The organism is Mesorhizobium sp. B2-4-19, from assembly GCF_006441315.1.
Classification (GTDB): Bacteria; Pseudomonadota; Alphaproteobacteria; order Rhizobiales; family Rhizobiaceae; genus Mesorhizobium.
In genome coordinates this window covers 339,512-396,203 of the sequence record NZ_VFUV01000002.1, presented here as the reverse complement: position 1 = coordinate 396,203, position 56,692 = coordinate 339,512, and the positions used below count along the sequence as shown (strand labels likewise).

Sequence of the window (56,692 nt, the reverse complement as noted above, 5' to 3'; positions counted from 1 at the left end):
CCGCGATCATGGTCGCGCCGACCGCCGCCATCGACAGGAGATAAGGCATCCCGGCACGGACCATCACCCCGAGCATCGCCGCGCCGACGACGTCGTGGATCAGGTAGAGCGGATAGGTCATCAGGCCGATCCGGCGCCAGCCGCTCCAGCTGAGGTCGAGCCGCAGCGACCACGCCATCAGCCCGATGGCGACGAGGAAGATCAGGACCGGCGGCGCATAGGGCATCACGGCATTGACCTTGATGCTGTGGACGTCGACTGAACTGGCGATCTGCAGCACGCCCCCGCCGAGAAACAGCAGGCAGAAGCCAAGGCGAGGCACCGTCAGCGCCTTGAACCGGATCAGCCACAGCAGCACGCCGACGGCGAAGAAGCAGCCGTGATGTACCAAAGTGAGCTGGAGCAGCCGCGTCTCGGCGAAGTCGGCCCAGCCGAGCGGATAATAGAGGCACCAGAACAGCGTGCTGACCAGGCCGATGACGATGGCGACCGCCTCCATCAGATCGAAGCGGCCAAGCCGCAGCAGGATCCAGACGATGGCGTAGAAGGCGATCTCGATGCCGAGTGTCCAGTAGACGCTGTCCACCCAGGGACCATAGGGCACGAACAGCCCGGTGCGAACCAGCCTGACCACCGCGTCGGTCGGCCAGCTCAGGCCGATGGCAAGAAGCAGCACGGCGGTGACCGGCGCGCAGATCCAGACCGCCGGCGCCAGCCGCTTCACCCTGGCCTCGAAGAACCGCAGCGGCGTCGACTTCTCGGCGCTGAAGGCGATGACGAAACCGCTGATGACGAAGAAGATCTCGACGCCGACCCAGCCGGATCCGATCCAGGCGCCTATGTCAGGCTGCGCCGGCACGCCGCCCGTGGCCTGAGCCGAGATGCCATCGGGATAGGCCCACACCCAGAAGCCATAGTGGTAGACCATGACCAGAACGGCGGCGAGAAACCGCAGGATGTCGACGCCGCCAAAGGTAATTTTTTGCTGAGCCATACCGCACCGTCGGATGGCCCCCCAGGAGACACAGTAGGGTGGCTTGCTGCATTGCACAATAAAAGATTGGACGGGGAGAGGAAGGACGCGTGTCCGAACCGGATAGATAGGTAACAGAATGAACCGATAGCATGGGTGACAATCTTCTTGTCCGCCGGAGGACCGGCGATGGCCTATGCGATTGGCTGCCCCTAAACCCCGATCCCGCGCGCCTTCATCGCAGCGGTGATCTCGTCGAGGATGGCCGGATCATCGATGGTTGCCGGCATCGTCCATTCTTCCTTGTCGGCGATCTTCTGCATGGTGCCGCGCAGGATCTTTCCCGACCGCGTCTTGGGCAGGCGCTTGATCGTCACCACGGTCTTGAAGGCGGCGACCGGCCCGATCCGCTCGCGCACCAGCGCCACGACCTCCTTCTCGATGGCGCCGCCGTCGCGCACGACACCGGCGTTCAGCACCACGAAGCCGAGCGGAATTTGCCCCTTCATCGCGTCGGCAATGCCGACGACGGCGCATTCGGCGACATCGGGATGGGCGGCCAGCACCTCTTCCATGGCGCCGGTCGACAGCCGGTGGCCTGCAACATTGATGATGTCATCGGTGCGGGCCATCACGTAGAGATAGCCGTCCTCGTCGATCATGCCGGCATCCGCGGTCTTGTAGTAGCCGGGAAACTCCTCGAGATAGGCCTGGCGGAAGCGGGCGTCGGCGTTCCATAGCGTCGGCAGGCAGCCGGCCGGCAGCGGCAGCTTGACCACGACATTGCCGAGCGTTCCGCGCGGCACTTCGTGGCCGGCATCGTCGAGTACGCGGATGTCGTAGCCGGGCATCGGCACGCCGGGCGAGCCGTATTTCACCGGCAGCAGGCCGAGCCCCGCCGGGTTGATGGTCATCGGCGAGCCGGTCTCGGTCTGCCACCAATGGTCGACCACTGGCACGTTCAGCTTCTGCTCCGCCCATTTGATGGTTTCGGGGTCGGCGCGCTCGCCGGCGAGGAACAGCGTGCGGAATTTCGACAGATCGTATCTGGCAACGAACTCACCCCGCGGGTCCTGGCCCTTGATCGCCCGGAACGCCGTTGGCGCGGTGAACAGCGCGACCACGCCATGGTCCGAGATGACCCGCCAGTAAGTGCCGGCATCGGGCGTCCCGATCGGCTTGCCTTCGAACAGGACACTGGTGCTGCCATGCAGCAGCGGTCCGTAGACGATGTAGGAATGGCCGACGACCCAGCCGACATCGGACGCCGCCCAGAACACTTCGCCCGGCTTGACGCCGAACTCGTTTTCCATCGTCCATTTCAGCGCGACCATGTGGCCGCCATTGTCGCGCACGATTCCCTTGGGCTGGCCGGTCGTGCCTGACGTGTAGATGATGTAGAGCGGATCGGTGGCCAGCACCGGCACGCAGTCGACATTGGCGCCGGCCGCTCGTTCGCGCGCGACGGCGTCGGCATAGTCGATGTCGAAATGCTCCTTCAGGTCGCAGCGCAACTGGTCGCGCTGCAGGATCAGGCAGGCGTCCGGCTTGTGGCGGGACATCTCGATAGCCTTGTCGAGCAGCGGCTTGTAGGCGACGATCCGGCCCGGCTCCAGGCCGCAGGAGGCCGAAATGATCAGCTTCGGCTTGGCATCGTCGATGCGGGTGGCCAGTTCATGCGAGGCAAAGCCGCCGAACACGACCGAGTGCACGGCGCCAATGCGGGCGCAGGCAAGCATGGCGATGGCCGCCTCCGCCACCATCGGCATGTAGATGATGATGCGGTCGCCCCTGCCGATGCCCCGGTTCTTCAGCACCGAGGTCAGCGCCACCACTTCGCGCTTGAGTTCGGCGTAGGTGAATTTTTTCACCGTTCCGGTGATGGCGCTGTCATAGATCAGCGCGATCTGGTCGGCGCGTCCGCCGGCGACATGCCGGTCGACGGCGTTGTAGCAGGTGTTACAGGTCGCGCCGGTAAACCAGCGGCCATAGACGCCGGCGGTGGCGTCGAACACCTTATCCCAGGGCGAATACCAGTCGATGGCGCCGGCTGCGTCGGCCCAGAATTGTTCCGGGTCGCGTTTCCAGCCGTCATAGACCTCATGATAGCGTGAAGCCATCCGTAACCTCCCCAGGAACCATTTGACGTCTTTGCCAACAGCCTATGCTGTTTTTTCCGGCGCTGTCTTCCCTGATTTTCGTATGAACCGGTCCTGTCTTGACCCATTGCGCGTCGATCGTGACAAAACCGGTGTTTGCGCTGGCGATCGGCTCGGTGCTCGCGACCTCAACGGCAACCGCCCTGGCCGGAGATGCCGCGGCCAGGCGCGTCATCGGCTTTTCGCCCGATGGCCGCTATTTCGCCATCGAGCAGTACGGCCAGCACCTTCCAGCAAACCGGCGGCGATTGTCATGCTGGTGCAACGCTTCAGCCTGGGCTTTGAAGGGCGCGACCACGGCTTCGTCGCAGGGACTGGCTGCTTCGTTGAGAAGCCGGCCGATAGCCGTCTAACAAACGGTATTCATGGGACGAAATGTCGACCGCACTAGATCGGCAGGGCCGCAAGCATGAGGCCCACGCCGCCGAAGATCAAAATGGCTGCCGCCAGCGCTTTCCGATGACGTTCGAAAGTCGTCGGAGCCCGCTCCCAGTTGTAACGCATACGCTATCTCCCCAAAAACCCGGGAGTGCTTACCTTACTTAGGGGAAGAAAAGCAACCGCCGGTCGAGTCAACGCACTTACCGGAGGCTTCATGGTGACGACTATTTCTGGGGTGATTTCCGCTGAGAGCAGGTGATGGCGCATAGACCGCCATTCCCAACGGAAGCGCTATGGCTCTTTCCAGGGAAAATCGCCGCGCACTCGAATTTCTACATGCCCCAACGCAGCGCCGCCGTATGGACAGGCGCGTCCCACCAGCCGGTCATCTCGTCATCGAGCATGGTGAGCGTGATCGAGCAGCCGGCCATGTCGAGCGAGGTGACATAGCTGCCGACCAGCGAGCGGATGACCGTCACGCCGCGCGTCTCGAAAATTCTCCGCGCGCTGTTGTACATCAGATAGAGCTCCATCAGCGGCGTGCCGCCGAAGCCGTTGACGAACAGCAGCGCGGGGCCTTTCGCTTTGTCGCCGAGATCGCCCAGAATGGCGGTACAGATCTCCTCGGCGATCGCGTCGGCGGTCTTCAAAGTGTCGCGCCGGCGGCCGGGCTCGCCATGGATGCCGACGCCGAATTCCATCTCGCCGTCGCCGATGTCGAAGGTCGGCTTGCCCGCCGCTGGCACGGTGCCGCTGGTCAGCGCCACGCCCATCGAGCGGGTGGCCGCGTTGACGCGCTCGCCCAGCGTCTTCAGCACTGGCAGTGCCAGGCCATGCTCGGCCGCCGCGCCGACGATCTTCTCCACCACCAGCGTGCCCGCCACGCCGCGCCGGCCGGTCGTATAGGACGAATTCTCGACGGCTACATCGTCATTGGTCACCACCTGCTGGACGCCATCGGACATTTCGGCAGCCATGTCGAAATTCATCACATCGCCCTCGTAGTTCTTGACGATGAACAGGCAGCCGGCGCCGGTGTCGACGGCCTGCGCCGCCGCCAGCATCTGGTCCGGCGTCGGCGAGGTGAACACCTGGCCGGGGCAGGCCGCGTCCAGCATGCCATGGCCGACAAAGCCGCCATGCAGCGGCTCGTGGCCCGAGCCGCCGCCGGAGATCAGCGCCACCTTGCCCGGCCGCAACGTCCTGCGGCGGACGAATTTGTGCTCCTCGCCAAGCACGAGGATGTCGGCGTGGGCGGCCACGAAACCGTCGAGGCTCTCGGTCAAAATCGTGTCCACCGCGTTCACAAATTTCTTCATGGCGTCCTCCCAAACAGCCCGGCAAGAATGGTCAGCTGCCACCCTTGCCGGCGATGCTGGTGATCTTCTGGATGAATTCGTTGATCGCCCGATCGAGCGCCGCATTCTGCTTGTCGTCGCCGAAATCCGGCACGACGAGCGACACATGCCGCGTCTTGCGCATGCCCGCGGCGATCGACATTTTTCCCGGATGCGCCTGATGGTAGGCGGCGAGAAACTGATCCCGCTCGGCTGGACTGAAATGGCAGACGGAAAAAATAGCCGGCAAATGCTTCGACGGAATCGGCACCGTATAGGCAGGACTTGAAATCTGCGTCACGAAGCTGCGGTGCTTGCCGAGCGCGTCGGCCAGGCGCTGGCGCATGCCGGATGGCCGCTGGTCGATGACCTGCGACAGGATCGTCTTGTAGGCGCGGATCGCCTCGTCGGAGCCGGATTCGGGTTTGATGTCAACCATGCCGGCCGCGCCTAGACCGAGACATCGGATATGGCCGCCTTGGCCATGGCGAGTTGCGCCGGTGCGACCGACAGATCGCGCAAACCAGCCTCCAGAAGCGAAGGAATCGACGCGGGATCGCCGCCGGCATCGCCGCACAGGCTGACGGGAATGCCGTTTTCCCGTCCGAAGGCCGTGACCGAGCCGATCAACCGCAGCACAGCGGGATGACGGACCGAATTGAGATGCGCGACCGCGGCATTGTCGCGCGCCGCCGCCATCACATATTGCGTCAAATCGTTGGAGCCGATCGAGAAGAAGGCGACGCCGGCGAATGCCTCCGGCGCGATGGCCACCGACGGCACCTCGACCATGATGCCCAACGGCGGCATCCTGTGGGCGACGCCGCGCGCGGCAAGGGCTGCCTGCTCCTCGGCGAACAGGGTGGCTGCGCGCTCATACTCATCGGCCATGGCGATCATCGGAAACATCACCTTGAGAGTGCCGTGTGGCGCGGCGCGCAGCAATGCCCTGATCTGTACGCGAAAAATATCGAGCCGCGCCAGCGACAGCCTGATGCCGCGCAGGCCGAGGAACGGATTGCCCTCCTCGACGGTGAAGCCCGGCACCGGCTTGTCGCCGCCGGCGTCGACAGTACGGATCGTCACCGGTTTTTCCCCGGCCCATTCCAGCACCTTGCGATAGGCGCGATACTGCGTCTCCTCATCCGGCAAATTCTTGCCGAACAGGAACTCTGTGCGCATCAGCCCGACACCGTCGCAGGTCGCGATATCGATGCCGTCGACATCGGACGGATCGGCGATGTTGACCTGCACGCGCACCGCCGTGCCGGCCTTGGTCACCGCCGGCCGCGCCAGAAAACGCCGGGCCGCGCCCTGGCGGGCGACGAAGGAAGCGGATGACTGCCGGAACGCGCCGATCTCCGCCGGCGAGGGCGCCAGCACGATGCTGCCATGCTCGGCATCGAGCAGTGCCATGCCGGCAAGATCGGCAAACGGTTCGCGCAGCCCCACCACCATCGGCACGCCACGCGAGCGCGCCAGCATGGCGACATGGCTGGCGGTGCTGCCCGCCTTCAGCGCGATGCCGCCGCCATGGCTCCAGTCGGTTTCGAGAAAGCGCGTCGGCGCGATGTCCTCGCCGCAGAGGATGGCGCCGGACGGTGCCGTGCTGTCGCCGTCCTCGGTCAGGGCACGCAGCACCTGGTCCCTGATGTCGCGCAGGTCCATGGCACGCGCACGGAAATAGTCCTGGTCGGAGGACTCGTAACCGGCGATCTCGGCATCGAGCGCCACTCGCCATGCCACGTCGGCGGTCTGTCCGGAAGCGATCGACGCGAAGGCCGGCCCGCTCAAAGCGTTGTCTTCCAGCATGGCAATGTGGAATTCGAGTATGCCGGCGGCGTCGCTGTCGGCGGCCTCCGCCATGGCGGCAAGCCGGCTCACTGCCGTGCCGATCGCGGCTTGCAGCGACGTCTTCTCTTCCATAGCGGTGGCTTTGCCCGCGTAGACGGCCGGCGGCCGGTCGAGGTCGAACAGCGGCCCCTCGGCATAGCCGGCCGAGGCCGGAACGCCCTCAATCCGCATGGCCCGCATTCCCCGCGGGCCGGCGAAGAAGCGCGCCAGCCTCACGCCGAGCGGACATGACCGGCGTCCTCGTCGAAGTCGCGCTGCACCAGCTCGATCAGTGCGCGCACCGCATCATCGGCGCCGCTGCCGCTGGCCCTGATGTGCAGCACCGTGCCCTTCGGCGCCTTGGCCGCCATCACCTTGACGATGCTCTTGGCGTCGAACCACGGCCCGTTGGCGGCCAGCGCGATTTCCACGTCGGCGGCAAAGGTCTTGGCCAGCTTGGTGAACTTCACCGACGGGCGCGCGTGCAGCCCCACATCGTGGGTGATCAGGACGGTCGCTTCGGCGGCTGCGGACATTTTTCAGAAATCCCGTTCACTCACGACGGCGACAATTCGTGCGCCGTCGCCACCACTTCCTTCAGCGAGGCGCCGCCGGAGGATTCGGTCGCGGCCATCACCGCGCCCTCGACGATCGGCGCGTTGCACACGATGATCTTCTGCGCACGCGGCTCGCCGATCATCTCCACCGCCATTTCCGAGTTGGTCTCGGCGCCGCCGAGATCGACAAGGATGGCGACGCCGGCTTCCGACCAGGCCTTGTCGATGGCACCCATGATCGCCTCGACATTGGTGCCGAGCCCGCCATGACCGTTTCCGCCGCACCATGCAAGCGGCACTTCGTCGCCCACCATCTGGCGTACCATGTCGGCCGTGCCCTCCGCGACCAGCGGTGAATGCGACACGATCACGATCCCGACATTGCTCATGCACTTTCCCCGATCGCTTGCCCAACCGAGCGCACCAGCAGCGCGGTCGAGCGCGCGCCGGCATCCATATGGCCGATCGAGCGCTCGCCAAGGAACGAGGCGCGACCGCGCAGCGCCTTCATAGGCACGGTCGCTTCGGCGGCGGCGTCGGCGATATCGGCGATCTCAGCCGCCGTCTTGTCCCCGGCCAAGGCGTCATGCACCGGCTGCAGCACATCGAGCATGGTTTTTTGTCCGATCTGCGACTTGCCGCGCGCGGCCACGGCTTCGACCGCCTTGCCGAAGGCAGCGGCCAGGTTGTTGCGATCGGGGTCCGCCGCAATCTCCTTGCCCAGCGCCATGAACAGCGTGCCGAACAAGGGACCCGAAGCGCCGCCCACCGTCATCACCAGCTTGGTGCCGATCGCTTTCAGGGCGTCAGGCAGCGGCTTTGCGGCGAACGCATCGGCCTCGGCTCGCACGGCCTCGAAGCCGCGCTTCATGTTCAGCCCATGGTCGCCGTCGCCGATCGCCTGGTCGAGCGCCGTCAATTCCTCGGCGTGAGCGGCAATCGTATCGGCGGCCACCGCGATCAGCCTGGCAAGGTGCAACGCCGCCATATCGCCCAAAATCCCGGTTTCCACTTTGCCGGCAGTAGCGAAAGAACGGTCATTAGACAACTGGTGCATGCGTTAGGCCGTGACGAGCAGCGTGGCGGCGGCCGAAAACACCTCGGCCACCGCATGGGCACCGGGGTCCACCACACCTTGCAATTTGGTGCCGACATAGGCCGACCGTCCGGCCTTCGCCTTTTCCATGGCGGCCGTGGCCTCGGCACCGCGCCTCGCCGCCGTTGCTGCCTCCTCCGGGCCATCGGCATCAAGCGCCTTCAGCGCCGGCTCCAGCGCATCGACCATGGTGCGATCACCCGGTCTGGCGCCGCCGTAGAAGGTCATCCGCTCAAGTCCGGCAAGCAGCGCCTTGGACAAGCTGTCCCCGCCGCCGAGCGCCTGCGCCGCCGCCGTGAAGAAGATCGACAGCAGCACCCCGCTGGAACCACCCATCGACGCGCTCAATATGTCGCCTATCGCGCCAAGCGTCGCAGCGGGGTTGGCCAACGGCAGCGTGTCGAGCCGAGCGAGGACGCTGCGCGCGCCGGTCGCCACCGTCGAGCCGGTGTCGCCGTCGCCCGCCTTGGCGTCGAGCCCGTTCAATGTCGCTTCGAGCGAGATCAGTCTTTCGCAGACCGTGACGATCAGGCGCCTGGTGCCGGCATGCTGGCTGGCCTCGTGCGCAGCACTTTGTCCGGCTGCTTTCGCCATCGGCACGATGACAGGCGCCGCGACCGGCTTGGCCGGCATCCAGGCTTGCGGGCCGACCGGCGCCAGCAGGGCGGCTTCACGCGCCGCATCGAGCCGGATCAGCGACAGCGAGAAGCCGTTCATGTTGAGCGCCGTCATCAGCGGCCCGGGGCCGATCGTCAGCTTGACCGTCTTGGCCAGCGGCGAGGCCAGCACCGCATTGGCAACCAGCGACATTTCGAGCGGTGGCACCGAGCCGAGATTGTTGATCAGCAAGGCATGGCTTGCCTTCGTGTCGAGCCTTGCCGAGAGGCGCTCCGCCATGATCGCGACCAGCCTGTCGACGCTTTGCAAGGCAATCCGCTCGACGCCCGGCTCGCCATGAATGCCCAGGCCAAGTTCGCCGTCGTCCGCGCCAAACCTGTCTTCATGCGGCTGCCCGGGGATCGAGCAGGACGACAGCGACATGCCGAGCGAAACGATATCCTTTGCCGCCGCCCGCGCCTTTGCCGCGATGTCGGCCAGATCATGGCCGGCCTCCGACAAATGGCCTGAAATCTTGTGCACGAACAGCGTGCCGGCGACACCACGCGGCTGGTTGATGTCAGGCAAAGCTATGTCGTCGGCAACGATCACCATCTCGACGCGAAAGCCCTCGGCGCGCGCCTTCTCCGCCGCCAGGCCGAAATTGAGCCGGTCGCCGGTGTAATTCTTGACGATCAGCAGGCAGCCGGCCGGGCCGGTGACCGCGCGGATGGCCGCCAGCACCGCTTCGACGCTCGGCGAGGCGAAGATCTCGCCGGAGACCGCCGCCGTCAGCATGCCCTTGCCGACAAAGCCGGCATGCGAAGGCTCATGCCCGGCGCCGCCGCCGGAGACGACGCTGACTTTCGACTTGTCCCAGTCGGCGCGCAGCACGACCTTGATCTCGGGATAGCCGTCGAGGCGTGCGAGGTCGCCCGAGCCGATGGTGCGCAACAGGCCGTCCAGCGCCTCAGAGACGATCGTTTCCCTGCGGTTGAAAAAGTGCTTCATCGAATTCGTCCCGTATTCGCGATCGTCAATCGGAGGCGGCCTTGCCCTTTGGCGGGCAAGCACCGAAACCGTTCACATCAATCTTTGTCCATCGGCGCCGAAATAGAGCGGCGAGCGGTAGCGGATCACCACCTTGTCGCCTTGCGACAGATCGGTGTCGGGGTCGGTCAGCGTCACCAGCTTCTTCGGCCCGACCGTCACATGCAGATGATTCTGGTCGCCGAGATGCTCGACCCAGTCGACGACGCCGTCGGCATGGCCATTCATTGCTTTCTCGATCGTCAGATGTTCGGTGCGCGCGCCGATCGTCCTGGTGCCGGCCGGCGCGCCGCCATCGGGCAGCAGGCCGGTCGGCAGAAGATTGATCGCCGGCTGGCCGAGCCTTGCCGCGACATGCAGGTTTGCCGGCTCCGAATAGATGGTTCGCGGCGAGCCGATCTGTACCAGCACCCCGTCGGCAAGGATGCCGATGCGGTCGGCCATGGTCATCGCCTCGATCTGGTCGTGCGTGACATAGAGCATGGTGGCGCCGAGTTCGGACTGGATGCGTTTCAGCTCCAGCCGCAGATCCGCACGCAGCTTGGCGTCGAGCGACGACAGCGGCTCGTCCATCAGATAGATGGCGGGCTTGCGCACCAAGGCGCGGCCGATGGCGACGCGCTGCATTTCGCCGCCCGACAGCTTGGTCGAGCGGTTGGCGAGCTTGTGATGGATGCGCACCATCTTTGCCACGTCCTCGACCCGTCGGCGGATCTGGTCCTCGGGGATTTTCCGCGCCGGCGAGCGCAGCGGGAAGGCGAGATTGTCGTAGACCGACAGATGCGGATAGAGCGAGTACTGCTGGAACACGAAGGCTGTGTCGCGCTCGGCCGGCGACAGCATCGTCGCATTATGGCCGCCGATTTCGATCCTGCCGGCATCCGGCCGTTCCAGCCCAGCGATCAGCCGCAGCGTCGTCGTCTTGCCGGCCCCGGTCGGCCCGAGCAGCACGACGAATTCGCCGTCTGCTATGTGCAGGTCGAGACCGTTGACGGCGACATGCTCGCCAAAGCTCTTGGTCACGTTCTTGATGTGCACGTCAGCCATGCTGCGCTCTCCCCTGAGAGGCGGAGTCGTGGACCGCGGTTCTCACCGCGCGGCCCGATCCCTTGTCGAACAGCGACAGCCGGGCGCTGTTCAGGGCCAGGCCGACATGATCGCCGGCATTGAGCCGGATTTCAGCCGGCACCCGCGCCTTGATGATGCCGTCGGCCGTTTCCACCGCGACGATCTGCGTGGTGCCGAGATATTCGGTGCCGTAGATGGCGCCGCGCAGCTTGGAAGTGTCGTCGAAACGGATATGTTCGGGCCGGATGCCGAGCGCCATGTCGGCCGGCGCGATATCCTCGCGCACCTCCGGCACCGCGACCTTCGCGCCCTGGACGACGATTTCCTTCGCGCCTTTAGCGAGCCCGCCGCCGAAGCCCAGAAAATTCATCGGCGGCGAGCCGATGAAGTCGGCGACGAACATGGTCGCCGGGCGGTCGTAGATTTCGCGCGGTGTGCCGAACTGCTCGATGACGCCGTGGTTCATTACGGCGATCTTGTCGGCCATCGACATCGCCTCCATCTGGTCATGCGTGACGTAGACGGTGGTGGCGTGGATGCGGTTGTGCAGTTCGCGCAGTTCATGGACCATGAGGTCGCGGAATTCGGTGTCCAAGGTGCCGAGCGGCTCGTCCATCAAAAAACATTTCGGCCGCCGTACGATGGCGCGCCCAAGCGCCACGCGCTGACGGTCGCCGCCGGCAAGCCCCGAGACCGACTTGTTGAGCAGATGGTCGATGCGCAGGAGTTTCGCCGTCTCTTCGACACGCGCGCGGATTTCGGCCGACGGCATGCCCTGCGCCAGCAGCGGAAAGCCTATGTTCTTGCGCACATTCATGTGCGGATAGAGCGCGAACAGCTGGAAGACGAAAGCGATGTCGCGCTCGCGTGCCCGCAGCATGGTGACGTCCTCGCCGCCGAGCAGGATCTGGCCGCCGGTCGGCAGTTCAAGCCCGGCGATCATGCGCAATGTCGTCGTCTTGCCGCAGCCCGACGGCCCGAGCATGACGAAGAACTCGCCATCCTCGACGACGAAGTTGGAGTCCTGCACGGCGACGAAATCGCCGAAGGCCTTTCTCAGGTGCTGAACGCGGATCTCGGCCATGATTATTCCGGGAACTTCGAGACGATGATGAACATCACGGTGCCGGCGAGCATGGTGATGAAGGAATAGGTGTAGAGCGACAGCGCGAAAGGCTGGAACAGCATCAGGAAACCGATGGCGATCAGTGCGGTCGCGATGTTTTCCATCAGGCCGCGCCGGGCCCAGGCCGGCCAGCGCGACTTGCGTTTAACGGGATTGGTCATGCTCATTTGCGCACCGCGCCAAAGGTGATGCCGCGCAGCAATTGCTTGCGAAGCAGGATGGTGAAAACCAGGATCGGCACCAGGAAGATCGTCGTGCCGGCCGCCACGGCCGGCCAGTCCTGGCCGCCTTCGCCGATGATGGTCGGGATGAAGGGCGGCGCGGTCTGCGCCGTGCCCGAGGTCAGGAGTGCCGCGAAGGCATATTCGTTCCAGGCGAAGATCAGGCAGAAGATCGCGGTCGCGGCAATGCCGGTGGTCGCCTGCGGCAGCACTGTGCGCCAGAAGGCCTGCAGCCGCGTGTAGCCGTCAATCATCGCCGCTTCCTCATATTCGCGCGGGATCTCGTCGATGAAGCCTTTCAAGAGCCACACCGCCAGCGACACGTTGACCGCCGTGTAGAGCAGGATCATGCCGAGCGCGGTGTCCGACAGGCCAAGCTCGCGGTACATCAGGTAGATCGGAATGGCGACCGCGATCGGTGGCATGAAGCGCGTCGACAGGATGAAGAACAGAAGGTCGTCGGCGAGCGGCACCTTGAAGCGCGAGAAACCGTAGGCCGACAGCGTGCCGAGAAAGACCGCGCAGAAGGTCGAGCCGAAGGCGATGATCAGCGAGTTGAGGAAGCGCGGCAGGAAGTTGGACGGCCCGGCGATCACCATGTTGCGCTTGCGCACGGTCTCGTCGCAGAAGCCGGTCGCCGGCCCCAGCGAGTTGATGTATTCCGGCGTCTGCCGCGTCCGCGTCGTGAACAGGTTGCAATAGCCTTCGATGCTCGGCTGGAACAGGATTTTTGGCGGATAGGCGATCGAATCCGGTGGCGTCTTGAAGCTGGTGGCGAAGATCCACAACAGCGGCACGATCGAGATCAGCGCATAGGCGATGATGATCGCGCCGGCGATGCGCTTCGAATTCGCTGACGGAGCGACGACCGAATGGGCAGTGGTCAGGCTCATCTCTGCTTCACCTTGTTGAGCGCCTTGACGTAGATGTTGGCCAGCCCGAACACCGCCACGAACAGGATGATGGCGAAGGCCGAGGAATAGCCGGTGCGCCAGCTCTCGAAAGCCTGCCGCTTCAGCGTGATCGAGGCGACCTCGGTGGTCGAGCCCGGTCCGCCGCCGGTCAGGAGGTTCACCATGTCGAACATCTTGAAGTTCTCGATGCCGCGAAACAGCACCGCCAGCATGATGAAGGGCAGCGCCATCGGCAGCGTGATCGACCAGAATTGCCGCCAGTTGGAAGCGCGGTCGACCTCGGCCGCCTCATAGATGTATTCGGGGATGGAGCGCAGTCCGGCGAGGCAGATAAGCATCACGTAGGGCGTCCACATCCAGGTGTCGACGATGATGATCGACCATGGCGCCAGCGACACGTTGGAAAGCATCTGGATGCTTGTCGGTGGAATGCCGCTGACGAACGAGATGACATAGGAGAACAGGCCGATCTGCGGCTCGTAGAGGAAGCGCCAGAAATTGCCGACCACCGCCGGCGACAGCATCATCGGCACCAGGATCAGCGTCGTCCAGAAAGCGTGGCCGCGGAATTTCCGGTCGATCAGCCAGGCCAGGGTGAAGCCGATCAGCGTCTGCAACAGGATGGTCCAGAACACGAAATGCGCCGTCGTCTGCATGGCGATCCAGATGTCCTGGTCGCCGAGGATGCGCTGATAGTTGGCAAAGCCGAGATTCTTCACCACTTCGTTCGGCCGGTTGGCCCGGAAGTTGGTGAAGGACAGGTAGATCGCCCAGAACAGCGGGAAGATGTTGATGGCCAGCAGCAACAGGATCGTCGGCGAAATGAACAGCCAGGCGAGGCCCTTGTCGCTGATGCCCCGGACCTTGCGGGCCAACGGTTCCGGGGTCGCCCGGGCAACGTTCTCCGCGGTCCGATTGAGCATGGTCAGTCCTGCTTCGGTCACTTGGGTCGTCTCTGTGATGGAATTTATCTGAACTGCGTCCCGTGCCAAGGGTGGCACGGGACGCGTCGGTCTGGCTCGGGAGGAGCCGGTTACATCTTGCCCCGGTTACATCTTGCCCCGGTTACATCTTGCCATCGTCCTGGAACACCTGGGTCCAGTCCTTGACCAGGCCGTCGAGTGCATCCTTGGCCGAACCCTGGCCGGCGACGACATAGTCATGGAAGCGCTTCTGCGAGGCCTGCAGCAAAGGCGCGTAGCTCGGCTCGGCCCAGAAGTCCTTCACGATGGCCATCGAGTCGAGGAAGGCCTGCGCGTAGGGCTGGCTGGCCGGGAATTTCGGGTCCTTCACCACGGCGTTTAGGCAGGAATAGCCGCCGAGCGACCACCACTTGGCCTGCACGTCCTTGTTGGCGAACCACTTGATGTATTTCAGCGCCGATTCATGCTTGTCGGAATAGGACACCACCGAGATGCCCTGGCCGCCGAGCTGGGCGAACTGCTCGCCGTCGGGCCCCTTCGGGTTGACGAAATAACCGATCTTGTCGCCGCCGACATTCTCGTCCTTCTGCAGGCCGGGCCAGGTAAAGGCGAAGTTCATGTGCATCGCCACCTGTCCGGATTTGAAGGCATCGACGCCTTCGCCCATATAGCTGTTGGAGGCACCGGGCGGCGTGCAGCAGTCATAGAGCGCCTTGTAGAATTCCAGCCCCTTCACTGATTTCTCGGAATTGACGAAGCCTTCCATCTCGTAGGGCTTCTTCGGGTTTTCATATTGGAAGCCGTAGCTGTAGAGCACGTCCATGGCGCCCATGGTGATGCCTTCCGAGCCGCGCTCGGTGTAAATCGAGGCGCCATAGACCGTCTTGCCGTCGATCTGCCGCTTCTGGAAGAATTCGGCGATCTGCTTCAGCTGGTCGAAGGTGGCCGGCGGGCCGAGGTCCCAGCCATACTTTTCCTTGAATTCCTTCTGCAGCTCGGGCTTGGAGAACCAGTCCTTGCGATAGGTCCAGCCGACGACGTCGCCCATGGCCGGCAGCGCCCAGTAGTTCGGCGTGTTCTTCGGCCATTCGGAATAGCCGACGACGGTCGCCGGCACGAAGTCGTCCATGCTGATCTTCTCCTTATCGAAGAAGTCGTTCAGCTTGACGTAGTGGCCGTTCTCGGCCGCGCCGCCGATCCACTGGCTGTCGCCGATGATCAGGTCGCATAATTTGCCGTGCGAGTTCAGTTCGTTGAGAAAACGGTCGGCATAGTTCGTCCACGGCACGAACTCGAATTTCATGCCTATGCCGGTTTCCTTGGTAAAATCCTTGGACAGTTCGACGAGTGCGTTGGCCGGGTCCCACGCGGCCCAGCAAAGCGTCAGGTCTTCAGCGTGTGCGGCGTTTGAGACGGCTGTCGACGCTGCAATCGCCGAGGCCAGTCCCAACGCCAGTTTCAAGCTCGATTTCATGCCTTCCTCCCATTTGCGAAACGCGCCCGGATGACGGTTTCAAGAGCCCTCAACCTCTCTCCTCAGAGGCCCAAACATGGCGGCGCCGGGGCGCGGCAGATGTTTAGTAATTTGTTTAGTGATGCAATTTTTACTAAACAACGCAAGCGAATTCGTTGCTGCGTCGCAACATGACGAAACGGATGATTGAAATTGTTGGGAAATGGTCGCCGGATGTTTCTCCGGCAGCGGCTCAGCCGGCCTCGCTGATGACGTTCGTCTGTGGCGTCACCGGCCGGACCGGCGGCGCGGGCGGCAGCAGGGCGCGGATGTCGGCGAAGGGAAATGTAGGCTCGAAGCGAAAAGCCTCGACCAGGGAACCGGGAACAGCGTTGCATTGGCCGGCGCGAAATTCATTCTGGATGCGCGCCCGGTCGACATATTGCTCCGGCCGCTGTGACCGGTGCATGCGGATCGCCTGGGTCTTGATATCCCGGTAGGCGGAAATATCGACATAGTGCGTCGGCGAGAACCCGGTGCCGCCCATCGTATCGGCGTGCAGCACCGGGACCGCGAACGAGGCCGCGATGCGCACGCCGTCCGACAGCGCGCGGTGGTCGGCGTGATAGTCGTTGGGCGCGTGCGTGATCACCAGCTCAGGCCCGGTCTCGCGGATCAGCGTTTTCAGCGCGCCGATCAGCGCGGCATCGGCCACCAGCTCGCCGTCGGGAAAGTCGAGAAAGCGTGGCGCGGCGCCAAGTAGTGCCGCCGCCGCCGTTGCCTCCTCGCGGCGGACACGGGCAAGGACCGTGGCATCACCCTTGCCGCCCTTGGCCCCATCCGTGGCCACGGCAAAAGTCAGTTCTGCGCCTTGCGCCGCATAGGCGGCCAGCGTACCGAACATGAAGATCTCGATGTCGTCCGGATGCGCACCGAGCGCCAATATTTTCAAGCCACTCTCTCCCGGAAATGGAAAAACGTGCCGAACGGAATCCTGCTCGCCCTGATCGCCTATGCAAGCTATTCGGGCAGCGATGCCGTTATCAAGAGCCTGGGCGGACAGTTCACCGTCTTCGAGATCGGCTTCTTCGCCACTTTGTTTGCCGGCTTTTTCCTGTTCTTCACCCGCCCGGCGGGCGAGCGCTGGCGCGATTTCTGGCGCATGAAGCGGCCATGGGCAGTGCAGGCGCGCGCCTGGGCCGGCATCGCCTCCGGTGTGCTCAGCGTCTATGCCTTCACCCACATTCCGCTCGCCGAAGTCTACGCGCTGATCTTCCTGGCGCCCTTGCTGGTCACCATCCTGTCCACCGTCGTCCTGAAGGAAAAGGTCGGCCCATGGCGATGGCTGGCGGTGGTGGCCGGCTTTGCCGGGGTGATGCTGGTGGTGCGGCCGGGTTTTCGCGAATTGAACCTCGGCCACCTGGCCGCCTTCGTGAACGCCTTCCTCGCCGCGGCCAGTGTCATCCTGCTGCGCTCGCTCGCCCAGCAGGAAAAGCGCACCTCGATGCTGGGCGTGCTTGTCGGCTATGGTCTGCTGTTCAACGGGGCCGGCGCTGCGGCCACCTCCTTCACCTTGCCGAATGCCATGCAGCTCGTCTGGCTGGCGATGGCCGGCGCCTTCACCGCGGGCGGGCAATTCATGCAGCTGCTCGCCGCCAAATACGCTCCCGCAAACCGGATCGCGCCGACGCACTATTCGCAGATCGTCTGGGCGGTGATCCTCGGCGCGCTGTTCTTCCGGGAATACCCGGACTGGCTGTCGCTGGTCGGCCTCGCGGTCGTCGGCGGGGCCGGCCTGCTGACCATGGTGCGCGAGGAGGTGCGGCTGGGCACCGTGCGCTGGAACCCGTTTGCGCGCACCCGGCTTTGAGCCGGCGCCGGTTGCACGGTGACCGTGACCGCTGATATGCGGACGCGATGACGACAAGATCCCTGCCGGAGCTTCCGGTATCCGCCGTGCTGCCGGCTTTGGATGCGGCGCTGGCCGAACGCAACAGCGCCGTGCTGGTGGCGCCGCCCGGCGCCGGCAAGACGACGCTGGTGCCGCTGGCGCTGCTCGATGCGCCATGGCTTGGGACCGGCAAGATCGTTCTGCTCGAACCGCGCCGGCTCGCCGCCCGCGCCGCCGCGCGTCGCATGGCGCAATTGCTGGATGAGGAGCCCGGCGCGACGGTCGGCTATGCCATGCGCATGGAAAGCCGCATCTCGGCCAAGACCAGGATACTGGTCGTCACCGAGGGCGTGCTGGCGCGCATGATCCTCGACGATCCCGAACTGCCCGGCGTCTCGGCGGTCATCTTCGATGAATTCCACGAGCGCTCGCTCGACGGCGATTTCGGCCTGGCGCTGGCGCTCGACGTGCAGGGCGCGCTGCGGCCGGACCTGCGGCTGCTGGTGATGTCGGCGACACTGGATGGCGCGCGCGTGGCAAAACTCCTGTCGGGCGCGCCGGTGATCGAAAGCGAGGGCCGCGCCTTCCCAGTCGACATAGGCTACGACGAACGGCCGGCCGGTGTCCCGATCGAGGATGCGATGGCCAAGGCGATCCGCGCCGCCCTTGCCGACGAGAGCGGCAGCGTGCTTGCCTTCCTGCCCGGCCAGCGCGAGATCGAGCGCACCTCCGAACGGCTGGCCGGCAAGGTCGGCGCCGACACCGACATCGTCCCGCTCTATGGCCAGCTCGACGGCAAGGCGCAGGACGCCGCGATCAAGCCGGCGCCGCCGGGCCGCCGCAAGGTGGTGCTGGCGACGTCGATTGCCGAGACCTCCATCACCATCGACGGCGTGCGTGTCGTCATCGATTCCGGCCTGTCGCGGTTGCCGCGCTATGAGCCGGCGAGCGGCCTGACGCGGCTGGAGACGGTGCGTGTCAGCAAGGCCTCCGCCGACCAGCGCGCCGGCCGTGCCGGGCGCACGCAGGCCGGTGTCGCCATCCGGCTCTGGCGCGCCGAACAGACGGCGGCACTTCCCGCCTTCACGCCGCCGGAAATCCTCGAAGCGGACCTTTCGGGCCTGCTGCTCGACTGTGCCGCCTTCGGCGTCGCCAATCCGACCGGTCTCGCCTTCCTCGATCCGCCGCCGGCGCCGGCGCTCAACGAGGCAAGGGTGCTGCTACGCGCGCTGCATGCCATCGACGAGGCAGGGCGTTTGACGGAAGCGGGCGCTTCGATGCGCAAGCTCGCTCTGCCGGTGCGGCTGGCGCATATGGTTGCCGAGGCCGCCAGGAGCGGCCATGCGGGCGAGGCGGCCATGCTGGCCGTACTGCTCACCGAACGCGGCCTTGGCGGCGACGGCGCCGATCTGGAGCGACGGCTGATGCGCTTTCGCGGGGAAAGATCGCCCCGCGCCACCGCCGCGCGGCAACTCGCGGAGAGGCTGGCCAAGCAGGTGGGCGGGACGAAAAACAGCGAAGCCGCGCACGCGGGTTCTCTTCTCGTCAACGCCTGGCCGGACCGCGTCGCCAAGGCGCGTGGCGAGCGAGGCCGCTTCGTGCTGGCCAATGGCTCCGGCGCCATGCTCGATGCCGCCGACCCGCTAGCCGGCGAGCCGTTTCTGGTCGTCGCCGACCTGCAGGGCAAGGCGCAGAACGCCCGCATCGCGGCTGCCGCGGCAATAAGCGAGGACGACATCCGCGCTACGCTGGCCGACCGGATCGAAACGCGTCGGCAGACCAGCTTCGATCGCGAGCGCCGCGCCGTGCGTGTGCGTGAAACCGTTCGCCTCGGCGCCATCACGCTCGCCGAACGGATGCTGCCGGCTCCTTCAGGCGCCGATGCCGACCGCGCCATAATAGATGCGCTGCGCGAGCACGGCCTGTCGCTGCTCGGCTGGAGCAAGGAGACCGAGACGCTGCGCCAGCGGCTGTCCTGGCTGCATCGTGGCCTCGGCGCACCCTGGCCCGACATGTCGGATGAAGCGCTGGTCGAACGCCTCGACGACTGGCTGCTGCCCTTCCTGTCGGGGGCGGCTTCCCTGGCCGCCATCGATCCCGGAGTTGTCTCGGCCGCCCTGGCCTCGCTCGTGCCGCACGAGCTGCAGCGCAAGGTCGATGCGCTGGCGCCGACGCATTTCGATGCGCCGTCCGGCAGCCATGTGCCGATCCGCTATGACGGCGAATGGCCAGTTCTGGCGGTGCGCGTGCAGGAGCTGTTCGGCCTCGACCGCCACCCCTCGATTGCCAACGGCACCGTGCCGCTGACACTCGAGTTGCTGTCGCCGGCGCACCGGCCGATCCAGACGACACGCGACCTGCCCGGCTTCTGGCGCGGCTCCTGGGCCGATGTGCGCGCCGACATGCGCGGGCGCTATCCCAAGCATGTCTGGCCGGAAAATCCGCTGCTTGCCGCCGCTACTGCCCGTGCCAAGCCACGCGGGAGCTAGCGCTCCTGCTTTCCCGGCTGTAATCCATGGCCATGATCAACATCCTGAACGCGCCCGATTTTCAGCAGAGCCAAAGGCTGCGCCTCAACACGCTGATCCGGCTGCGCTGGCTGGCCATTGTCGGCCAGAGCGTGGCGGTGCTCGTCGTCGCCTATGGATTGAAATTCCCGCTCCCCGTCAGCCTGTGCTTCGCGCTGATCGCCTGTTCGGCCTGGATGAACCTGTTCCTGGCCTTCCGCTTTCCGGCGGCGCACCGGCTCACTCCGTTTGCCGCCTTCGGCATCCTGATCTTCGACAGCCTGCAGCTTGCCGGGCTGCTTTATATGACCGGCGGCCTGACCAATCCGTTTTCGCTGCTGATGACCGTGCCTGTCGTCATTTCGGCGACGTCGCTGCCGCTACGCCTCACCGCCATCCTCGGCGGGCTGGTGATGCTGGCGGCTACTTTGCTGGTGTTCTTCCATCTGCCTTTGCCCTGGTATGAAGGCGCGCCGCTGGCCATGCCTTTCATCTATGTCGCCGGCATGTGGATGGCGGTGCTGTCCTCGATCGCCTTCACCGCCATGTATGCCTTCCGGGTGGCCGCCGAAGCGCGGCTTTTGGCCAATGCGCTTGCCGCTACCGAGCTGGTGCTGCAGCGCGAACAGCACCTTTCGGCGCTCGACGGCCTGGCGGCGGCGGCCGCGCATGAGCTCGGCACGCCACTCGCCACCATCACGCTCGTTGCCAAGGAGATGGAAAAGGCGCTCGGCAGCGACCCGAAATACGGGGAAGACGTGAAGCTGCTGCGCTCGCAAAGCGAACGCTGCCGCGAAATCCTCAAGCGCCTGACCAGCCTTTCGTCGGAGGGCGAGGCGCATCTGTCCCGCTTGCCGCTGACCTCGCTGGTCGAGGAGGTCACCGCGCCGCATCGCGACTTCGGCATCTCAATCAAGCTTCGCCCGGGCGAGCGCACCGGCCCGGAGCCGGTCGGGCGCCGCAATCCGGGCGTCATCTACGGCCTCGGCAATCTGGTCGAGAACGCCGTCGACTTCGCCCGCAAGAGCGTCACCGTGCGCTGGAGCTGGGACGAGGCGACCGTCACCTTCTCGATCATCGATGACGGGCCTGGTTTCCCGCCCGAAATCATCGACCGCATCGGCGAGCCCTATATGTCGACGCGCCAGGGCACCGAGGCCGGCGGCGGCCTGGGACTCGGCCTGTTCATCGCCAAGACTCTGCTCGAACGCTCGGGCGCCACGCTGGATTTCCGCAATTCGAGCGGCCTGGGCGAGGGCGCCGTGGTGCAGATTTCGTGGCCGAGATCGGTCTACCTGAACCCGGAAACGGCCCCGGCCACCATGTTTGACACTGCGTAAATTGGACAATAGCGGCGCAAAACTATATCTGCGTAAAATTAAGGCAGCAGGAATTCTTACGACAATGACAGGCGATGAAAATATTGGCGCAATGGTTGAAGGCGAGGACACCTCGCTTCTGATCGTCGATGACGACAAGCCGTTCCTCACGCGTCTCGCCCGCGCCATGGAAACCAGGGGTTTTGTGGTCGAGACCGCCGAGAGCGTCGAGGAGGCCGTGGGCAAGGCCCGCGCCAATCCGCCGGCCTACGCCGTGGTCGACATGCGGCTCGGCGACGGCAACGGCCTCGATGTCGTCGCCGCCATCCGCGAGAAGCGCGAGGATTCCCGCACCATCATCCTGACCGGCTACGGCAACATCGCCACCGCGGTGACCGCGGTGAAGCTTGGCGCCGTCGATTATCTGTCGAAGCCTGCCGACGCTGACGACATCTTCGCCGCCCTCACCCGCACCTCGGGCGAGCGCGCCGCACCGCCGGAAAACCCGATGTCGGCCGACCGCGTGCGTTGGGAGCATATCCAGCGCGTCTACGAAATGTGCGAGCGCAACGTTTCCGAAACAGCGCGCCGGCTCAACATGCACCGCCGCACGCTGCAGCGGATACTGGCCAAGCGCGCGCCGCGCTGAACGAGCGTCGTCATCCTTGGGCGTAGCGACGCAAAGCGGCGCGAAGACCCAAGGATCCATGCCGCGACCTCGGCCGAAGGATGCGGCGGGGCGGAATCCGCACCGTTGCGACGCTTCAAAGCCATGGCATGGGAGCGATGGGCGTGTCGGCCAATTTTCGAGGCTTGGATTACCGGTGTGAACTTGTACGCCTTGCTTCGCCAGTGATGTTGCGCATCATTGGGTCACAGATTTCCGGCCAATAGGCAGGGCGGCTTAACGGAGGCGACATGCAGGATTTGAAGCAGCGACCGGGTTCCGTCTTCCGCGAATTCCTCGACAGTGAGGCGGCCGGCGGCATCATCCTGATGGTGGCGGCGGCACTCGCCTTGATCGTCGCCAACTCACCGCTCGCCGAAACCTATTTCTCCGTTCTCCATGCCTATCTCGGCCCGCTCAGCGTCTCGCACTGGGTCAATGACGGGCTGATGGCGGTGTTCTTCCTGCTCGTCGGGCTGGAGATCAAACGCGAGATGCTGGACGGCCAGCTGTCGACCTGGCCGCGCCGCGTCCTGCCCGGCATCGCGGCGGCCGGCGGCATGGTGGTCCCGGCGCTGGTCTATGTCTTGATCAACCGCAACAATTCGGCGGCACTCTCCGGCTGGGCGATCCCGACCGCCACCGACATCGCCTTCGCGCTTGGCGTGCTGTCGCTGCTCGGCAGCCGTGTGCCGGCTTCGCTGAAAGTCTTCCTGACCGCGCTCGCCATCATCGACGACCTCGGCGCCGTCATCATCATCGCCATCTTCTATACGAGCGGCCTGTCGCTTATCTATCTCGGCGCCGCCTTCGCAGTCATTGCGGTGCTTGTCGTGCTCAACCGCATGCGGGTGGTGACGCTGGTGCCCTATCTCGTGCTCGGCGCAATCCTGTGGGTATTGGTGCTGAAATCGGGCATCCACGCCACGCTTGCCGGCGTTGCGCTGGCGCTGACCATTCCGCTCGAGCGCTCCGCCGGGATCGGCCACGATCTCGACCATTCGCCGCTGCACCGGCTCGAGCATGGCCTGCACAAAATCGTGCCCTTTTTCGTCATCCCGATCTTCGGCTTCGCCAATGCCGGCGTTTCGCTCGCCGGCCTGAGTTTTGGCGCACTGATCGAGCCGCTGACGCTGGGCGTCGCCGCCGGCCTGGTGGTCGGCAAGCTGGTCGGCGTGTTCGGCTCCTCGGCACTCGCCATAAGGCTCGGCCTGGCCGACCTGCCGGCCCATGCCGGCTGGTCGCATATGATCGGCATCTCGCTGCTCTGCGGCATCGGCTTCACCATGAGCCTGTTCATCGGCCTGCTCGCCTTTGCCAGCGACGTGGCCCTGCAGGATGCGGTCAAGGTCGGCATCCTCGCCGGCTCCTTCATCGCCGCCATCCTCGGCGCCGCCGTGCTGCTGATGGCGCCGGCCGCGAGTGGTGTGGAAGAAGAGACGGAGTAGCGGCACGGTTCGCGGTTCCGCGAACTATTCGCTCTCCCCCTCCAGCGCCGGCACCGAGACGCCGGCCAGTTCCGCCGCCAGCAGCCGAGCCGCACCGGCGCGCGCGATGCGCAGCATCAGCGCCTTGCGCGTTGCCGCCGCCATGCGGTGCTCTGGCGCCTCGCGCAGGATCTCGGCGCCATAGCCGTCGGAGAGGATGAAGCCGCACTCTTCGGGAAAGATCTCCGAGGGCACGCCGGGATGGGTGGCGAAGAAGAAGCGGTCGGAGTGCAGCCGGTAGTCGGGCCATTTGCGGTCGACCCGGAAATCCTCGATCGAGGATTTGATCTCGATGATCCAGATGTCGCCCTGGCGGGTCAGCGCCACGAGGTCGGCGCGGCGGCCGGTGGCCAGCGACAGTTCAGGCAGCACATGCGCGCCCATCGCCATGAGCAGACGTTGCACGCCACGCCGCACCAGCATGGCGCGTTCGGACTGGCGACCGTCGATGAGGGGGTTGATTGCGATGGGGGAAATGATCGGCATGGCAGGCACCATGCCAGATTTTGTTCACGGTTTGAACCCTTTTGTGACGGGCGATTATGTATTTGACAGACCTACGACCGAATGGCGCCGGCAGGAGGAAAGTCGAGTTTATCCAGTGGAACACTACAGGACCGATGCAGATCCCTGCGGCTGGGAATCAGTTCGATTCGCGCTGACGAACGCGTTGTTTTTCGAGGAACCGCTTGGCATGTTCCCCCCACTCCGCCGCCGTGGTTTTGTGCTCTTGAACGTAGGTGTCGAAAGCCTTGCGCAGAGCGTCCAGGTCCAAAGCCCAAAACTGCTTGTCTTTTTCGTCGTTCAACATTGTGTCACCAAGCCCATTGGGCTGACGGTATGCCCTTCAAATCAAGCCTTCAAGAACCGATCCTGACTTCTTTTGGGTGTATAGGCCCTAAATATTCATCCGTGAAAAAGTGCGGAACAGGTTCTGCTCTCTGAAGCTGGGCAGTCCGTGGGCGGGACTTCAGTCTTAATTGAGCTGAAGCTAATAGGCATATAGCTTAGGCAGTGCGGAGACGATCCCAAAAGCCTGACCCGCAACGACCCGGCACGACCCCATGTCCCCCCGACTGCGAGTGTGCCGGGTCGTTCCTGCGGTGCGTGGCAAGCGGCGCATCCAAGGCGCGATCGCTCGCGGAACAATGGTCTGTCGATTATGCAATCGCTCTATGCCGGCCAATTGGGTTGGCGAACCCCAGCCCTAGGGGCCCTTCCGTGATCGCGCAATATCCGGCTGGGGGCAGTCTGGTATTCATCTCTGCGGAGCCCTATGTCGTAGCGATCATAAGGGCTGGCGTAAGGAATATGCCTGGCGGGATGGCCGGCGCAGTTTGGCTTTGGGTCTATAGGGGGCTGCACCGGCCATTGCGGGTTTGGGCTTTGGGTGTGATTGTCCCCGCGCTGATTAACCTATATGTATATTAGCAATCGCGCAAATAAGACTGAAGTCCCTGGTTCCACCGGACCTGGCCGGACTTCCTCATAATCTTCTGGCGCGCCTTCGCCAGCGGTCGGAACGATTGTCGTAGCGAGACTTATCCACCCCCCTCCGGAGGGGAGAATGCCGCCGCTCTGGCGATGAGTCTATAAGCATTGTCTAACGTAATGGCGCGCCGTCCCGGCCGGCAGAGGGCGAACAACGGCACCCAATGCGGTGCATGACGGAAAGCCATCTCAGTCGGTCTGCCCGAAATCCCTTGCTAGGGTCTGCTATGGTCTCGCTGAGACGGCCTTGTCGCCAGGCGCCGCGGCCCCTGCCATGTCATCCAGGATCGGGCAATCCGGCCGCTCGTCGCCATGGCAGGCGTGGATCAGTTTCTGCAGGGTCGAGCGCATCGACTGCAGCTCGCGCACCTTCTCCTCGATGGCCGTGACATGGGCGGCGGCGATCTCGCGCACGTCGGCGCTGGCGCGGCCGCGATCCTGGTAAAGCGCCATCAGCTGGCGGCAATCGTCGATGGAAAAGCCGAGGTTGCGCGCGCGGCGCAGGAAGGTCAGCCGATGGATGTCGTCACCGGAATAATCGCGGTAACCGTTGGCGGCGCGCGCCGGCGCGATCAGGCCGATCTCCTCATAGTAGCGGATGGTCTTGGCCGGCAGGCCTGAACGATGGGCGGCGTCGCCGACATTCATGGCGTTGTCCTCGATTTTGCCGGGCCTGCGAGTCAGGCCCATTGAATTTCCTTCACAATCCGGTGAAGGCTGTTGCCGAAATGCCATACCGATACGCTGACCGGCACGTAAGTCCCAGCATATAGGCATCGTGCGCTTGGCAAGCAAAGCAAATGCCAGCATGAATGAAGGCAAGAAAGCGGCCGACTCGTGCCGCTGACGTTTGGGCAGGGCACCGGATCATCTCATGCGCATGAAGTCGCTTGCAATAATTGCCGCATTGGCGCTGTCCACGGCCATCGCCGGCTGCAGCACCATCGGCGGGCAGATCTTTTCCAACGACTACGGCGCAGTGACCGATGCTGGCTACCAACTGCCGCGCATCCCGATCGAAAAGGTGCCCAGGCAGTATCACCGGCAGGAAGTGAACTACGACACCAAGGAAAAGCCGGGCACCATCATCGTCGATACGCAGAACAAGTACCTCTACTTCGTCGAGGCTGACGGCCTCGCGATCCGCTACGGCATCGGCGTTGGTCGCGAAGGCTTCGAGTGGCACGGCACCGCCCATATCGCGCTGAAGCGCGAATGGCCGACCTGGACGCCGCCCCGCGAAATGATCAGGCGCCAGCCGGAACTTACGAAGTTCGCCAATGGCATGGAGCCGGGCCTGAAGAACCCGCTTGGCGCGCGCGCCATGTATCTCTTCAACAAGGGCGGCGACATGGGCTACCGCCTGCACGGCAGCCCGGAATGGAATTCGATCGGCAAGGCGATGTCGTCCGGCTGCATCAGGCTGATGAACCAGGACATCATCGATCTCTATGACCGCGCCTCGGTCGGCGCCAAGGTCATCGTGATGTAAGGACCATGATCCCTCGCGGGATCACGAGAAGACAAGTTCATACGCGGACCGTCTAGGCAACAACGGACGTCCCAAACAGAAAACCGGGCAATTCGGCCCGGTTTTTTGTTTTTTACGACTGAAGTCGTGCTGGCAATGGGGCGGTCAGGCGACCTGTTCGACCTGCTGCACTTCCGGCACGAAATGCCGGAGCAGGTTCTGGATGCCGTGCTTCAGCGTCGCCGTCGATGACGGGCAGCCAGCGCAGGCGCCCTTCATATGCAGGAACACCGTGCCGTTCTCGAAGCCGCGGAAGGTGATGTCGCCGCCATCCTGGGCCACCGCCGGGCGCACCCTGGTGTCGAGCAGTTCCTTGATGGTAATGACCAGTTCCTCGTCCGCCTTGTCGTAGAACTCGCCGGTCTGGCTGGTCTCCGCGGCCGGGCCGCTATTCGCCATGACAGGCGCGCCAGACATGAAATGCTCCATGATGGCGCCGAGGATCGCCGGCTTCAGGTGCTGCCAGTCGGGACCGTCCTTGGTCACCGTGATGAAATCGTAACCGAAGAAGACGCCGGTGACGCCGGGGATTTCAAACAGCCGACCGGCCAGCGGCGAGGCTGTTGCCGCGCTGTCGGCATCGCGGAAATCGGCAGTACCTTCCACCAGCACTTCCTTGCCGGGCAGGAATTTCAGCGTCGCCGGATTGGGCGTCGATTCGGTCTGGATGAACATGGCCGTCTCCGTGCCCGTTACGGGCATATAGTTTGGAATAGTTCTAAATAGGCTTTATCGGCTGGACATTCAAGCGAAACGCGTCGCCCGAACGGTTGGCTGGCGGAATGTTTTTGCTGGCTGGGGGACAGAATCCTGGGCGGGCTTCAAGCGAGGCTGTCGATCTCCTCGTCGGACAGATTCTGCGGCACCACCGTGACCGGAATGGGGAAGGCGGCGCCTTTGCCGGCCACGGCACCGACCAGCGGCCCGGGACCCTCCTTGCCGGCGCCGGCCGCCAGCACCAGGATGGCGATGTCCTGGTCCTCCTCGATCAGTTTGTGGATCTCTTCCGTCGGCTTGCCTTCACGCACCACCATCTCCGGCTCGATGCCGAGCTTCTGGCGTACCTTGTTGGCGTAGCCATCGAGAGCCGCGCGCGCCGTGGCGTTCGCCTCCTCGCGCATGATCTTCTCGACGCCCAGCCAATGCTGGAAATCGTCCGGTACGATGACATAGAGCAGCACCAGCGTGCCGCTGGTGCTCTGCGCCCGCTTCGAGGCGTAGGCGACGGCGCGCTCGCACTCGGGCGTATCGTCGATGATCGTCAGGAATTTCCTGCGATGACCGGCTTCGCGGCTGAGGCGTTTGGAGACCATGTCTATCTACTCGGTGCGTTTTCGGCCGCAATCTGCCACCGCCGCCGACCGGCGGCAAGCCGCCGACCTTAGGCCAGTATGTCTTGCGCCGGAATGGTGCGCTGCACTGACGATGCGGATCAGTTCTGAAGCAGCCCGATGATGTCGCGCACCGTCTTCATCGTCGCTTCGGCGAGCACGCCGGCGCGTTCGCCGCCGTCCCTGAGTACCGCGTCGACATAGGCGCGGTCGCCTTCGATGCGGCGCATCTCGCCGGCGATCGGCGCCAGCTTCTCCACCGCAAGATCGGCCAGTGCCGGCTTGAACACGGAAAACTGCTGGCCGCCGAATTTCTTCAGCACGTCGGCCTTCGACATCTCGGCCAGCCCGGCATAGATGCCGACCAGGTTTTCCGCTTCCGGCCGGCTTTCCAGTCCGTCGACTTCGCTCGGCAACGCCTCGGGATCGGTCTTGGCCTTGCGGATCTTTTTCGAGATGGTGTCGGCATCGTCGGTCAGGTTGATGCGCGACAGGTCCGACGGGTCCGACTTCGACATCTTCTTCGAACCGTCGCGCAGGCTCATGATGCGCGCCGCCGGGCCGCCGATCACCGGTTCGGTGATCGGGAAGAAGCCGTTCACCGTCTCCTCCCCGACCTGCATCTCGACGCCGACGCCAAGCCGGGCGATGCGGTCGGAAAAATCATTGTTGAATTTCTGGGCGATGTCGCGGGTCAGCTCCAGATGCTGCTTCTGGTCCTCGCCCACCGGCACATGCGTGGCGCGGTAGAGCAGGATGTCGGCAGTCATCAGCGAGGGATAGGCGAGCAGGCCCAGCGAAGCATTTTCGCGGTCCTTGCCGGCCTTGTCCTTGAACTGCGTCATCTTGTTCATCCAGCCGATGCGCGCGACGCAATTGAAGATCCAGGCAAGCTCGGCGTGCTGCATCACCCGCGACTGGTTGAAGACGATATGCTTCTTCGGGTCGATGCCGGAGGCAAGGAAGGCGGCGGTGATCGAGCGTGTCTGGTCGGCAAGGTCGTCATAAACGAGTTGCGCGGTCAGCGAATGCAGGTCGACGACGCAGTAGATGCAATCGGACGTGGCCTGCAGGGCGACGAATTTCTTGATGGCGCCGAGATAGTTCCCGAGATGCAGATTGCCGGTCGGCTGGACGCCGGAGAAGACGAGTGGCTTGAAGGCGGACATGGGTTTCCTCATGGCTTGTGGAGGGCCGTTTCGCGCGCGGCGAAAGTCTTGCGACGGCGCGCTTATGGACGAAGACGCAGCCGCGATCAAGATGGTGCTACAGGGTCGATTGAGCTCTAATCGTCGATGCCGGTCTTTGCGGCCGGCGGTCCCCCGCGCCCAATATTGCGCCGGATCATGCCGAAATCGGCGCCGCCGGTGGCAAAGGCGGTGACGAAGTAGAGCAACGCCCCGCCGGCCACCAACGCCAGCACTGTCGTCGCCTTGACGACCAGCGGCGAGCCGGGACCGAGCCTGACGGCCAGCCAGTGCTCGGCGAAATACAGCGCCACCGCCATCACCGCCGCCGACAGCACCAGTCGGGGAATGCGCTTCAGCAGCGGCACGTCGCGGCCCCAATGGCCGCGCCGGATCAAGACCGCAAGCAGCATCAGCGCGTTGACCCAGCCGGCCACGGCCGAGGCCACCGCAATGCCGGGCGCGCCCATCCTGGGAAACAGCGTCAGCGCGGTGGCGACGTTCACCGCCACCGAGATGGCGGCGAAGATCATCGGCGTGCGCGTGTCCTCGCGGGCGAAATAGCCCGGGGTGAAGGCCTTGATCAGCACGAAAGCCGGCAGCCCAAGGCCGAAGATCGCCAGGATCGCCGCCACGGTCGGGGTCGAATGGTTGGCGGCAAACGCGCCGCGCTCATAGACCAGCCGCACGATCGGCTCCGACATCACCCAGAGCGCCGCCGCCGCCGGCAGCGTCATGAACAGGGTGAATTCGACGGAGCGGTTCTGCAGATTGGCCGCCTCGACGAGATTGCCCGATTTCAGCGCCCGCGACAGTTCCGGCAACAGCACGATCGCCACCGCCACGCCGACGACACCGAGCGGCAGCTGGTAGACGCGGTCGGCATAGGCGAGCGAGGACACCGCACTGTCCTGCGCCGACGCGATCGCCGTGCCGATCAGCTGGTTGATCTGGGTGATGCCGCCGGTGATCGCCGCCGGCAGGGCCAGGATCAGCAGGCGCTTGACGTTCGGCGTCATCTTCGGCCGGCGGAAGCCGATCGAGATGCCGGCATTGCGCACCGCCACCCAGACGATGGCGAGCTGCACGAGCCCCGCCGCCAGCACGCCCCAGGACAGGCTGAAGCCTACGGCATGCGCGTCCAGCCCGTGATACCAGGCATAGCCGAGCACGCTGATCAGGATGATGTTGAGGAACGCGGGCGCGATCGCCGCCGCGAAATAGCGGCGCAGCGAATTCAGCATGCCGGCCATCATGGCCGCGAGCGACATGCAGATGAGATAGGGGAACATGATCGTCGCCAGCAGGACGGTCGTCTCGAACTTGCCCGGCGTGTCGGCAAAGCCAGGCGCCACCAGGTAGCGCACGATCAGCGGCATCGCCAGTTCCATGGCGATGGTCAGCGTCAGCAGCGCCGAGAACAGCACCCCGAACACTTCCTCGGAAAAACGCTTGGCGCCGTCGGTGCCGTGCGTCTCGATCTCCTTGGCAAACAGCGGCACGAAGGCGGCGTTGAAAGCGCCTTCGGCGAACAGCCGGCGAAAGGTGTTGGGGAATTGGAACGCGGCGTTGAAGGCGTCGGCCACCGGTCCGGTGCCGAGCGCCGCCGCCATCAGCATCTCGCGGCCGAAACCGAGCGCGCGGCTCATCAGCGTGCCGGAAGCGACGGTAGCGAATTTCTTGACGAGGCTCATGCGTTCGAAGACTGCCTTAGAGCGGTTTTCCCGTGAAAAGCGCGTCGCGCTTTCCCTTGGGAATTGCGTTGGAACAAAAAGTTAGAGCGGTTCGCCGTTTCCATGAAACGGTGAACTGCTCTGGAGAGTGGGACAAGGTGGGGATGGCAGTCACTCGGCGGCCGCCTTGGCCTTGCCGCCGCGTTCGGGCGAGATGCCTTCGAGCGTTGCCATCAGCCGGTTGCGGATGGTGGCGATGCGGGTCGGACTGTCGATCTTCTGGCCGGTGAGGTCCGTGACATAGAAGGTGTCGATGACCTTTTCGCCGAAAGTGGTGATGTGTGCCGATGCGATGTCGAGCGACAGGTCGGACAGCGTGCCGGTGATCTCCGACAGCAGGCCCGGGCGGTCGAGCCCCTCGACCTCGATGACCGAAAACCGGTTTGAGAGCGTATTGCGGATTTCGGCGCGTGGCGGGATCTTGAACACCTTGGCGCCGCGCTTTGGCTTGGTGCGCTTCTCGATCATCTCCGGCAGCCAGCTCTTGCCCGACAGCACGTCCTCGATCAGCCGGCCGACACGCTCGGCGCGCCGGCGTTCGTCCTCGTCACGGTCGAATTCCCTCGAAATCAGGATGGTGTCGAGGGCGCGGCCGTCGGCGGTGGTGAAGATCTGCGCGTCGACGATATTGCCGCCGGCGCCGACGCATGCCCCGGCAATGACCGAGAGGAGACGGGGATGGTCCTGCGCCAGCACGGTGATTTCGGTCACCGCCTCGAACTGATGGGTCTTGACCATGGTGGCGAGCTTCTTGCCGGCGGCGTCGGCCTCGCGGACGAATTCGGCGTGGCGCAGCTGATCCGGCAGGTCGACGGTCAGCAGGTAGTTCTCGTAATGCAGCCCGACATAGCGCTTGCGGTCCTTGTCGGACCAGTCGGCGAGGGCCTCGGCCAGGCGTTCGCGTGCCGCCGCCGTGCGCTGGGCGCGCGACACTTCCGAGAAACCGCCGGTTAGCAGCAGTTCGGTCTCGTAATAGAGCGTGCGCAGCAACTGGCCCTTCCAGCCGTTCCACACACCCGGTCCGACGCCCCTGATGTCGCATACGGTGAGGATCAACAGCAGCTTCAGCCGCTCGACCGACTGCACGATCGAGGCGAAATCCTCGATGGTCTTGCGGTCGTTGAGGTCGCGGGTCTGCGCCGTCATCGACATGACGAGGTGGTTCTCGACCAGCCAGGCGACGGTTTCCGTGTCCGCCACCGACAGGCCCATATGCGGGCAGATGCGCCGTGCGATGCGGGCACCGGCCTCGGAATGATCTTCCGGCCTGCCCTTGGCGATGTCGTGCAGCAAGACGGCGACATAAAGCGCCTCGCGGCTCTTCTTCAGGCCGGGCATCAGCGAATGCGACAGCGGATGCACCTTTTCGCCATCGCCGCGCTCGATCTCGGCCAGCACGCCGATGCAGCGGATCAGGTGCTCGTCGACCGTGTAGTGGTGGTACATGGAGAACTGCATCATGGCGACGATCTTGCCGAAATCGGGGATCAGCCTGCCCAGCAGCCCGGCCTCGTTCATGCGTCGCAGATTGAGTTCGGCATTGCGGTCCGAGGTCAATATGTCGAGGAACAGCCGGTTGGCCTCTTCGTCGCGCCGCAGCGATTTGTTGACCAGGCCGAGCGAGCGGGTGAGCAGCTTCAGCGCATCGGGATGGAATTCCAGCCCGTGCTTGTCGGCGAACCAGAACAATCTGAGCAGATTGACCGGATCGCGCTCGAACACCTGATCGTCGGCGATGTTGATGCGGTGGTTGTCGACAATGAAATCGGAAGTGCCGGCAAGCTTGCGCTTGCGCCGCTGGAAGGTGAGGAAGATGCGGTTGAAGCCGGGAACGTGCTTGGCCTGTTCCTCCTCGAGCGCTGCGCAGAAGATGCGGGTCAGGTCGCCGACATCCTTGGCGACGAGGAAATAGTGCTTCATGAAGCGCTCGACCGCCGACAGGCCGGGATGGGTGGTGTAGCCGAGCCGCTCGGCGATCTCGCGCTGGATGTCGAAATGCAGCCGCTCCTCCGCCTTGCCGGTGAGGAAATGCATGTGGCAGCGCACCGCCCACAGGAAGTCCTCGGCCTTCTGGAACTCGCGATACTCGGCCTCGGTGAAGACGCCCTTTTCGACCAGTTCCTCGCCGGTACGCACGCGGTAGAAATATTTGGCGATCCAGAACAGCGTCTGCAGGTCGCGCAGGCCGCCCTTGCCATCCTTGACGTTGGGTTCGACCAGATAGCGGCTTTCGCCGGCCTTGGCATGGCGATCGTCGCGTTCGGCAAGCTTGGCCTGGACATATTCCGGGCCGGTCGTGCGCACCACCTCATGGTCGAAGCGCAGCATCAGCTCGTCATAGAGCTTGCGTTCGCCCCACAGGAACCGCGCTTCCAGGATCGAGGTGCGGATGGTGATGTCGGTGCGCGACAGCCGCAGGCACTCATCGATGTTGCGGGTGGCGTGGCCGACCTTCAAGCCGAGATCCCACAGCATGTAGAGCATGTATTCGACGGTCTGTTCGCCCCATGGCGTCTGCTTGTAGGGCAAGAGGAACAGAAGATCGATGTCGGATCCCGGCGCCAGCGTGCCGCGGCCATAGCCGCCGACCGCCACGACGGCCATGCGTTCGGCCGACGAACGGTTCTTCACGCGGTACACATGCGTCGCCGCGAAATCGTAGAGCGCCCGGATCAGCTCATCCATCAGATGCGACAATCGCTCGGCGCAGGCATTGCCGCCGCCATCCTGCTTCAGCAGGGCCTCGGCAATCTTTCGGCCTTCGGCGAGCCGGGCCTTGAGAAGCTGCAGCACGCCGGCGCGGGCGGCGGGTCCCGAACCGTCACCCGCCGTGGTCGTCGTCAGCGCGGTCATCTCGCGGCGCAAGGCTTCGCCGTCGATCAGTTCACCGAGCTTCAGGGAGATTTTCGCCATAGGTATCAGTCGGCCTTGCCATTTGGGCGGCGTCTATAGCGTGTTTTCGCGGCGCTGGGTATGGGGCCCGCTGGTTCGGCAAGCGACCTAGTCCGATGCCTCGACCGGATCGAGGGGAACGACGATCCGTTGCCGGAATCTGCAGAAATCGGCGATCCACCGTGCGGTTCGCCCGGCCTCTCTGCTGATTCTCACGGCCATCGGCTTCCTCTGCCTTGCCATAAGCCCGCTCGATGTCCGCGCGGCATCGCGTTCCTGGTCAAGCAGGCTTGGCAGCCTTCCGTCGACGAATTGATCCTGTGCGCAGAGCGCCGGAACAAGTTGGTAGATGGTCTTGCCGGCCGACATGATGGGGTTGAAGATGAGATCATCGACAGCAATGCTGGCCTGCGCCGTTGCCTCCAGGAAATCGCGTGCCGTTCGCCGCGACAGCAGATAGCCGCCGGACCCCGGATGGCTCTTGCGGAGCCGGAACAGGGAAAAACCATTCCCGGCAGAGGTCCTTCTCCTCTGGATCACGGTTCTGGAGAAGAACGTTTCCAGCTTCACGACATCGGCGTCCGCCGGCACCCAACTCGTATCGCCCAGCAACGCCCCGGCCTTACAGGAGAAGACCATGTCGTCCTCGAACACGGCGCCGTATGGGGCCTCGTCCTGCGCAATGATCGTCCAGCAGGCTCGATGACTGTGCAGGCAGGCGATTTCACTGCCGGAGAGCGGCCGGGTGGCGTGTATTGCGTGCTGCGGCTGCAGCATCAGGTCGGGATGTTCCTTGCCATCGATCCCCGCGACCCGCTCGAACCCAATGCCGATGCGGGCGAATTCCCTCGACATGTGAGCAAGCCGCTCGGGAGATCGATCGAGGTTGATGACCAGACGCTTCATTTTCACGAGCTATTTTTTCGAAACCCTTGCTTCCACGGAACCGGCGTGAACCGCCAAGCACCGCGGGAGCCTTCTAGCACGGGTGACGCTATGGTTTGTTGATCTTTCTGGCGTGAATATCATGACGCAAGGGGAGAGCCAACAGAGAGCCAAGCTCTCAAGGCCAGCCTGATTTCCCGGGAGATTGGGCCCGATGTCGGGAACGCCGGATTGAAGACGAGATCATCGGCTACGCGCAGGCCGCTGCGGTAGCGTCGAGGACGTCGTGTGCCATTTGCCTCGACATGATGTAGCCGCCGGTTACGGGGCGAGCGGCCAACGCCGGGCTGGAAACGAAAAAATCGGAACAGCCCTTGACCTTCCAGTTACTGGAAGCACTACCTCCGCTATCAGGCAGAGGCATTAGAGGCATTTTGGAATGACGCACCCAGACCATGACCATCGCGGCGATCACCACGCACATGGCCCGCACGGCAGCTGTTGCGCGCCGAAGGGGGCCGATGCGGCGACCGTTCTGCGCGATCCGGTCTGCGGCATGACCGTGGATCCGGCCGCCGGCAAGCCGACATCGCGGCGTGGCGGCCGCCTCTATCATTTCTGCAGCGAGCGCTGCCGTTCGAAATTCCAGGCCGAGCCGGAACAATACCTGACGGCCACCGACCCCGTCTGTGGCATGAGCGTCGACCGTGCCACAGCCAGGCACTTCGTGCGCCATGAAGGCCAAGGCTTCTATTTCTGTTCCGCCGGCTGCAAGGCGAAATTCGAGGCGGCACCGCAGACTTATCTCGGCGACAGGCCGGCACCGCCGCCCGCGCCCAAGGGCACGCAGTACACCTGCCCGATGCATCCCGAAATCGTCCGCGACAAGCCCGGCTCCTGCCCGATCTGCGGCATGGCGCTTGAGCCGATGGGCGTGCCATCGGGCGATGAAGGGCCAAATCCCGAACTGGTCGATTTCACCAGGCGGTTCCGGGTCAGCGCGGTCCTGTCGATCCCGCTTCTGATCGTCGCGATGGCGCCGATGATTGGTGTGTCGTTCGAAGGCTGGGTCGATGATCGCACGAAGGTCTGGATAGAATTGCTCCTGGCAAGCCCGGTGGTGATCTGGGCCGCTTTTCCCTTCTTCCACCGTGGCTGGGAGTCTGTCCTCAACCGCAGCCCCAACATGTGGACGCTGATTTCGCTGGGCGTCGGCGCGGCCTACCTCTACAGCGTCGTCGCCACCCTGTTTCCGGACATCTTCCCGCATCAGTTCCGCGGCCATGGCGGTGCTGTGCCGGTCTATTTCGAGCCCGCCGCCGTCATTGTCGCGCTGGTTTTCCTTGGCCAAGTGCTGGAACTGCGTGCCCGCGAAAAGACCGGCTCGGCAATCCGCGCCTTGCTCGATCTGGCGCCGAAGACCGCGCGGCGTATGGCCGAAGACGGTTCGGAGACCGATGTGCCGCTGGACAGCGTCAAGGCTGGCGATCGCCTGCGTATCCGGCCCGGTGATGCGGTGCCGGTCGACGGCACGGTTCTCGAAGGCCGCTCCTCCATCGACGAATCGATGATCACGGGCGAGCCGCTGCCGGTCGAAAAGGCCGAGGGCGACGCTCTCACCGGCGGCACGCTCAACAGGCAGGGTTCGCTGATCATGCGCGCCGAACGGATCGGCGCCGAGACCACGCTGGCGCGCATCGTCGAACTCGTCGCCAAGGCACAGCGCTCGCGCGCGCCGATCCAGGGATTGGCCGACCGCGTTTCCTTCTACTTTGTCCCGGCCGTCGTCCTTGTCGCCGTCGTGGCCTTCATCGCCTGGGCCGTCTTCGGTCCCGAGCCCAGCCTGATCTTCGCCATCGTCTCGGCGGTCTCGGTGCTGATCATCGCCTGTCCCTGTGCGCTTGGTCTCGCCACGCCGATGTCGATCATGACCGCCACCGGGCGCGGGGCGCATGCCGGCGTGCTGATCAAGGAAGCCGCCGCGCTCGAACGCTTCGCCTCCGTCGACACGCTGATCGTCGACAAGACCGGCACGCTGACCGAGGGGCGGCCGAAACTGACGGACGTCGTCGCGGCATACGGCTTTTCCGAAGACGATTTGCTGGGGCACGCCGCGAGCCTGGAGAAGGGCTCGGAACATCCGCTGGCCGAGGCCATCGTCGAGGGCGCCGCGGCGCGCGGAGCGAACGTCACCGACGCCGGCGATTTCGAGGCGGTTACCGGCAAGGGTGTTTCCGGCACGGTGTCGGGCAAGGCCGTGGCGCTCGGCAATGCCGCGATGATGGGCGATCTCGGCGTCGATGTCTCTTTCCTTGCGGCCAGCGCAGAAGCGCTGCAGGGCGACGGCAAGACGGCGATGTTCGTCGCTGTCGGCGGCAGACTGGCCGGCATCGTCGCCGTCGCCGATCCCATCAAGGCGACCACCGCCGAGGCGATCAAGGCGCTGCATGACAGCGGCCTCAGGATCATCATGGCGACCGGCGACAATGAGCGCACGGCCAACGCAATCGCCAAAAGCCTTGGCATCGACGAGGTTCGCGCCGGCCTGTTGCCGGAACAGAAGGCAGCCCTGGTCGAGGAACTGCGCGGCAGGGGCGCCGGCGTCGCCATGGCCGGCGACGGCGTCAACGATGCCCCGGCCTTGGCCGGCGCCGATGTCGGCATCGCCATGGGCACCGGCGCCGATGTCGCGGTCGAAAGCGCCGGCATCACCTTGGTCAAGGGCGACCTCAACGGCATCGTCCGCGCCCGCACCTTGGCCCAGGCGACGATCGGCAACATCCGCCAGAACCTGTTCTTCGCCTTCCTCTACAATGTGCTTGGCGTGCCGGTCGCCGCGGGCGTGCTGTATCCGATCACCGGCATGCTTTTGTCGCCGATGCTCGCGGCGGCGGCGATGAGCCTGTCCTCCGTCTCGGTCATTGCCAACGCATTGCGGCTGCGGACGTTGAAACTCTGATCCAAGCCCCCAAATACGAAACCCCCAGATACCGAACCAAAGCAACAGGAGACCATGAATGACCTTGGCCAAGAAACTCGTGCTTTTGCTGATGGCGGCCGGAATGCTGCTCGCCGTCTTCCTCGAAAGCGTTCCGGCGCAGAGCGAAGAGATGAAACACGACATGGCCGGCATGTCGATGGGCGCGACCGGCCCTTCGACCGAAGGCTACAAGGCGGCGATGGACAAGATGCATGCCGACATGATGGCGTCGCAATACACCGGCAATGCCGATGTCGATTTTGTCCGCGGCATGATCCCGCACCACCAGGGCGCCATCGACATGGCCAAGGTCGAGCTTGCCAACGGCAAGGACCCGGAAATCCGCAAGCTCGCCGAAGGCGTCATCGCCGCGCAGGAAGCCGAGATCAAGCAGATGCAGGACTGGCTTGCCGCGCATCCGGTCAAGTGAGCCTTTCGCGACGGTGAGATTTGGGCGAGAAACGCCTCTGGATTTTCTCGCTCGCCCTGTGATGCGATTCAGCCTCGAACGGAGCCTGCCATGCCATCGACCATCAGAACCACCACGCTGCCCTCTGGCGAAGCCGTTCAGGTGCTCGGCCAGGGCACGTGGAAGATGGGTGAGGATTCGCGCCGCCGTGCCGATGAGGTCAACGCTCTCAAACTCGGCCTCGACCTTGGCCTCACGCTGATCGACACCGCGGAAATGTATGCCAGCGGCGGCGCCGAGGAAGTGGTGGCGCAAGCCATTGCCGGGCGCCGCGCCGAGGTCTTCGTGGTCTCGAAGGTTCTACCGTCGAACGCATCGCGCGCGGGCGTTCGGCGCGCCTGCGAGAACAGCCTGAAGCGCCTGCGCACCGACCGCATCGATCTCTACCTCCTGCATTGGCCGGGCAGCGTGCCTTTGGCCGAAACGGTCGAGGCCTTCGAGGCCTTGAAGAAGGCCGGCAAGATCCGCCATTGGGGCGTCAGCAATTTCGACACCGAGGACATGGAGGGCCTGGCCGGCTTGCCCGGCGGCGGCAACGTCCAGACCAACCAGGTGCTTTACAATCTGGTCCGGCGCGGCCCCGAATTCGATCTGGCGCCCTGGAGCCGCAAGCGCGGCATTCCCCTGATGGCCTATTCGCCGGTCGAGCAGGGCGCGCTGGCGCGCAATGCCAGGCTCGATGCCGTCGCCGCCCGCCACAATGCGACCGCGGCACAAATCGCCCTGGCCTGGGTGATGCATCAGGAGGGCGTCATCGCCATTCCGAAGGCCAGCAGCCAGGAGCACGTCCGCCAGAATTTCGCGGCGCTCGACATCGAGCTTACGGGCGAGGATCTCGCCGACCTCGACCGCGCCTTTCCGCCGCCAACACGCAGGCGCGGCCTGGAGATGATCTGACTACTTCCCCGCCAGTCCCTTCAGCCGGTAAAGCGCTTCCAGCGCTTCCCTCGGCGTCATCTCGTCTGGATTGATGTCGCCGAGGGCGGCGCCGAGCGCGTCGCTCTTCACCGGCTTCGGCGCCTCCCGCTTCACCGCCACGGAAAACAGCGGCAGGTCGTCGACCAGCCGGTTGGCCTTGCCGGAAACCTCGCCTTCCTCCAGCTGGTGCAGCACCTGCTTGGCCCGGTCGACCACCGCCTCCGGCAGGCCGGCGAGCCGCGCCACCTGGACGCCGTAGGAGCGGTCGGCGGCACCCTTGCCGACCTCGTGCAAAAAGACGACGTCGCCTTCCCATTCCTTGACCCGCATGGTGACGTTGTGGAGCCGCGCCAGCTTGCCGGCCAGCGAGGTCATTTCGTGGAAATGGGTGGCGAAGATCGCCCGGCAGCGGTTCTTCTCATGCAGATATTCCACTGCCGCCCATGCGATCGACAGGCCGTCGAAGGTGGCGGTGCCGCGGCCGATCTCGTCGAGGATCACCAGCGCCCGTTCGCCGGCCTGGTTGAGGATCGCCGCCGTCTCGACCATCTCGACCATGAAGGTCGAGCGGCCGCGCGCCAGATCGTCCGAAGCGCCGACGCGCGAGAACAGCCGATCGACGACGCCGATATGGGCCGATGCCGCCGGCACAAAGGAGCCGGTCTGGGCCAGGATGGCGATCAGCGCGTTTTGCCGCAGAAACGTCGATTTACCGCCCATGTTGGGGCCGGTCAGCAGCCAGATCGCGCCGTTCTTGGCGTTCCCTTCCGGCGACAGGTCGCAATCATTGGCGACGAACGGTCCCTCGCCCGAACGGCGCAAGGCCTGCTCGACCACCGGATGACGGCCACCTGATATCTCGAAGGCAAGGCTCGAATCCACCACCGGCCGGCACCAGGCTTCGCTTTCCGAAAGCAACGCAAGTGCCGCCGAGACATCGATCGCTGCCAGCGCATCGGCGCCGGCACGGATCTTTTCCGCCTCGCCGACGACTTGCGCCGTCAGCGCATCGAACGCTGCCAGTTCGATGCTGAGCGCCCGGTCTGCCGCGTTGGCGATCTTGGTCTCGAGTTCGGCAAGCTCCGTCGTGGTGAAGCGCATGGCATTGGCCATGGTCTGGCGGTGGATGAAGCGCGCCTTGGCGCCATCGCTGCCGGTCATGACCGCATGATGGTTGGCGGTCACTTCGATGTAGTAACCCAGCACATTGTTGTGCCGGATTTTCAGCGAACGGATGCCGGTCTCCTCGATCAGCGAGCGCTCCAGCCCGGCGATCACTTTTCGCGATGCGTCGCGCAGCGCCCGCATCTCGTCGAGTTCCGGGTGATAGCCGCCGCGCAGGAAGCCGCCGTCACGCTTGAGCAGCGGCAGTTCCTCGCCGAGCGCCTGGGTCAGATGCTGGGCAAGCGCCTGCGGCAGCGCCTGGATGGCGGCCATCGCGTCCGCCATTTCCTGGGGCAGGGCGGTCGCGGCGAAGATTTCGACGATTGCGCCGGCCGCCTCGAAACCGGCGCGCAGTGCGCCGAGGTCGCGCGGGCCGCCGCGGTTGAGCGCCAGTCGCGACAGCGCGCGCGGCATGTCGGCGACGCTTTTCAGGCTCGTCCGCACCGCCTGGCAAAGCCGGGTTTCGGAGCGGAAGAACGACACCGAATCCAGGCGCGCGCCGATCGCCGCCGGGTCGGTCAGCGGCGCCATCAGCCGGTCGGCGAGCAGCCTTGCGCCGCCGCCGGTCACCGTGCGGTCGATCGCCTTGAACAGCGAGCCCTCGCGACTGCCCGAGAGCGTGCGTAAGAGCTCGAGATTGCCGCGCGTCGCCGGATCGATGAACAGGGTCGAGCCCTGCTCCTCGCGCTCCGGCCGCGACAAAGGCGGGCGCTCGGCTTTCTGCGTCTTCTCGACATAGGCGATGGCGCCGGAGATCGCCGACAGTTCGGCGCGCGAAAACGTGCCGAAACTGTCCGGTGTCGCCACCTCGAAGAAGCGGGCGATGCGCCCGGTGGCCGAGGCCGAATCGAACAGCGATGGCGGCTGCGGGTTGGCGACGCGGCCGAGCACGTCGAACACCGGCCTCAGCTCGGGATCATGGAACACCGGCTCGGCGACGATCAGCTCGCGCGGATCGACGCGGAAGATGTCGGCCAGCAGCCGGTCGGCGGTGGTCTCGGCAACGCGGAAGGCGCCGGTCGAGATGTCGATCCAGGCAATTGCGAAGGAATGGTCGCTGCCGCCCTTCACCCGCCCCAGCGCCATCAGGAAGCTCGATTCCGACGGCGCCAGCAATTTGTCCTCGGTGATGGTGCCCGGCGTCACCAGCCGCACCACGTCGCGGCGCACCACCGATTTGGAGCCGCGCTTCTTCGCTTCGGCCGGATCCTCGATCTGCTCGCAGACGGCGACGCGGAATCCCTGGCCGATCAGCTTCTGCAGATAGTCGTCGGCCGCATGCACCGGCACGCCGCACATCGGGATATCGTGGCCCTGGTGCTTGCCGCGCTTGGTCAAGACGATGCCCAGCGCCCGGCTCGCCTTTTCGGCGTCGTCGAAGAACAGTTCGTAGAAATCGCCCATGCGGTAGAACAAGAGCGAATCCGGGTTCGCCGCCTTGATCTCGATGAACTGCTCCATCATCGGCGTGACGGCGACCGTGCCGGGATGGGGCGCCGTCATCACTTCGGGGGCGTCGGGCTCATTGGCTATGTGCATGTTCATGGCGCGGCACGCTAGCAGATGTGGTGGCCGGGTTTAATGCCGGGGCTTCGAAAAGCAGGGGAAGACCGAGGCGATGGTTTGCAAGCAATTGTCCTTCAGCCTGCGATTCCCGCGCGCTGGCGGTTTACACGCGGCGGCGCGTGGTCTTAATTCGGACCGAAACAATGCACCCGCATCAAGGAGGTGCTGCACCCGGTGAGGAAATCAAAAGCATCATGGCCAGGAAAACCGAGAACAACGGTCCGTCCGTCAGCGCGCAGGAAGCGCTCGAATTTCACGCGATGGGCCGGCCCGGCAAGCTGGAGATCGTCGCCACCAAGCCGATGACGACGCAGCGCGATCTGAGCCTCGCCTATTCGCCGGGCGTCGCCGTGCCGGTACGCGCCATCGCCGAGGACCCCAGCCGCGCCTTCGACTATACGACGCGCGGCAACATGGTGGCCGTCATCTCCAACGGCACCGCCATCCTTGGCCTCGGCAATCTCGGTGCACTGGCCTCCAAGCCGGTGATGGAAGGCAAGGCGGTGCTGTTCAAGCGCTTCGCCGATGTCGATTCCATCGATCTCGAGGTCGACACCGAGGATGCCGACGAGTTCATCAACTGCGTGCGCTTCCTCGGACCCTCCTTCGGCGGCATCAACCTGGAAGACATCAAGGCGCCGGAATGCTTCATCATCGAGCAGCGCCTGCGCGAACTTATGGACATCCCGGTCTTCCACGACGACCAGCACGGCACCGCCATCATCTCGTCCGCCGGACTGATCAACGCGCTGGAGATCACCGGCCGCGACATGAAGACCACGAAGATGGTCTGCAACGGCGCCGGCGCGGCCGGCATCGCCTGCATCGAGTTGATGAAGGCGATGGGCTTCGCGCCTGAAAACATCATCCTGTGCGACACCAAGGGCGTGGTCTTCCAAGGCCGCACCGAAGGCATGAACCAGTGGAAATCGGCGCACGCGGTCAAGACCGAGGCACGCAGCCTTGCCGAGGCGCTCGACGGCGCCGACGTCTTCCTCGGCCTCTCTGCCAAGGGGGCGCTGACAACCGCCATGGTGCAGTCGATGGCCAAGAACCCGATCATCTTCGCCATGGCCAATCCCGATCCGGAAATCACGCCGGAGGAAGTGGCCGAGTTCCGCACCGACGCCATCATGGCGACGGGCCGTTCGGACTATCCGAACCAGGTCAACAACGTCCTCGGCTTCCCCTACATCTTCCGCGGCGCGCTGGATGTGCGGGCCACCACCATCAATGACGACATGAAGATCGCCGCGGCACGCGCGCTCGCCGAGCTGGCGCGCCAGGACGTGCCCGACGACGTCGCCGCCGCCTATCAGGGCAACCGGCCGAGATTCGGCCCCAACTACATCATCCCCGTGCCGTTTGACCCACGGCTGATCTCGGCCATTCCGCTGGCGGTGGCCAAGGCGGCGATGGAATCGGGCGTCGCCCGCAAGCCGATCCTCGATCTCGACCGCTATGCGCAGGAACTGTCGGCCCGCCGCGACCCGATCGCCTCGACCCTGCAGCGCATCTACGACCGCGTGCGCCGCCAGCCCAAGCGCATCGTCTTCGCCGAGGGCGAGGAGGAGCAGGTGATGCGCGCCGCCGTCTCCTACGTGAACCAGCGCCTTGGTACCGCCATCCTGCTTGGCCGCGACGATGTCATCAAGGAAAACGCCAAGCACGCCGGCATCGACCTCAACAAGCAAGGCATCGAGATCATCAATGCAAGGCTGTCGCGCCGCAACGGCATCTACACCGACTATCTCTACGAGCGCATGCAGCGCAAAGGCTTCCTGTTCCGCGATTGCCAGCGGCTGATCAACAATGACCGCAACCATTTCGCCGCCTGCATGGTGGCGCTTGGCGACGCCGACGGCATCGTCACCGGCGTCACCCGCAACTATTCCACCGCGCTCGACGACATCCGCCGCGTCATCGACGCCAAGCCCGGCCACCGCGTCATCGGCGTCTCGATCGTGCTGGCGCGGGGCAAAACCGTCCTCGTCGCCGACACCGCCGTGCACGACATGCCCAATGCCGAGCAGATCGCCGACATCGCCGAGGAGGCGGCGGGCTTTGCCCGCCGCATGGGCTATGAGCCGAGGCTCGCCATGCTCGCTTATTCCACCTTCGGCCACCCGCAGGGCGAGCGGTCCGAGCGTGTCCAGGAGGCCGTGCGCATCCTCGACAAGCGCCGCGTCGATTTCGAATATGACGGCGAAATGGCCGCCGATGTCGCGCTGAATGGCCGGGCGATGGCGCAATACCCGTTCATCCGCCTCACCGGCCCGGCCAATGTGCTGATCATGCCGGCCTTCCACTCGGCCTCGATCTCCACCAAGATGCTGCAGGAACTCGGCGGCTCGACGGTCATTGGTCCGCTGCTGGTCGGGCTGAACAAGCCGGTGCAGATCGTCTCGCTGAACGCCAAGGACAGCGATATCGTCAACATGGCGGTGATCGCGGCCTACACGGCGGGGACTTGAGGGGCGGTCTGTGTGGAAGGCGGATGCCAACGATCTGGTTCTTCGAATCCGGCGGCTCGAAACGCCGCCGGCTCCCCATAACAGATTGATAAGATTCAGCTGATATACGGAAACTCTTGCCGCATGCCGTAACGGCATCCACGGCGCGCTCAGACCGCTAAATGGGGGTGCGGCCATGAAGCATGACGGAGTTTCCGTATCCACGGTCGGCCCAGTGGTCAACCACGACGAGCGGCTGGACGCCTTGCTCAGCATCACCGGCCGCATGGACGGTTATCTCTATCGCTGCCGCAACGACGCGTCCTACACCATGCTCTATATCAGCGACGGCATCTTCACCGTCAGCGGTTATCGGCCGAGCGATTTCATCCACAATGCGGTGCGCGACTATGTCTCGGCCATCCACCCGGATGACCTCCCGTCGGTCTATGCCGCCGTCGACGCCGCGCTCGAGGCGCGCCGCAATTGGAACGTCGACTATCGCATTGTGCCGAGGGCCGGCGAACCGCTCTGGGTCCGCGAGATCGGCGGCGGTGTCTGGGACAAAGCCGGCGAACTCGAATTTCTGGAGGGCTTCGTCGTCGACATCAGCGACCGCAAGGTCGTCGAGGACCTGAACGCCCAGTTGGTCCTGGATCTGAAGATCGCCAATGAGGAACTCTCGGCGCAAAAGCGCGAGATCGAGGTGGCGAAGCAGCAGAGCGACCATTCGGCCAACCACGATGCCTTGACCGACCTGCCCAACCGGCGTGCCTTCCACAACGAGCTCAGATCGGTCGTCGCCCGCTGCGGCGCCACAGGCGAGGCGGCCGGGCTGCTGTTCATCGACCTCGACCGGTTCAAGGAAGTCAATGACACGCTCGGCCACGAGGCCGGCGATGCGCTGCTGCAGCGGGTGTCGAGCCAGCTTCGCTCGATCCTGCGCAGCGCCGATTTCGTCGCCCGGCTCGGCGGCGACGAGTTCGCCTTCCTGTTCTCGGCCGACACCGAGCTGGCACGGCAGAAGGCCGTGCGCGTCGCCGAACGCATCCTGGAAAGGTTGCGGATCAAGGTTCCCACGCCCAATGGCGCCATCCAGATCGGCTGCACCGTCGGCGTGGCCATGTATCCGGCGGAGGCCGCCGATTGCGACGCGCTGATCGCGCTCGCCGACCGGCTGATGTACATCGGCAAGAAGAGCGGCCGCAACCGGCTGGTCACCGCCAGCGAAATGGCGCCGCAACAGCCGTCATCCAGGCCTCGCCTTCGCAAGACGGCGTAGCTATCGCCGCGAACTGTGCCGGCTCCAAAAATCCAAGGGATGACCGCGCCGGCTTCAGCCCGGCGCGAACGCCCGTGCCGCTTCGATGACGTCCTCGATCTGGTCCTGCCGCAGCAGGTCGATCGGAATGCGGCCGTCGAGTTGTGCTGCGGGGCGCGTCAGCCACAGCCAGGCGAGCCTCGGATTGCCGATCAGCGACTGCACGTCGCTTATGCCCGCGACCGGCCTGCCGTCGACGAATTGCGCCAGCGGGAAAACGTGCTTGCGGCCGCCCTTGCGCAAGGCGATGACATCGCCGCGCCTTTGCCAGCGGTGCAGGGTCGAGCGGGCGATGCGCAGATTCTCTTCCAGATAGGTCGAGCCGGCGACACGGCCGGCCCAGTCCTCGATCAGCATCGATCCCAGGTCGTCGGACCGTGGCGGCGCGGCAAGCATTTCATCGGCCGGCAAAGCCGTCGGCATATCGGTAGCGCCGGCCTCGCTGCGGCGCGCGGCTTCCGCCGCCAGCGCGCGCACGAATTTCGAGGCAAGGCCGGGAAGGTCGGCATGGATGGCGTCGATGGCGCGCTGATGCTTCGGCGACAGCAAGGTGACGGCGGATGCTATGCTGCCGGCGATCTTGCCGACCGAGACCACGGTGGACTGGTTTATGGCCTCGTCATAATGGGCAAGCGCGCGTTCGACGTCCTCCGCGACCATCTCCGCGAAGTCGTCCTGTCCAAGACCGGTTGTCTGAAATCTGCTCATGCACATGTCTTCCGGCCGCGCGCTCCTCCCTCAGCCGCGGCCGATTGCTGAATTTCTACTGCGGAGAATGGAAATCATGGCGGCAACGGGTCACGCCGCCCGACAGCTTGCTGTCTTGCATCTTTTCAACATCCCATCTGGCTGCGGGCGCCCCGAAATGTCAGTCACGGGAACGCTCTCGATTTCATGTAGGAGCGATGTGTGACAACTGCGCGACGGTGAGAAGCGGCTGCTACAGCAACCCAGCCAGTTCCGCCTCGCGGCGCAGGTTCTGCCTCGGCCTTGGGCCGATCTGCTGGATCACAAGACCGGCCGCCAGTGAGCCAAGGTCACCGCAAGTCTTGAGGTCGCGGCCTTGCGTATAGCCGTGCAGGAAACCGGCGGCATAGAGATCGCCGGCGCCCGTCGTGTCGACCAGTTCCCGGATCGCCGTCGCCTGGATCACCACGGTCTCGTCGCCGCGCACGATGACCGAGCCTTTTTCCGACCGCGTGACGGCGGCTATTCTGCAATCCTCGCGGATCTTGGCCAGCGCCTCGTCGAAGGACGATGTCTGGTAGAGCGACTTGATCTCGTGACTGTTGGCAAAGACGATGTCGACCGTGCCCGACCGCATCAGCTCGAGGAATTCGTCGCGGTAGCGGTCGACGCAGAACGAATCCGACAGCGTCATGGAGACTTCGCGGCCTGCCGCGTGCGCCAGCCTGGCCGTCTGCCGGATCGCCTCCTTGGCGCGCGGCGGGTCCCACAGATAGCCTTCGAAATAGGTGACCTTGGCCCCAGAGGCCTTGTCGGCCTCGACATCCTCCGGCCCAAGCTCGACGCAGGCGCCGAGATAGGTGTTCATCGAGCGTTCGCCGTCGGGCGTGACGAAGATCATCGAGCGTGCCGTCGGCGGCTCGCCCTGGAGCGGCTTGGTGTCGAAGGCGACGCCCTGCGCGCGAATGTCGTGGGCGTAGATTCCGCCCAGCGCATCGTTGGAGACCTTGCCGAAGAAGGCGGCGCGTCCGCCGAAGGAGGCAACACCAGCCGCCGTGTTGCCGGCGCTGCCGCCGGAGGCTTCGATCGCCGGACCCATCCGGCTGTAGAGCAGTTCGGCGCGGTGGGTGTCGATGAGGTTCATCGCGCCCTTGATGATGCCGTTGGTTTCGAGGAATGCCTCCTCGCACTGGGCGATGATGTCGACAATGGCATTGCCGATGCAAAGCACGTCATAATCCGGCATCAATGTCTCCGCCAAAAACCCGAGCCGGCTTCTTGCCACGCTGGCCGGGCGCGGGTTTAGCGATTCGCGGCGGCTTTGCCTAGGGTGTGTCGCTATTCAGGTGCTGCCGGCCAGACCTGCATTGCAACGAACCCTGGAGCGCGACAGGCCCAGGCGCTACGACAATTCGACCGTGGACGAAGCATTTCGTCTGGCCGTCGCTTACAAGCTGGCTCTGCCGATCACCCATCAAAGGCGAGCCAGTCTCCATGTCTGCAAAGAACGACACGACCACCGACCTGGCCTTGCTCGGCGTGCTGGCTGTGCTGTGGGGCGCCTCCTACACGTTCATCAAGATCGGCGTCGAGACCATCCCGCCCGTCACCTTCATCGCCGCGCGCACCTTGATCGCCGGCGGCATCCTGTTCGCCATCATCCGCTGGCGCGGACTTGCCATGCCACGCGACGTAGCCACCTGGCGCCGCTTCGCCTTCCAGGCCTGCCTCAACAGCGTCATACCGTTCACGCTGATCGCCGCGGCCGAGCGCTCGGTCGATGCCGGCCTCGCCACCATTCTCAACGCCACCTCGCCGATCTTCACCTTCCTGCTCACCGCTCTGATCACTCGCCATGAGCCGGTCACGGTGCGCAAGTCGATCGGTGTCGGCACCGGCATAGCCGGCATATGCCTCATCGTCGGCACCGAGGCGCTGGGTGGCATCGGCCACGAATTGTGGGCGCAAGTCGCCATCGTCGCGGCAACGATCTGCTATGCCGGCGCCGCCATTTTCGGCCGTGGTTTCAAGGGCCTCGATCCGATGCTGCCGGCGGCAGGCTCGATGCTGTGCGGCGCCGTCATGCTGGTGCCGCTCAGCCTGGTGGTCGACCAGCCCTGGACGCTCTCGCCATCGACGGCGTCGATCCTGGCCCTGCTCGGCCTGTCGGTGTTTTCGACCGCACTGGCCTTCGTCATCTATTTCCGCCTCATCCACACGCTGGGTTCGGTCGGCACGACGTCACAGGCCTATCTGCGCGTGCCGATCGGTGTCGGCATCGGCGCCGTCTTCCTCGGCGAAAGCCTGGGGCCGACGGCATGGCTGGGCATGGCTTTTGTCGTGGCCGGCGTCGCGGCCATGACCATCCCGGTTAGAAAGTCGGCCTTTGCCCGATAGCGATATGCTTGTGCTCGCGGCCCGCGCTGCCTATCTCGGAAGCGTCCCGCCTTCCGGCGGTGTCCTGCGCCCCGGGGGTTGAAGCACGGTGATTTTCGACGCTGCCCGCATCGCGGTCCTCGAACTGCTTTCGCCGCCGTTTCGTGCCGTGTTCATCAAGACGCTCGGCCTGACCGTGCTGGCGCTGGTCGCCTTGTGGTTCGGCCTGACCAGTCTTGTCGAGTGGCTGGCTTTGCCATGGCTCCAGACATTGCTGCCGGGCATACCGTCCTGGGCCGGCTGGCTTGGCGGCATCATCGCGGCCATCGCCCTTGCCTTCGGCATGGCCTTGCTCGTCGCGCCGGTCACGGCGGTGATCGCCGGCCTGTTCCTCGACGATGTCGCCGAAGTGGTCGAGCGCACCGACTATCCCCGCGACCCGGTCGGGCGCGCCATGCCGGCTTGGCGCTCGCTGGTGCTGGCGATAAAATTCCTCGGCGTCGTCATCCTCGGCAACATCGTGGCGCTGATGCTCCTGCTGGTGCCTGGTATCAACATCGCCGCCTTCTTCATCGTCAACGGCTATCTGCTCGGCCGCGAATTCTTCGAATTCGCCGCGATGCGCTTTCGCCCCGAGGACGAAGCCAGGGCCTTGCGCCGGCAGTATGCCGGCACGGTGTTTCTCGCCGGGCTGGTTATAGCGGCCTTCCTTGCCGTGCCGCTGCTCAATTTGCTGACGCCGCTCTTCGCCGCCGCCATGATGGTGCATCTGCACAAGGCGGTCTCGGCGCGGGAAAGCCGCAGGTGACCGCGGTCGCATATGACGGCCGCCGTTTAATCGGCGGATTTGCCGAACAGCGCCTGCAATTTGCCGAACGGCATGGCGGCGCGGGTGAAGCCGAACGTGCCGTCCTGCTGGATTTCGCGCGTCGCCGTCTCCAGCATGCCATAGGCGAAATTGGTCAGCCACGGCCCGAGCGAAATGCGCTTCACTCCAGCCTTTGAGAGATCGGCGATGGTGAAGCCCGGTTTCGCCATGACGTTGACCGGCTTGCTGACCGCCGAACACAACGTTCGCACCATCTCGACATCGCCGATCCCGGGCGCATAGAGCACGTCGGCGCCGGCCTTCTCGAAGGCCTGCAGCCGCTTGATGGTGTCGTCGAGATCGGGCTTGCCCCACAGAAAATTCTCGGCCCGCGCGGTGAAGACGAAATCGCGTTTCAAGGCCCGAGCCGCCTCCACCGCCGCCGCGACGCGCTCAACCGCGTGGGAGAAATCATAGATCGGCCTGTCGGGATCGCCGGTGTGGTCCTCGATCGAGCAGCCGGCAAGGCCGGCCGCTTCCGCCGCGAAGATGGTTTCGGCGGCCCGCTCGGCGCTGTCGCCCTTGCCCTTCTCGAGATCGGCCGAGACCGGCAGGTCGGTCGCCGCCGTCACCTCGCGGCAGTGATGGATCATCTGCTCGAAGGTCACCGCGCCGTCCGGCAGGCCGCGCGAAAAGGCAAAGCCGGCGCTGGTCGTCGCCAGCGCCTTGAAGCCGAAGGATCCCAGCAGCTTGGTCGTGCCCGGATCCCAGGGATTGGGCATGACGAAGGTCGAGGCATGCAGGTCGCGAAAGATCTTGCCCTTGTCCATGAATGCTCCCCATCAGAAATGTCGGGGCGGATGCTATCGCGCCGTCTTCGGCCGGGCAAATAAATGCGCTTGGTTCAGAAGCGTTTCTCGTTCTCTGCTGCCAATTTCTCGAATGCGTCGGAATCCTCGAGGTAGCGCGATGTCTTCTTGTCCCAATGATAGGTGACGGAAATGTCGCGCGACGACGCTTCGGGCGGCGCGTCATCGCAGCTTTCATCGCTTGGCACGGTGCTGTCGGTGACCGTCGCCTTGACGGCGGCATAGGGTTGGCCGTCAGCGATGGTCTGAAAGGCCACATCCTGCTTGCGGCTGTAGGCGCAGAGCCTTTCGTCGAACGTGTAGATCATGTCGATCAGCTCGAATTTGTCGTCGCGGACCATGATCAGCGGCGTGATCACATAGCCCTGGCTCGAATTGAAATGCGTGCTCATGGTGATGAGCATGTCGTCGCCGGCGCCGATCGAAAGCTTGTTCGGCTCGCGGAAATAAGTGCTGCGGTCGACCGCTACATTGGCCGCATCGAGCAGTTTCGGCTTGGCGGTGACGTCGTAGAGCGCCAGCACCGCATAGCCCTCTGCGCTGTCGGGAGAATCGCCGAGGTCGAACAGCATGGCCAGCCGGTCCTTGCCGCCGGCCTTGACGGGAAGCACCGCGGCATTGGGGAAGCTGGATGTCTCGGGCGGCGAACCGCCGCTATCCGGCTCCTCGATGTGGCGCATCTCGATCGGCAGTCCGCCCTTGTAGAAACCGTTTCCGTCCGCGGCGAGGCTCGGGATGACCATTCTGGCAAGGTCGAGATAGGTTGCATCGCTGCGGCCGGGCAGCGCGCTGCCGAGATCCGGGAAGCTGACCGTTTGAGCGCCGGCCGCGGTCCACAGGAACGGCAGCAGCATCACGGCGAGGATGAAGCGGAAAAGGTTCGTTGGCATGAGAGCCCCCAAGATCAGGCCATTCACGCTAGCACGGGTTCCAGTATCACGCAGCCATGCTGGACCGGGATCAGTGGATCGGCACAAGCCCGGCCAGTTCGCGCATGTCGTCGAACAGGATGCCGCCGGCCTCGATCAGGCCGTCGCGGTCGGAATAGGGATCGCCATGATAGGAAAACACCCGCATGCCGGCGGCGATACCGGCCTGCGTCCCGGCGACGCTGTCCTCGATGACGATGCAGTCTGCCGGCGCGAAGCCCATGGTCTTGGCCGCATGCAGGAACAGGTCGGGGAACGGCTTGCCGCGCCCGACCATGGTCGAGGAAAACATCGCATGTTCGAACAGCGGCAACAGCCCGGTCTGGCCCAGCGTGATGTGCATCTTCGAAATCCGGGCCGAGGTGGCGACGCAATAGGGGATGCCGGCCGCGCGGACCGCCTCGATGAACTCCCGCACGTAGGGGATCGCTTCGACGCCATGGGAAAACAGGTCCGGCAGGCCGGCATTCCAGCGGTCGACGAAATCGGCGCCGAGACGAACCTCGGTCCGCTCTTCGATGTCCTTCTGCACCGAGGCCATGCTGCGGCCGGAGAAATTCCTGCGGCAATATTCGAAGCTCGTCGGATAGCCCGCCGCGATCAACCATTCGGCCAGGCACCGGTTGGCGAGATTCTCCGTGTCGACGAGAATGCCGTCGCAGTCGAAGATGACCAGCTTTGGTATTTGCATCAGGCGGTGCCGGTCGATCCGAACCCGCCCGAACCACGCGCCGTGCCGCCGGCCAGCGAACGCTCTTCGACGGCCACCTGCGTCACCGCGGCGAAAACGATCTGGGCGATGCGCATGCCGCGCGTCACGGCAAAATCCTCGTCGCCGAGATTGATCAAAAGCACCTTCAGCTCGCCGCGATAGTCGCTGTCGACCGTGCCCGGTGAATTGAGGACGGTGAGGCCATGCTTGAAAGCGAGGCCGGAGCGCGGCCGCACCTGGCCTTCCATGCCTTCGGGGATTTCCAGGATCAGCCCGGTCGGCACCAAGGCGCGTTTCCCAGGCAGGATCAGCAGGGGCCGGTCGTCGGGTACCGCCGCGCGAAAATCCATGCCGGCCGCGCTGGCGCTTTCGTAGGCGGGGAGGGGAAGTCCTTCAGCATGCGGCAATCTGACGAAGCCGACGGTCGGACCGATGACGGAGGAGTTCTGGAAGGCTGCGCGCATAAAATCGATCCTATCGGCGCGATTGCCGATTCGGTCAATTCGCCCGCGCCGCTATCAACGGCTTTCTTTCAGGCATCACTATGGCCTGAGCACGCTTTAGCGCACTTCCATTGGAACAACCGTCGTCTCCTTGATCTCCTCCATGACGAAGGAGGCGGACACATCGGACAGCGCCACCTTGGCGATCAGCCGCTGGTAGAGCCGGTCGTAGGCCTTCACGTCGGCAACGCGGGCACGCAGGACATAGTCGAGGTCGCCGGACATGCGATAGACGCCGGTGATCTCGGGAAGGCTGGTCACCGCCGCCCGAAACTTTTGCAACCAGTCGGGATCATGGTTGGACGTACGGACCAGGATGAACACCGAAAGGCCAAGCCCGAGCTTGTCGGCATCGACCAGCGCCACGCGGCCGGTGATGACGCCATCCTCCTCCAGCCGCTTGACGCGCCGCCAACAGGCATTGCGCGACAACGCCACCCGTTCCGACAGCTGGTCGACCGACAGCGTGCCGTCGCGTTGCAATTCGGCAAGCAGTTTTCGGTCTATTTCATCGATATCGAGCGCCATGTTGGTATGTGTGTCCCACAAAGTAGCAAAATACAAGGACATTTTGAGACCGATGAACCGGCAAATCGTGTCAGGATACTCATATCTGAACGCAAGCGCTGAAGGGGACCTCAATGTCGGTTGCAAGGATCTTCACTTCCCATCCCGCCAAGGTCGGCGAAACCTATTTCGGCCATATGGCCTTTGCCGCCTGGTTCTCCTCGCGCCTGCTGCTGGCGGCCGGCGCCGCCCTCGTTCACGCTTTCTTGCCATTTCTTTTCGAGACTACCGCCAGCCGAATCGTCCGCGAGCTTTACGAACGGACGCACAACAGAGGCACACACGCGACCAAGGAGCCGGCGGCTCTCATGGATCGCGCCTAGAGGACGACAGAAGCGATGTGCCGGTGGGCGGCCTATCTCGGGGAAGCGGTCTTTCTTGAAGACATTCTCACGGCGCCCTGCCACTCGCTGATCGCCCAGAGCCATTGCGCCCAGGAAGCCAAGTCGCCGACCAATGGCGACGGTTTCGGCCTCGCCTGGTATGGCGACCGGCCGGAGCCTGGCCTCTACCGCGACATCCTGCCGGCCTGGTCCGATCCCAATCTGAAGAGCCTGTGCCGGCAGATCAGATCCGGCCTGTTCCTCGCCCATGTGCGGGCCTCGACCGGCGGCGCCACCAGCCGCATGAACTGCCATCCCTTCATCTCCGGTTCCTGGTCGTTCATGCACAATGGCCAGATCGGCGGTTTCGAGAAAATCCGCCGCGCGTTGGAGAATTCGCTGTCCGACGCCGTCTTCGACCAGCGCGAAGGCACCACCGATTCCGAATTGTTCTTTCTCCTGATGATCGACGAGGGCTTGGCCGGCGACCCGCAAGGCGCGGTCTCGCGCGCCACTGCCCGCGTGCTCGAAGCCTCGCGCCGCGCCGGCCTCGAACCGGCGCTGAAACTCACCGCCGCCTTCTCGGACGGGCAGGCGCTGCACGCGGTGCGCTATGCCACCGACGCCCATGCGCCGACGCTCTACACCTCCTCCTTGCGCAAAGGCGGCGGCCGCTGCATCGTCTCCGAACCTTTCGATCGCGAGGGCGGCGACTGGCAGGCGATCCCGCCATCGAGTTTCGTCACCATGACTGGGGACGGGATCAGCATTCGGCCCTTTGCTCCGATGGCGGCGAAGTTGGCCTTGGCCGGGTAAATCCTTCTCTAAGTCGGAACCGCCGCAGGACAGGGGGCGCCGTAGAGCGCAGACCTCAACGGGCGGTCGGCGCAATTTCGATCAAGCACCACCAGGCTGCGAATGCTCAACTCTGCTTGAAGCCGCGCCGCTCTCCGCCATTTTGATCTGATGAGCGCGGCCAAGCCGGAGCATTCGCCATGGACATCGTCTTCTCCTCGACCGTCGAACTCGCCGCCGCCATCGCCCGTCGCAACATCTCCGCCGTCGAAGCCCTCGATGCCCATCTGGCGCAGATCGACCGGCACAATGAAGGCGTCAACGCCGTCATCTCGCTCGACCGGGAGGGCGCGTACGAACGCGCCGGGAAGGCCGACGCGGCACTCGCGCGCCGCGCCACACCCGGGCTGTTGCATGGCGTTCCCTTCACGCTGAAGGACATGCACGAAACCATCGGCATGAAAACCACGGTCGGCTTCCCGCCCTTCGCCGACTATGTCGCGCGCCGCGACAGCCCGGTCGTTGCGAGACTGAAGGCGGCCGGCGGCGTGCTGATGGCCAAGACCAATGTCGCCACCATGCTGTCGGGCTGGCAGTCCAACAATCCGTTGTTCGGGCGCACGAGCAATCCATGGAACCTTGAGCGCACGGCGGGCGGCTCCAGCGGCGGCGCCGCAGCCGCGGTGGCGGCCGGCATGACGCCGTTCGATGTCGGCACCGACATGCAGGATTCCATCCGGCTGCCGGCCGCCTTCTGTGGCGTCTACGGCCTGAAGCCGACCGAACACCGCGTCTCGCTGGCTGGCGCCTTCCCAAATCCAGGCAATGCCGCGCGCAGCGTGCGGCTGATGTCCTGCCTCGGCCCGCTGGCGCGCTGCGTGGACGATCTGTCGCTGATTCACCGAATCATCGCCGGGCCGGATGGGTGTGACACCGATCTGGCGCCGGTGCCGGTCGAGATCACGCCGAAGCTCGACCTGAAGACCCTGCGCATTGCCTTCGCGCCGTCCTTGCCCGGCTTCCCGGTGGCCGGCGCTATCGGCGCCGCGGCCGAAAACCTCGCAAGGCAGTTGCAATCGGCGGGGGCGATCGTGGAGCAGGCGAAGCTGCCTGAGCTCGATCTGCGCGACGATCTCGCGCAGGGCGGCGCGCTGATCGGCATGATGATGGAGGCAGCTCAACCCCAGCCGCCGGAGCGGCCGACGTCGGTCTCGCGCTGGTTCGAGGCGCTTGCCCGCCGCGACAAATCCATTCTCGGCTGGGACCGGTTCTTTGACGACTGGGACGCGCTGCTCTGCCCGGTCGCGATGACCATGGCCTTTCCGCATTGCGAGCCGGGCACGCCGATCAAGGTCGATGGCAAGGATCAAGACTATTGGACGCTGCCGGCCTATGGCGCCGTCTTCAACTACAGCGGCCATCCTGCACTTTCGATGCCGTGCGGAGAAGATCGCGACGGCCTGCCGGTCGGCCTGCAATTGGTCGGCAAACGCTGGTCGGAGGCGCGGCTGCTTGGTATCGCGGCGGCCATTGAGCCGCTTACCGGTGGCTTTCGCCGCCCGCCGGCTTACTGAGCAAAGCGCCCCAACCCATAGGGGGCCAGCAGCGGGTCGCGCCCGCCGTCGAGGATTTCCCGGGTCGCAAACAGGCCGACGGCCGGGGCCAGTGTGATGCCCGAATGCATCACCGCGACATAGAGCCCGTCCATGCCCTCGGCGCGGCCGATGATCGGAAAGCCGTCGATCGGATGGGGGCGGTAGCCGATGGTGTGGAAATCAAGCTCCAGCCCTTCGGCGCCGCGCAATGCCGCCTTCGTCACCGCGAACAGGTCGCGCGCCGTCGCTTCGGGGTTTTGGCCGGGATCGCCGCCGGCGAAATCCGAGCCGGCGATGATGCGGCCCTCCGCCGTCTGGCGCATATGCAGTCTCTCGACGTGCACCAGACCGTTGAGCAGCTTCTCGTATGGCCGCGAATGGACGATCAGGCCAGGCGGCGTTTCGATCGGCAGCTTGATGCCGGCCGTCGCGGCAATGTCGGGCGAGCCGACGCCAGCGGCGATCACCACTTCGTCGGCGGCAATCAGCCCATGCGATGTGTCCACGCCGGTCGTCCTGCCGTTGGTCTGGGCCAGCGCCGAGACCGTGCTGGCAATGATCCGCGCGCCACGCCGTCCGGCATCCGACAGCAAGGCCCTAGCCGTCGCAACCGGCTCGGCCACACCTTCCTCCGCGACATGAACAGCGAATTCAGGAGGCTCGACGAGGCTGGGTTCGATTTGCGCCGCCCGCTCGCGGCCAACGCGTTCGATGCCGTAGCCCCATGAAGAATGTTCGGCCGCGTAGGCTTCGAGCCGGTCGGCCGGCAGGTCCCAGCACAGCCCGCCGCACCAGGCGAGCGGCAGCCCAGGCAGTTCGTTCGCCAGGCGCCTCCACTCGGCCATGGCGCGGGTGCGCAGCCGGAAATAGATTTCGGGGTTACCCCAGCTGGCGTTGATCCAGGCAAAGGAATTGGGCGTCGCGACGCCACCCGCGCCGCTTTCGGAAACGACCGTGACCTGCGCGCCTGCCCTGGTCAGATGCCAGGCGATCGAGGCGCCGATGATGCCGGCGCCGATGACGATCACTTGTTTCGCCGCAGCCATGT

The 56,692-nt window shown here is 64.7% G+C and carries 51 protein-coding genes (1 of these 51 only partly in view); 17 read left to right on the top strand and 34 right to left on the bottom strand.

The window, feature by feature from the left end:
• Positions 1-994, bottom strand: the 5' portion of a protein-coding gene (locus FJ546_RS05110; protein WP_140888355.1) for an acyltransferase. The gene continues 89 nt to the left of window position 1, outside the view; only the first 994 of its 1,083 coding nucleotides appear in the window; the start codon lies at positions 992-994; its stop codon lies beyond the left edge, outside the window.
• A 191-nt stretch (positions 995-1,185) separates the two neighbouring features.
• Positions 1,186-3,093, bottom strand: coding sequence for a propionyl-CoA synthetase (locus FJ546_RS05105; protein WP_140888354.1), 1,908 nt, complete (start codon positions 3,091-3,093; stop codon positions 1,186-1,188).
• Between the two features lie 119 nt (positions 3,094-3,212).
• Between FJ546_RS05105 and FJ546_RS05100 the strand changes: the two genes are divergently transcribed.
• On the top strand, positions 3,213-3,485 hold the full coding sequence (locus FJ546_RS05100; RefSeq protein WP_140888353.1) for a hypothetical protein: 273 nt from the start codon (positions 3,213-3,215) through the stop codon (positions 3,483-3,485).
• Between the two features lie 360 nt (positions 3,486-3,845).
• Here FJ546_RS05100 and dhaK read toward each other — a convergent pair whose 3' ends face one another.
• The 14 genes from dhaK to FJ546_RS05030 all read right to left on the bottom strand — a co-directional run bounded on the left by dhaK (position 3,846) and on the right by FJ546_RS05030 (position 16,640).
• Positions 3,846-4,832, bottom strand: a complete 987-nt coding sequence (gene dhaK, locus FJ546_RS05095) for a dihydroxyacetone kinase subunit DhaK (RefSeq protein ID WP_140888352.1) — start codon at positions 4,830-4,832, stop codon at positions 3,846-3,848.
• A 31-nt stretch (positions 4,833-4,863) separates the two neighbouring features.
• Positions 4,864-5,289 carry a hypothetical protein gene (locus FJ546_RS05090; RefSeq protein WP_140888351.1) on the bottom strand — a complete coding sequence of 142 codons (426 nt, stop codon included), beginning with the start codon at positions 5,287-5,289 and terminating at the stop codon, positions 4,864-4,866.
• 11 nt (positions 5,290-5,300) lie between these two features.
• Positions 5,301-6,875: a phosphoenolpyruvate--protein phosphotransferase gene (gene ptsP / locus FJ546_RS05085; RefSeq protein WP_181167818.1), complete on the bottom strand. Its 1,575-nt coding sequence runs from the start codon at positions 6,873-6,875 to the stop codon at positions 5,301-5,303.
• 41 nt (positions 6,876-6,916) lie between these two features.
• On the bottom strand, positions 6,917-7,219 hold the full coding sequence (locus FJ546_RS05080; protein ID WP_140769963.1) for an HPr family phosphocarrier protein: 303 nt from the start codon (positions 7,217-7,219) through the stop codon (positions 6,917-6,919).
• A 20-nt stretch (positions 7,220-7,239) separates the two neighbouring features.
• The gene (gene dhaM, locus FJ546_RS05075) at positions 7,240-7,629 is read right to left on the bottom strand and encodes a dihydroxyacetone kinase phosphoryl donor subunit DhaM (protein ID WP_010913108.1); all 390 of its coding nucleotides are present in this window, start codon (positions 7,627-7,629) and stop codon (positions 7,240-7,242) included.
• Complete coding sequence (gene dhaL, locus FJ546_RS05070; RefSeq protein ID WP_140888349.1) at positions 7,626-8,228, bottom strand: dihydroxyacetone kinase subunit DhaL; 603 nt, start codon at positions 8,226-8,228, stop codon at positions 7,626-7,628. Before dhaL ends, dhaM begins: the two co-directional genes overlap by 4 nt.
• 72 nt (positions 8,229-8,300) lie before the next feature.
• Positions 8,301-9,944, bottom strand: coding sequence for a dihydroxyacetone kinase subunit DhaK (locus tag FJ546_RS05065; protein ID WP_140888348.1), 1,644 nt, complete (start codon positions 9,942-9,944; stop codon positions 8,301-8,303).
• Positions 9,945-10,016: 72 nt separating this feature from the next.
• A complete protein-coding gene (locus tag FJ546_RS05060; protein WP_140888347.1) occupies positions 10,017-11,030 on the bottom strand; it encodes an ABC transporter ATP-binding protein in 1,014 nt (337 codons plus the stop codon).
• Positions 11,023-12,135 (bottom strand): ABC transporter ATP-binding protein, encoded by a 1,113-nt coding sequence (locus FJ546_RS05055; RefSeq protein ID WP_140888346.1) that lies wholly within the window; start codon positions 12,133-12,135, stop codon positions 11,023-11,025. Before FJ546_RS05055 ends, FJ546_RS05060 begins: the two co-directional genes overlap by 8 nt.
• Positions 12,136-12,137: 2 nt before the next feature.
• Positions 12,138-12,344 carry a hypothetical protein gene (locus FJ546_RS05050; RefSeq protein ID WP_095771666.1) on the bottom strand — a complete coding sequence of 69 codons (207 nt, stop codon included), beginning with the start codon at positions 12,342-12,344 and terminating at the stop codon, positions 12,138-12,140.
• Entirely contained in the window at positions 12,341-13,291 is a 951-nt protein-coding gene (locus FJ546_RS05045; RefSeq protein ID WP_140888345.1) for a carbohydrate ABC transporter permease, read from the bottom strand. Before FJ546_RS05045 ends, FJ546_RS05050 begins: the two co-directional genes overlap by 4 nt.
• A complete protein-coding gene (locus FJ546_RS05040; protein ID WP_095771946.1) occupies positions 13,288-14,235 on the bottom strand; it encodes a sugar ABC transporter permease in 948 nt (315 codons plus the stop codon). Before FJ546_RS05040 ends, FJ546_RS05045 begins: the two co-directional genes overlap by 4 nt.
• A 142-nt stretch (positions 14,236-14,377) precedes the next feature.
• Entirely contained in the window at positions 14,378-15,709 is a 1,332-nt protein-coding gene (locus FJ546_RS05035) for an ABC transporter substrate-binding protein (RefSeq protein WP_140888344.1), read from the bottom strand.
• A gap of 232 nt (positions 15,710-15,941) precedes the next feature.
• A complete protein-coding gene (locus FJ546_RS05030; protein WP_140888343.1) occupies positions 15,942-16,640 on the bottom strand; it encodes a PIG-L deacetylase family protein in 699 nt (232 codons plus the stop codon).
• Between the two features lie 27 nt (positions 16,641-16,667).
• Here FJ546_RS05030 and FJ546_RS05025 point away from each other — a divergent pair, with 27 nt between their 5' ends.
• From FJ546_RS05025 to nhaA, 5 genes are all read left to right on the top strand, one after another.
• Positions 16,668-17,558: a DMT family transporter gene (locus FJ546_RS05025; RefSeq protein ID WP_140888342.1), complete on the top strand. Its 891-nt coding sequence runs from the start codon at positions 16,668-16,670 to the stop codon at positions 17,556-17,558.
• A gap of 47 nt (positions 17,559-17,605) precedes the next feature.
• Complete coding sequence (gene hrpB / locus FJ546_RS05020; protein ID WP_140888341.1) at positions 17,606-20,068, top strand: ATP-dependent helicase HrpB; 2,463 nt, start codon at positions 17,606-17,608, stop codon at positions 20,066-20,068.
• A gap of 26 nt (positions 20,069-20,094) precedes the next feature.
• Positions 20,095-21,426 carry an ActS/PrrB/RegB family redox-sensitive histidine kinase gene (locus FJ546_RS05015; protein ID WP_140888340.1) on the top strand — a complete coding sequence of 444 codons (1,332 nt, stop codon included), beginning with the start codon at positions 20,095-20,097 and terminating at the stop codon, positions 21,424-21,426.
• Between the two features lie 64 nt (positions 21,427-21,490).
• Complete coding sequence (locus FJ546_RS05010; RefSeq protein ID WP_010913121.1) at positions 21,491-22,054, top strand: ActR/PrrA/RegA family redox response regulator transcription factor; 564 nt, start codon at positions 21,491-21,493, stop codon at positions 22,052-22,054.
• A gap of 269 nt (positions 22,055-22,323) precedes the next feature.
• Entirely contained in the window at positions 22,324-23,520 is a 1,197-nt protein-coding gene (gene nhaA / locus FJ546_RS05005) for a Na+/H+ antiporter NhaA (protein WP_140888339.1), read from the top strand.
• Positions 23,521-23,544: 24 nt separating this feature from the next.
• Here nhaA and FJ546_RS05000 read toward each other — a convergent pair whose 3' ends face one another.
• The 3 genes from FJ546_RS05000 to cueR form a co-directional block, all read right to left on the bottom strand.
• Positions 23,545-24,045 (bottom strand): MmcB family DNA repair protein, encoded by a 501-nt coding sequence (locus FJ546_RS05000; protein ID WP_179295823.1) that lies wholly within the window; start codon positions 24,043-24,045, stop codon positions 23,545-23,547.
• A 157-nt stretch (positions 24,046-24,202) separates the two neighbouring features.
• Positions 24,203-24,370 carry a hypothetical protein gene (locus FJ546_RS31085; protein WP_019862884.1) on the bottom strand — a complete coding sequence of 56 codons (168 nt, stop codon included), beginning with the start codon at positions 24,368-24,370 and terminating at the stop codon, positions 24,203-24,205.
• A gap of 905 nt (positions 24,371-25,275) precedes the next feature.
• Complete coding sequence (cueR, locus tag FJ546_RS04995; protein WP_027047690.1) at positions 25,276-25,698, bottom strand: Cu(I)-responsive transcriptional regulator; 423 nt, start codon at positions 25,696-25,698, stop codon at positions 25,276-25,278.
• A gap of 226 nt (positions 25,699-25,924) precedes the next feature.
• Between cueR and FJ546_RS04990 the strand changes: the two genes are divergently transcribed.
• Entirely contained in the window at positions 25,925-26,542 is a 618-nt protein-coding gene (locus FJ546_RS04990; protein ID WP_140888338.1) for a L,D-transpeptidase, read from the top strand.
• Between the two features lie 144 nt (positions 26,543-26,686).
• Here FJ546_RS04990 and FJ546_RS04985 read toward each other — a convergent pair whose 3' ends face one another.
• The 6 genes from FJ546_RS04985 to FJ546_RS04960 form a co-directional block, all read right to left on the bottom strand.
• Positions 26,687-27,256, bottom strand: a complete 570-nt coding sequence (locus FJ546_RS04985; protein ID WP_140888337.1) for a NifU family protein — start codon at positions 27,254-27,256, stop codon at positions 26,687-26,689.
• 146 nt (positions 27,257-27,402) lie between these two features.
• On the bottom strand, positions 27,403-27,894 hold the full coding sequence (locus FJ546_RS04980; RefSeq protein ID WP_010913128.1) for a universal stress protein: 492 nt from the start codon (positions 27,892-27,894) through the stop codon (positions 27,403-27,405).
• Between the two features lie 119 nt (positions 27,895-28,013).
• Positions 28,014-29,081 (bottom strand): tryptophan--tRNA ligase, encoded by a 1,068-nt coding sequence (trpS, locus tag FJ546_RS04975; RefSeq protein WP_140888336.1) that lies wholly within the window; start codon positions 29,079-29,081, stop codon positions 28,014-28,016.
• A 116-nt stretch (positions 29,082-29,197) separates the two neighbouring features.
• Positions 29,198-30,793: a murein biosynthesis integral membrane protein MurJ gene (gene murJ, locus FJ546_RS04970; protein WP_140888335.1), complete on the bottom strand. Its 1,596-nt coding sequence runs from the start codon at positions 30,791-30,793 to the stop codon at positions 29,198-29,200.
• A gap of 150 nt (positions 30,794-30,943) precedes the next feature.
• The gene (locus FJ546_RS04965) at positions 30,944-33,745 is read right to left on the bottom strand and encodes a [protein-PII] uridylyltransferase (protein ID WP_140888334.1); all 2,802 of its coding nucleotides are present in this window, start codon (positions 33,743-33,745) and stop codon (positions 30,944-30,946) included.
• Positions 33,746-33,832: 87 nt separating this feature from the next.
• Positions 33,833-34,630 (bottom strand): glycosyltransferase family 25 protein, encoded by a 798-nt coding sequence (locus tag FJ546_RS04960; protein ID WP_140888333.1) that lies wholly within the window; start codon positions 34,628-34,630, stop codon positions 33,833-33,835.
• 418 nt (positions 34,631-35,048) lie between these two features.
• Here FJ546_RS04960 and FJ546_RS04955 point away from each other — a divergent pair, with 418 nt between their 5' ends.
• The 3 genes from FJ546_RS04955 (at position 35,049) to FJ546_RS04945 (ending at position 38,955) form a co-directional block, all read left to right on the top strand.
• Complete coding sequence (locus tag FJ546_RS04955) at positions 35,049-37,568, top strand: heavy metal translocating P-type ATPase (protein ID WP_140888332.1); 2,520 nt, start codon at positions 35,049-35,051, stop codon at positions 37,566-37,568.
• Between the two features lie 58 nt (positions 37,569-37,626).
• Positions 37,627-38,019 carry a DUF305 domain-containing protein gene (locus tag FJ546_RS04950; protein ID WP_140888331.1) on the top strand — a complete coding sequence of 131 codons (393 nt, stop codon included), beginning with the start codon at positions 37,627-37,629 and terminating at the stop codon, positions 38,017-38,019.
• Between the two features lie 90 nt (positions 38,020-38,109).
• Positions 38,110-38,955 (top strand): aldo/keto reductase, encoded by an 846-nt coding sequence (locus tag FJ546_RS04945; RefSeq protein ID WP_140888330.1) that lies wholly within the window; start codon positions 38,110-38,112, stop codon positions 38,953-38,955.
• On the opposite strand, the gene mutS is transcribed toward FJ546_RS04945, so the two are convergent.
• Positions 38,956-41,685, bottom strand: a complete 2,730-nt coding sequence (gene mutS, locus FJ546_RS04940) for a DNA mismatch repair protein MutS (protein ID WP_140888329.1) — start codon at positions 41,683-41,685, stop codon at positions 38,956-38,958.
• A 215-nt stretch (positions 41,686-41,900) separates the two neighbouring features.
• On the opposite strand from mutS, the gene FJ546_RS04935 reads away from it, so the two are divergent.
• Together FJ546_RS04935 and FJ546_RS04930 are read left to right on the top strand one after the other, a co-directional pair.
• On the top strand, positions 41,901-44,180 hold the full coding sequence (locus FJ546_RS04935) for an NADP-dependent malic enzyme (RefSeq protein ID WP_140888328.1): 2,280 nt from the start codon (positions 41,901-41,903) through the stop codon (positions 44,178-44,180).
• 175 nt (positions 44,181-44,355) lie between these two features.
• Entirely contained in the window at positions 44,356-45,441 is a 1,086-nt protein-coding gene (locus FJ546_RS04930; RefSeq protein WP_140888327.1) for a sensor domain-containing diguanylate cyclase, read from the top strand.
• A 54-nt stretch (positions 45,442-45,495) separates the two neighbouring features.
• Here the strand turns inward: FJ546_RS04930 and FJ546_RS04925 are convergent, their stop codons facing one another.
• Together FJ546_RS04925 and FJ546_RS04920 are read right to left on the bottom strand one after the other, a co-directional pair.
• Positions 45,496-46,188 carry an antitoxin Xre/MbcA/ParS toxin-binding domain-containing protein gene (locus FJ546_RS04925; RefSeq protein WP_140888326.1) on the bottom strand — a complete coding sequence of 231 codons (693 nt, stop codon included), beginning with the start codon at positions 46,186-46,188 and terminating at the stop codon, positions 45,496-45,498.
• Between the two features lie 232 nt (positions 46,189-46,420).
• The gene (locus FJ546_RS04920; protein ID WP_140888325.1) at positions 46,421-47,413 is read right to left on the bottom strand and encodes an adenosine kinase; all 993 of its coding nucleotides are present in this window, start codon (positions 47,411-47,413) and stop codon (positions 46,421-46,423) included.
• A 248-nt stretch (positions 47,414-47,661) separates the two neighbouring features.
• On the opposite strand from FJ546_RS04920, the gene FJ546_RS04915 reads away from it, so the two are divergent.
• Positions 47,662-48,564 carry an EamA family transporter gene (locus tag FJ546_RS04915; RefSeq protein WP_140888324.1) on the top strand — a complete coding sequence of 301 codons (903 nt, stop codon included), beginning with the start codon at positions 47,662-47,664 and terminating at the stop codon, positions 48,562-48,564.
• A gap of 88 nt (positions 48,565-48,652) precedes the next feature.
• A complete protein-coding gene (locus tag FJ546_RS04910) occupies positions 48,653-49,351 on the top strand; it encodes a sulfate transporter family protein (RefSeq protein WP_140888323.1) in 699 nt (232 codons plus the stop codon).
• Positions 49,352-49,377: 26 nt separating this feature from the next.
• Here the strand turns inward: FJ546_RS04910 and FJ546_RS04905 are convergent, their stop codons facing one another.
• The 5 genes from FJ546_RS04905 to FJ546_RS04885 all read right to left on the bottom strand — a co-directional run bounded on the left by FJ546_RS04905 (position 49,378) and on the right by FJ546_RS04885 (position 52,892).
• Positions 49,378-50,181, bottom strand: coding sequence for an oxaloacetate decarboxylase (locus FJ546_RS04905; protein WP_140888322.1), 804 nt, complete (start codon positions 50,179-50,181; stop codon positions 49,378-49,380).
• Between the two features lie 74 nt (positions 50,182-50,255).
• Positions 50,256-51,110, bottom strand: coding sequence for a hypothetical protein (locus tag FJ546_RS04900; RefSeq protein WP_140888321.1), 855 nt, complete (start codon positions 51,108-51,110; stop codon positions 50,256-50,258).
• A 70-nt stretch (positions 51,111-51,180) separates the two neighbouring features.
• Entirely contained in the window at positions 51,181-51,840 is a 660-nt protein-coding gene (locus FJ546_RS04895; protein ID WP_181167817.1) for an HAD family phosphatase, read from the bottom strand.
• Positions 51,840-52,325, bottom strand: a complete 486-nt coding sequence (dut, locus tag FJ546_RS04890; RefSeq protein ID WP_140888319.1) for a dUTP diphosphatase — start codon at positions 52,323-52,325, stop codon at positions 51,840-51,842. The genes FJ546_RS04895 and dut overlap by 1 nt, the downstream gene beginning before the upstream one ends.
• Positions 52,326-52,421: 96 nt before the next feature.
• Positions 52,422-52,892 carry an Lrp/AsnC family transcriptional regulator gene (locus tag FJ546_RS04885; RefSeq protein ID WP_095791985.1) on the bottom strand — a complete coding sequence of 157 codons (471 nt, stop codon included), beginning with the start codon at positions 52,890-52,892 and terminating at the stop codon, positions 52,422-52,424.
• Positions 52,893-53,005: 113 nt separating this feature from the next.
• On the opposite strand from FJ546_RS04885, the gene FJ546_RS04880 reads away from it, so the two are divergent.
• The 3 genes from FJ546_RS04880 to FJ546_RS04870 all read left to right on the top strand — a co-directional run bounded on the left by FJ546_RS04880 (position 53,006) and on the right by FJ546_RS04870 (position 55,623).
• Complete coding sequence (locus tag FJ546_RS04880) at positions 53,006-53,254, top strand: DUF6356 family protein (protein WP_095787189.1); 249 nt, start codon at positions 53,006-53,008, stop codon at positions 53,252-53,254.
• A gap of 15 nt (positions 53,255-53,269) precedes the next feature.
• Positions 53,270-54,070 (top strand): class II glutamine amidotransferase, encoded by an 801-nt coding sequence (locus FJ546_RS04875; RefSeq protein WP_140888318.1) that lies wholly within the window; start codon positions 53,270-53,272, stop codon positions 54,068-54,070.
• A 179-nt stretch (positions 54,071-54,249) separates the two neighbouring features.
• Positions 54,250-55,623: an amidase gene (locus tag FJ546_RS04870; RefSeq protein ID WP_140888317.1), complete on the top strand. Its 1,374-nt coding sequence runs from the start codon at positions 54,250-54,252 to the stop codon at positions 55,621-55,623.
• Here FJ546_RS04870 and FJ546_RS04865 read toward each other — a convergent pair.
• Positions 55,617-56,690, bottom strand: coding sequence for an FAD-binding oxidoreductase (locus FJ546_RS04865; RefSeq protein ID WP_140888316.1), 1,074 nt, complete (start codon positions 56,688-56,690; stop codon positions 55,617-55,619). The two genes, FJ546_RS04870 and FJ546_RS04865, sit on opposite strands and share 7 nt — an antisense overlap.
• Between the last annotated feature and the right edge of the window lie 2 nt (positions 56,691-56,692).

Excerpts from the sequence above, each read along its gene's own strand:
- FJ546_RS04945 (WP_140888330.1), top strand. The coding sequence starts at position 38,110 with ATGCCATCGACCATCAGAACCACCACGCTGCCCTCTGGCGAAGCCGTT.
- FJ546_RS05055 (WP_140888346.1), bottom strand. The coding sequence starts at position 12,135 with ATGGCCGAGATCCGCGTTCAGCACCTGAGAAAGGCCTTCGGCGATTTC.
- FJ546_RS04950 (WP_140888331.1), top strand. The coding sequence starts at position 37,627 with ATGACCTTGGCCAAGAAACTCGTGCTTTTGCTGATGGCGGCCGGAATG.
- murJ (WP_140888335.1), bottom strand. The coding sequence starts at position 30,793 with ATGAGCCTCGTCAAGAAATTCGCTACCGTCGCTTCCGGCACGCTGATG.
- FJ546_RS04905 (WP_140888322.1), bottom strand. The coding sequence starts at position 50,181 with ATGGACAAGGGCAAGATCTTTCGCGACCTGCATGCCTCGACCTTCGTC.
- FJ546_RS04935 (WP_140888328.1), top strand. The coding sequence starts at position 41,901 with ATGGCCAGGAAAACCGAGAACAACGGTCCGTCCGTCAGCGCGCAGGAA.
- FJ546_RS05010 (WP_010913121.1), top strand. The coding sequence starts at position 21,491 with ATGACAGGCGATGAAAATATTGGCGCAATGGTTGAAGGCGAGGACACC.
- FJ546_RS04885 (WP_095791985.1), bottom strand. The coding sequence starts at position 52,892 with ATGGCGCTCGATATCGATGAAATAGACCGAAAACTGCTTGCCGAATTG.
- FJ546_RS04915 (WP_140888324.1), top strand. The coding sequence starts at position 47,662 with ATGTCTGCAAAGAACGACACGACCACCGACCTGGCCTTGCTCGGCGTG.
- FJ546_RS05090 (WP_140888351.1), bottom strand. The coding sequence starts at position 5,289 with ATGGTTGACATCAAACCCGAATCCGGCTCCGACGAGGCGATCCGCGCC.
- FJ546_RS04870 (WP_140888317.1), top strand. The coding sequence starts at position 54,250 with ATGGACATCGTCTTCTCCTCGACCGTCGAACTCGCCGCCGCCATCGCC.
- dhaL (WP_140888349.1), bottom strand. The coding sequence starts at position 8,228 with ATGGCGGCGTTGCACCTTGCCAGGCTGATCGCGGTGGCCGCCGATACG.
- trpS (WP_140888336.1), bottom strand. The coding sequence starts at position 29,081 with ATGTCCGCCTTCAAGCCACTCGTCTTCTCCGGCGTCCAGCCGACCGGC.
- hrpB (WP_140888341.1), top strand. The coding sequence starts at position 17,606 with ATGACGACAAGATCCCTGCCGGAGCTTCCGGTATCCGCCGTGCTGCCG.
- mutS (WP_140888329.1), bottom strand. The coding sequence starts at position 41,685 with ATGAACATGCACATAGCCAATGAGCCCGACGCCCCCGAAGTGATGACG.
- FJ546_RS04990 (WP_140888338.1), top strand. The coding sequence starts at position 25,925 with ATGCGCATGAAGTCGCTTGCAATAATTGCCGCATTGGCGCTGTCCACG.
- FJ546_RS04895 (WP_181167817.1), bottom strand. The coding sequence starts at position 51,840 with ATGCAAATACCAAAGCTGGTCATCTTCGACTGCGACGGCATTCTCGTC.
- nhaA (WP_140888339.1), top strand. The coding sequence starts at position 22,324 with ATGCAGGATTTGAAGCAGCGACCGGGTTCCGTCTTCCGCGAATTCCTC.
- FJ546_RS05000 (WP_179295823.1), bottom strand. The coding sequence starts at position 24,045 with ATGCCGATCATTTCCCCCATCGCAATCAACCCCCTCATCGACGGTCGC.
- FJ546_RS05015 (WP_140888340.1), top strand. The coding sequence starts at position 20,095 with ATGGCCATGATCAACATCCTGAACGCGCCCGATTTTCAGCAGAGCCAA.
- FJ546_RS04865 (WP_140888316.1), bottom strand. The coding sequence starts at position 56,690 with ATGGCTGCGGCGAAACAAGTGATCGTCATCGGCGCCGGCATCATCGGC.
- FJ546_RS04880 (WP_095787189.1), top strand. The coding sequence starts at position 53,006 with ATGTCGGTTGCAAGGATCTTCACTTCCCATCCCGCCAAGGTCGGCGAA.
- FJ546_RS05050 (WP_095771666.1), bottom strand. The coding sequence starts at position 12,344 with ATGAGCATGACCAATCCCGTTAAACGCAAGTCGCGCTGGCCGGCCTGG.
- FJ546_RS04960 (WP_140888333.1), bottom strand. The coding sequence starts at position 34,630 with ATGAAGCGTCTGGTCATCAACCTCGATCGATCTCCCGAGCGGCTTGCT.
- FJ546_RS05040 (WP_095771946.1), bottom strand. The coding sequence starts at position 14,235 with ATGCTCAATCGGACCGCGGAGAACGTTGCCCGGGCGACCCCGGAACCG.
- FJ546_RS04900 (WP_140888321.1), bottom strand. The coding sequence starts at position 51,110 with ATGCCAACGAACCTTTTCCGCTTCATCCTCGCCGTGATGCTGCTGCCG.
- FJ546_RS05080 (WP_140769963.1), bottom strand. The coding sequence starts at position 7,219 with ATGTCCGCAGCCGCCGAAGCGACCGTCCTGATCACCCACGATGTGGGG.
- FJ546_RS04955 (WP_140888332.1), top strand. The coding sequence starts at position 35,049 with ATGACGCACCCAGACCATGACCATCGCGGCGATCACCACGCACATGGC.
- cueR (WP_027047690.1), bottom strand. The coding sequence starts at position 25,698 with ATGAATGTCGGCGACGCCGCCCATCGTTCAGGCCTGCCGGCCAAGACC.
- ptsP (WP_181167818.1), bottom strand. The coding sequence starts at position 6,875 with ATGCGGATTGAGGGCGTTCCGGCCTCGGCCGGCTATGCCGAGGGGCCG.
- FJ546_RS05045 (WP_140888345.1), bottom strand. The coding sequence starts at position 13,291 with ATGAGCCTGACCACTGCCCATTCGGTCGTCGCTCCGTCAGCGAATTCG.
- FJ546_RS05065 (WP_140888348.1), bottom strand. The coding sequence starts at position 9,944 with ATGAAGCACTTTTTCAACCGCAGGGAAACGATCGTCTCTGAGGCGCTG.
- FJ546_RS04920 (WP_140888325.1), bottom strand. The coding sequence starts at position 47,413 with ATGCCGGATTATGACGTGCTTTGCATCGGCAATGCCATTGTCGACATC.
- FJ546_RS04875 (WP_140888318.1), top strand. The coding sequence starts at position 53,270 with ATGTGCCGGTGGGCGGCCTATCTCGGGGAAGCGGTCTTTCTTGAAGAC.
- FJ546_RS04965 (WP_140888334.1), bottom strand. The coding sequence starts at position 33,745 with ATGGCGAAAATCTCCCTGAAGCTCGGTGAACTGATCGACGGCGAAGCC.
- FJ546_RS05035 (WP_140888344.1), bottom strand. The coding sequence starts at position 15,709 with ATGAAATCGAGCTTGAAACTGGCGTTGGGACTGGCCTCGGCGATTGCA.
- FJ546_RS04985 (WP_140888337.1), bottom strand. The coding sequence starts at position 27,256 with ATGTTCATCCAGACCGAATCGACGCCCAATCCGGCGACGCTGAAATTC.
- FJ546_RS05105 (WP_140888354.1), bottom strand. The coding sequence starts at position 3,093 with ATGGCTTCACGCTATCATGAGGTCTATGACGGCTGGAAACGCGACCCG.
- dhaK (WP_140888352.1), bottom strand. The coding sequence starts at position 4,832 with ATGAAGAAATTTGTGAACGCGGTGGACACGATTTTGACCGAGAGCCTC.
- FJ546_RS04980 (WP_010913128.1), bottom strand. The coding sequence starts at position 27,894 with ATGGTCTCCAAACGCCTCAGCCGCGAAGCCGGTCATCGCAGGAAATTC.
- FJ546_RS05060 (WP_140888347.1), bottom strand. The coding sequence starts at position 11,030 with ATGGCTGACGTGCACATCAAGAACGTGACCAAGAGCTTTGGCGAGCAT.
- FJ546_RS04930 (WP_140888327.1), top strand. The coding sequence starts at position 44,356 with ATGAAGCATGACGGAGTTTCCGTATCCACGGTCGGCCCAGTGGTCAAC.
- dhaM (WP_010913108.1), bottom strand. The coding sequence starts at position 7,629 with ATGAGCAATGTCGGGATCGTGATCGTGTCGCATTCACCGCTGGTCGCG.
- FJ546_RS31085 (WP_019862884.1), bottom strand. The coding sequence starts at position 24,370 with ATGTTGAACGACGAAAAAGACAAGCAGTTTTGGGCTTTGGACCTGGAC.
- dut (WP_140888319.1), bottom strand. The coding sequence starts at position 52,325 with ATGCGCGCAGCCTTCCAGAACTCCTCCGTCATCGGTCCGACCGTCGGC.
- FJ546_RS04925 (WP_140888326.1), bottom strand. The coding sequence starts at position 46,188 with ATGAGCAGATTTCAGACAACCGGTCTTGGACAGGACGACTTCGCGGAG.